At 62.9% G+C, this 56,309-nt stretch carries 55 protein-coding genes, 1 tRNA gene and 1 pseudogene (2 of these 57 only partly in view); 28 read left to right on the forward strand and 29 right to left on the reverse strand.

Features of this window, described 5'->3' with window-relative positions:
* Positions 1 to 1,613, forward strand: the 3' portion of a protein-coding gene (locus HUK73_RS11775) for an OPT family oligopeptide transporter (RefSeq protein ID WP_176592938.1). The gene continues 325 nt to the left of window position 1, outside the view; only the last 1,613 of its 1,938 coding nucleotides appear in the window; its start codon lies beyond the left edge, outside the window; its stop codon occupies positions 1,611 to 1,613.
* A gap of 79 nt (positions 1,614 to 1,692) precedes the next feature.
* Here HUK73_RS11775 and HUK73_RS11780 read toward each other — a convergent pair whose 3' ends face one another.
* The gene (locus tag HUK73_RS11780; RefSeq protein WP_176592057.1) at positions 1,693 to 4,458 is read right to left on the reverse strand and encodes a TonB-dependent receptor; all 2,766 of its coding nucleotides are present in this window, start codon (positions 4,456 to 4,458) and stop codon (positions 1,693 to 1,695) included.
* A 180-nt stretch (positions 4,459 to 4,638) separates the two neighbouring features.
* Here HUK73_RS11780 and HUK73_RS11785 point away from each other — a divergent pair, with 180 nt between their 5' ends.
* Both HUK73_RS11785 and HUK73_RS11790 read left to right on the forward strand, forming a co-directional pair.
* Positions 4,639 to 5,712, forward strand: a complete 1,074-nt coding sequence (locus HUK73_RS11785) for a phytase (RefSeq protein WP_176592058.1) — start codon at positions 4,639 to 4,641, stop codon at positions 5,710 to 5,712.
* A gap of 106 nt (positions 5,713 to 5,818) precedes the next feature.
* Positions 5,819 to 7,135: an acetyl-CoA hydrolase/transferase family protein gene (locus HUK73_RS11790; protein ID WP_176592059.1), complete on the forward strand. Its 1,317-nt coding sequence runs from the start codon at positions 5,819 to 5,821 to the stop codon at positions 7,133 to 7,135.
* Between the two features lie 37 nt (positions 7,136 to 7,172).
* Here the strand turns inward: HUK73_RS11790 and HUK73_RS11795 are convergent, their stop codons facing one another.
* Positions 7,173 to 9,821 carry a M1 family metallopeptidase gene (locus HUK73_RS11795; protein WP_176592060.1) on the reverse strand — a complete coding sequence of 883 codons (2,649 nt, stop codon included), beginning with the start codon at positions 9,819 to 9,821 and terminating at the stop codon, positions 7,173 to 7,175.
* A gap of 168 nt (positions 9,822 to 9,989) precedes the next feature.
* Positions 9,990 to 10,448, reverse strand: coding sequence for a preQ(1) synthase (queF, locus tag HUK73_RS11800; RefSeq protein ID WP_176592061.1), 459 nt, complete (start codon positions 10,446 to 10,448; stop codon positions 9,990 to 9,992).
* 102 nt (positions 10,449 to 10,550) lie between these two features.
* On the opposite strand from queF, the gene HUK73_RS11805 reads away from it, so the two are divergent.
* From HUK73_RS11805 to HUK73_RS11830, 6 genes are all read left to right on the forward strand, one after another.
* Complete coding sequence (locus tag HUK73_RS11805) at positions 10,551 to 11,795, forward strand: hypothetical protein (protein WP_176592062.1); 1,245 nt, start codon at positions 10,551 to 10,553, stop codon at positions 11,793 to 11,795.
* 161 nt (positions 11,796 to 11,956) lie between these two features.
* The gene (locus HUK73_RS11810) at positions 11,957 to 12,805 is read left to right on the forward strand and encodes a sulfurtransferase (protein WP_176592063.1); all 849 of its coding nucleotides are present in this window, start codon (positions 11,957 to 11,959) and stop codon (positions 12,803 to 12,805) included.
* Positions 12,802 to 14,025 carry a cystathionine beta-lyase gene (gene metC, locus HUK73_RS11815; RefSeq protein ID WP_176592064.1) on the forward strand — a complete coding sequence of 408 codons (1,224 nt, stop codon included), beginning with the start codon at positions 12,802 to 12,804 and terminating at the stop codon, positions 14,023 to 14,025. The genes HUK73_RS11810 and metC overlap by 4 nt, the downstream gene beginning before the upstream one ends.
* The gene (locus HUK73_RS11820; RefSeq protein WP_176592065.1) at positions 14,022 to 15,278 is read left to right on the forward strand and encodes a mechanosensitive ion channel family protein; all 1,257 of its coding nucleotides are present in this window, start codon (positions 14,022 to 14,024) and stop codon (positions 15,276 to 15,278) included. The genes metC and HUK73_RS11820 overlap by 4 nt, the downstream gene beginning before the upstream one ends.
* Positions 15,279 to 15,533: 255 nt before the next feature.
* On the forward strand, positions 15,534 to 16,322 hold the full coding sequence (locus HUK73_RS11825; RefSeq protein ID WP_176592066.1) for a TorF family putative porin: 789 nt from the start codon (positions 15,534 to 15,536) through the stop codon (positions 16,320 to 16,322).
* A gap of 109 nt (positions 16,323 to 16,431) precedes the next feature.
* Entirely contained in the window at positions 16,432 to 16,953 is a 522-nt protein-coding gene (locus HUK73_RS11830; protein WP_176592067.1) for a sterol desaturase family protein, read from the forward strand.
* 27 nt (positions 16,954 to 16,980) lie between these two features.
* Here HUK73_RS11830 and HUK73_RS11835 read toward each other — a convergent pair whose 3' ends face one another.
* From HUK73_RS11835 to coxB, 10 genes are all read right to left on the reverse strand, one after another.
* Positions 16,981 to 17,862: a class I SAM-dependent methyltransferase gene (locus tag HUK73_RS11835; RefSeq protein ID WP_176592068.1), complete on the reverse strand. Its 882-nt coding sequence runs from the start codon at positions 17,860 to 17,862 to the stop codon at positions 16,981 to 16,983.
* Between the two features lie 3 nt (positions 17,863 to 17,865).
* Entirely contained in the window at positions 17,866 to 19,266 is a 1,401-nt protein-coding gene (thrC, locus tag HUK73_RS11840; protein ID WP_176592069.1) for a threonine synthase, read from the reverse strand.
* A gap of 44 nt (positions 19,267 to 19,310) precedes the next feature.
* Complete coding sequence (locus HUK73_RS11845) at positions 19,311 to 19,937, reverse strand: SURF1 family protein (RefSeq protein WP_176592070.1); 627 nt, start codon at positions 19,935 to 19,937, stop codon at positions 19,311 to 19,313.
* Positions 19,934 to 20,344: a DUF983 domain-containing protein gene (locus tag HUK73_RS11850; protein ID WP_176592071.1), complete on the reverse strand. Its 411-nt coding sequence runs from the start codon at positions 20,342 to 20,344 to the stop codon at positions 19,934 to 19,936. Before HUK73_RS11850 ends, HUK73_RS11845 begins: the two co-directional genes overlap by 4 nt.
* Before the next feature lie 77 nt (positions 20,345 to 20,421).
* A complete protein-coding gene (locus tag HUK73_RS11855) occupies positions 20,422 to 21,252 on the reverse strand; it encodes a cytochrome c oxidase subunit 3 (protein WP_176592072.1) in 831 nt (276 codons plus the stop codon).
* Between the two features lie 35 nt (positions 21,253 to 21,287).
* Positions 21,288 to 21,863 carry a cytochrome c oxidase assembly protein gene (locus tag HUK73_RS11860; RefSeq protein ID WP_176592073.1) on the reverse strand — a complete coding sequence of 192 codons (576 nt, stop codon included), beginning with the start codon at positions 21,861 to 21,863 and terminating at the stop codon, positions 21,288 to 21,290.
* Positions 21,863 to 21,994 (reverse strand): hypothetical protein, encoded by a 132-nt coding sequence (locus HUK73_RS26765; protein ID WP_255326264.1) that lies wholly within the window; start codon positions 21,992 to 21,994, stop codon positions 21,863 to 21,865. Before HUK73_RS26765 ends, HUK73_RS11860 begins: the two co-directional genes overlap by 1 nt.
* The gene (locus HUK73_RS11865) at positions 21,991 to 22,911 is read right to left on the reverse strand and encodes a heme o synthase (protein WP_176592074.1); all 921 of its coding nucleotides are present in this window, start codon (positions 22,909 to 22,911) and stop codon (positions 21,991 to 21,993) included. Before HUK73_RS11865 ends, HUK73_RS26765 begins: the two co-directional genes overlap by 4 nt.
* Positions 22,912 to 23,034: 123 nt before the next feature.
* On the reverse strand, positions 23,035 to 24,702 hold the full coding sequence (ctaD, locus tag HUK73_RS11870; RefSeq protein WP_176592075.1) for a cytochrome c oxidase subunit I: 1,668 nt from the start codon (positions 24,700 to 24,702) through the stop codon (positions 23,035 to 23,037).
* An 18-nt stretch (positions 24,703 to 24,720) separates the two neighbouring features.
* Complete coding sequence (gene coxB, locus HUK73_RS11875; RefSeq protein ID WP_176592076.1) at positions 24,721 to 25,725, reverse strand: cytochrome c oxidase subunit II; 1,005 nt, start codon at positions 25,723 to 25,725, stop codon at positions 24,721 to 24,723.
* A gap of 278 nt (positions 25,726 to 26,003) precedes the next feature.
* On the opposite strand from coxB, the gene pyrE reads away from it, so the two are divergent.
* The 5 genes from pyrE to HUK73_RS11900 are packed head-to-tail and all read left to right on the forward strand — an operon-like array spanning position 26,004 to position 29,762.
* The gene (pyrE, locus tag HUK73_RS11880) at positions 26,004 to 26,585 is read left to right on the forward strand and encodes an orotate phosphoribosyltransferase (protein ID WP_176592077.1); all 582 of its coding nucleotides are present in this window, start codon (positions 26,004 to 26,006) and stop codon (positions 26,583 to 26,585) included.
* Between the two features lie 6 nt (positions 26,586 to 26,591).
* Positions 26,592 to 27,329 carry a pyridoxine 5'-phosphate synthase gene (locus tag HUK73_RS11885; RefSeq protein WP_176592078.1) on the forward strand — a complete coding sequence of 246 codons (738 nt, stop codon included), beginning with the start codon at positions 26,592 to 26,594 and terminating at the stop codon, positions 27,327 to 27,329.
* Positions 27,326 to 27,727, forward strand: a complete 402-nt coding sequence (gene acpS / locus HUK73_RS11890) for a holo-ACP synthase (protein WP_176592079.1) — start codon at positions 27,326 to 27,328, stop codon at positions 27,725 to 27,727. Before HUK73_RS11885 ends, acpS begins: the two co-directional genes overlap by 4 nt.
* 31 nt (positions 27,728 to 27,758) lie before the next feature.
* Entirely contained in the window at positions 27,759 to 28,655 is an 897-nt protein-coding gene (gene lepB, locus HUK73_RS11895) for a signal peptidase I (protein ID WP_176592080.1), read from the forward strand.
* 24 nt (positions 28,656 to 28,679) lie between these two features.
* Entirely contained in the window at positions 28,680 to 29,762 is a 1,083-nt protein-coding gene (locus HUK73_RS11900; RefSeq protein ID WP_176592081.1) for an AI-2E family transporter, read from the forward strand.
* A 92-nt stretch (positions 29,763 to 29,854) separates the two neighbouring features.
* Here HUK73_RS11900 and HUK73_RS11905 read toward each other — a convergent pair whose 3' ends face one another.
* A complete protein-coding gene (locus tag HUK73_RS11905) occupies positions 29,855 to 30,409 on the reverse strand; it encodes an FKBP-type peptidyl-prolyl cis-trans isomerase (RefSeq protein ID WP_176592082.1) in 555 nt (184 codons plus the stop codon).
* Between the two features lie 85 nt (positions 30,410 to 30,494).
* Positions 30,495 to 30,701, reverse strand: a complete 207-nt coding sequence (gene rpsU, locus HUK73_RS11910; RefSeq protein WP_004208618.1) for a 30S ribosomal protein S21 — start codon at positions 30,699 to 30,701, stop codon at positions 30,495 to 30,497.
* A gap of 224 nt (positions 30,702 to 30,925) precedes the next feature.
* On the opposite strand from rpsU, the gene HUK73_RS11915 reads away from it, so the two are divergent.
* From HUK73_RS11915 to HUK73_RS11925, 3 genes are all read left to right on the forward strand, one after another.
* Positions 30,926 to 31,684: a class II aldolase/adducin family protein gene (locus tag HUK73_RS11915; protein WP_176592083.1), complete on the forward strand. Its 759-nt coding sequence runs from the start codon at positions 30,926 to 30,928 to the stop codon at positions 31,682 to 31,684.
* Positions 31,685 to 31,763: 79 nt separating this feature from the next.
* Positions 31,764 to 33,632, forward strand: coding sequence for a CHASE3 domain-containing protein (locus HUK73_RS11920; RefSeq protein ID WP_176592084.1), 1,869 nt, complete (start codon positions 31,764 to 31,766; stop codon positions 33,630 to 33,632).
* Positions 33,633 to 33,734: 102 nt separating this feature from the next.
* Positions 33,735 to 34,076 carry a hypothetical protein gene (locus HUK73_RS11925; protein WP_369805521.1) on the forward strand — a complete coding sequence of 114 codons (342 nt, stop codon included), beginning with the start codon at positions 33,735 to 33,737 and terminating at the stop codon, positions 34,074 to 34,076.
* Between the two features lie 29 nt (positions 34,077 to 34,105).
* On the opposite strand, the gene HUK73_RS11930 is transcribed toward HUK73_RS11925, so the two are convergent.
* On the reverse strand, positions 34,106 to 34,504 hold the full coding sequence (locus HUK73_RS11930; RefSeq protein ID WP_176592086.1) for a DUF1489 family protein: 399 nt from the start codon (positions 34,502 to 34,504) through the stop codon (positions 34,106 to 34,108).
* Positions 34,505 to 34,553: 49 nt separating this feature from the next.
* The gene (gene mgtE / locus HUK73_RS11935) at positions 34,554 to 35,981 is read right to left on the reverse strand and encodes a magnesium transporter (protein ID WP_176592087.1); all 1,428 of its coding nucleotides are present in this window, start codon (positions 35,979 to 35,981) and stop codon (positions 34,554 to 34,556) included.
* A 156-nt stretch (positions 35,982 to 36,137) separates the two neighbouring features.
* On the opposite strand from mgtE, the gene HUK73_RS11940 reads away from it, so the two are divergent.
* Positions 36,138 to 36,590, forward strand: coding sequence for a peptidylprolyl isomerase (locus HUK73_RS11940; protein ID WP_176592088.1), 453 nt, complete (start codon positions 36,138 to 36,140; stop codon positions 36,588 to 36,590).
* Here HUK73_RS11940 and HUK73_RS11945 read toward each other — a convergent pair.
* The gene (locus HUK73_RS11945) at positions 36,577 to 37,248 is read right to left on the reverse strand and encodes a hypothetical protein (protein WP_176592089.1); all 672 of its coding nucleotides are present in this window, start codon (positions 37,246 to 37,248) and stop codon (positions 36,577 to 36,579) included. The two genes, HUK73_RS11940 and HUK73_RS11945, sit on opposite strands and share 14 nt — an antisense overlap.
* Positions 37,248 to 37,778, reverse strand: a complete 531-nt coding sequence (locus HUK73_RS11950) for a hypothetical protein (RefSeq protein ID WP_176592090.1) — start codon at positions 37,776 to 37,778, stop codon at positions 37,248 to 37,250. The genes HUK73_RS11945 and HUK73_RS11950 overlap by 1 nt, the downstream gene beginning before the upstream one ends.
* A 312-nt stretch (positions 37,779 to 38,090) precedes the next feature.
* On the opposite strand from HUK73_RS11950, the gene HUK73_RS11955 reads away from it, so the two are divergent.
* A complete protein-coding gene (locus HUK73_RS11955; protein WP_176592091.1) occupies positions 38,091 to 38,654 on the forward strand; it encodes an outer membrane protein in 564 nt (187 codons plus the stop codon).
* Positions 38,655 to 38,796: 142 nt separating this feature from the next.
* Here the strand turns inward: HUK73_RS11955 and ppc are convergent, their stop codons facing one another.
* A complete protein-coding gene (gene ppc / locus HUK73_RS11960; protein WP_176592092.1) occupies positions 38,797 to 41,496 on the reverse strand; it encodes a phosphoenolpyruvate carboxylase in 2,700 nt (899 codons plus the stop codon).
* A gap of 115 nt (positions 41,497 to 41,611) precedes the next feature.
* Between ppc and HUK73_RS11965 the strand changes: the two genes are divergently transcribed.
* Positions 41,612 to 43,066 carry an ATP-binding protein gene (locus HUK73_RS11965; protein WP_176592093.1) on the forward strand — a complete coding sequence of 485 codons (1,455 nt, stop codon included), beginning with the start codon at positions 41,612 to 41,614 and terminating at the stop codon, positions 43,064 to 43,066.
* On the forward strand, positions 43,063 to 43,530 hold the full coding sequence (locus HUK73_RS11970) for a low molecular weight protein-tyrosine-phosphatase (RefSeq protein WP_176592094.1): 468 nt from the start codon (positions 43,063 to 43,065) through the stop codon (positions 43,528 to 43,530). Before HUK73_RS11965 ends, HUK73_RS11970 begins: the two co-directional genes overlap by 4 nt.
* A gap of 912 nt (positions 43,531 to 44,442) precedes the next feature.
* Here HUK73_RS11970 and HUK73_RS11975 read toward each other — a convergent pair.
* The gene (locus tag HUK73_RS11975; protein WP_176592939.1) at positions 44,443 to 45,777 is read right to left on the reverse strand and encodes an ISNCY family transposase; all 1,335 of its coding nucleotides are present in this window, start codon (positions 45,775 to 45,777) and stop codon (positions 44,443 to 44,445) included.
* Positions 45,778 to 46,168: 391 nt separating this feature from the next.
* Between HUK73_RS11975 and HUK73_RS11980 the strand changes: the two genes are divergently transcribed.
* From HUK73_RS11980 to HUK73_RS11990, 3 genes are all read left to right on the forward strand, one after another.
* Entirely contained in the window at positions 46,169 to 46,534 is a 366-nt protein-coding gene (locus HUK73_RS11980; protein ID WP_369805484.1) for a hypothetical protein, read from the forward strand.
* A 76-nt stretch (positions 46,535 to 46,610) separates the two neighbouring features.
* Positions 46,611 to 46,940 carry a hypothetical protein gene (locus HUK73_RS11985; RefSeq protein WP_176592095.1) on the forward strand — a complete coding sequence of 110 codons (330 nt, stop codon included), beginning with the start codon at positions 46,611 to 46,613 and terminating at the stop codon, positions 46,938 to 46,940.
* Complete coding sequence (locus HUK73_RS11990) at positions 46,889 to 48,040, forward strand: ImmA/IrrE family metallo-endopeptidase (protein ID WP_218036452.1); 1,152 nt, start codon at positions 46,889 to 46,891, stop codon at positions 48,038 to 48,040. The genes HUK73_RS11985 and HUK73_RS11990 overlap by 52 nt, the downstream gene beginning before the upstream one ends.
* Before the next feature lie 18 nt (positions 48,041 to 48,058).
* Here HUK73_RS11990 and HUK73_RS27155 read toward each other — a convergent pair whose 3' ends face one another.
* Positions 48,059 to 48,268: a hypothetical protein gene (locus HUK73_RS27155; protein WP_176592096.1), complete on the reverse strand. Its 210-nt coding sequence runs from the start codon at positions 48,266 to 48,268 to the stop codon at positions 48,059 to 48,061.
* A gap of 3 nt (positions 48,269 to 48,271) precedes the next feature.
* Positions 48,272 to 48,586, reverse strand: a pseudogene (locus HUK73_RS12000) (transposase); the annotation flags it as partial.
* Positions 48,587 to 48,815: 229 nt separating this feature from the next.
* Between HUK73_RS12000 and HUK73_RS12005 the strand changes: the two are divergent.
* A complete protein-coding gene (locus HUK73_RS12005; protein WP_176592098.1) occupies positions 48,816 to 49,019 on the forward strand; it encodes a hypothetical protein in 204 nt (67 codons plus the stop codon).
* Positions 49,020 to 49,262: 243 nt separating this feature from the next.
* The gene (locus HUK73_RS12010; protein WP_176592099.1) at positions 49,263 to 49,946 is read left to right on the forward strand and encodes a sce7726 family protein; all 684 of its coding nucleotides are present in this window, start codon (positions 49,263 to 49,265) and stop codon (positions 49,944 to 49,946) included.
* Here the strand turns inward: HUK73_RS12010 and HUK73_RS12015 are convergent.
* From HUK73_RS12015 to HUK73_RS12035, 5 genes are all read right to left on the reverse strand, one after another.
* Entirely contained in the window at positions 49,943 to 51,013 is a 1,071-nt protein-coding gene (locus HUK73_RS12015) for a beta family protein (protein ID WP_176592100.1), read from the reverse strand. The genes HUK73_RS12010 and HUK73_RS12015 overlap by 4 nt on opposite strands.
* A 13-nt stretch (positions 51,014 to 51,026) precedes the next feature.
* Positions 51,027 to 51,518 carry an ImmA/IrrE family metallo-endopeptidase gene (locus HUK73_RS12020; RefSeq protein ID WP_176592101.1) on the reverse strand — a complete coding sequence of 164 codons (492 nt, stop codon included), beginning with the start codon at positions 51,516 to 51,518 and terminating at the stop codon, positions 51,027 to 51,029.
* A 9-nt stretch (positions 51,519 to 51,527) separates the two neighbouring features.
* Complete coding sequence (locus tag HUK73_RS12025; RefSeq protein WP_176592102.1) at positions 51,528 to 51,860, reverse strand: hypothetical protein; 333 nt, start codon at positions 51,858 to 51,860, stop codon at positions 51,528 to 51,530.
* A 267-nt stretch (positions 51,861 to 52,127) separates the two neighbouring features.
* Positions 52,128 to 53,279, reverse strand: coding sequence for an integrase arm-type DNA-binding domain-containing protein (locus HUK73_RS12030; RefSeq protein WP_176592103.1), 1,152 nt, complete (start codon positions 53,277 to 53,279; stop codon positions 52,128 to 52,130).
* 144 nt (positions 53,280 to 53,423) lie between these two features.
* Positions 53,424 to 53,514, reverse strand: a tRNA-Ser gene (locus tag HUK73_RS12035).
* A gap of 125 nt (positions 53,515 to 53,639) precedes the next feature.
* Here HUK73_RS12035 and ald point away from each other — a divergent pair.
* Both ald and HUK73_RS12045 read left to right on the forward strand, forming a co-directional pair.
* Positions 53,640 to 54,755 carry an alanine dehydrogenase gene (gene ald / locus HUK73_RS12040; protein ID WP_176592104.1) on the forward strand — a complete coding sequence of 372 codons (1,116 nt, stop codon included), beginning with the start codon at positions 53,640 to 53,642 and terminating at the stop codon, positions 54,753 to 54,755.
* Positions 54,756 to 54,991: 236 nt separating this feature from the next.
* A complete protein-coding gene (locus HUK73_RS12045; RefSeq protein ID WP_176592105.1) occupies positions 54,992 to 55,822 on the forward strand; it encodes a sulfite exporter TauE/SafE family protein in 831 nt (276 codons plus the stop codon).
* Positions 55,823 to 55,840: 18 nt separating this feature from the next.
* Here the strand turns inward: HUK73_RS12045 and HUK73_RS12050 are convergent, their stop codons facing one another.
* Positions 55,841 to 56,309 carry the 3' portion of a cardiolipin synthase B gene (locus HUK73_RS12050; RefSeq protein ID WP_176592106.1) on the reverse strand. Its footprint extends 764 nt past the window's final position, so only the last 469 of its 1,233 coding nucleotides appear in the window; the start codon falls outside the window, past its right edge; the stop codon is at positions 55,841 to 55,843.

Consider the following 56,309-nt stretch of genomic DNA (forward strand, 5'->3'; position numbering starts at 1 on the left):
TGTATTCGGTGCCGCTGCGCCGTGCGCTGGTGACCGGCTCCGACCTCCCCTATCCCGAGGGTGTCGCCGCTGCCGAGGTGCTGAAAGTCGGCGCCGGTTCGCGCGAGGGACTGGAAGAGAATAAGCGCGGCCTCGCCGCCATCGTCGCCAGTTCGGTCGCCGCCGCCGCTTTCTCGATCCTCGCAAAGACCCGCCTGATCGCGGAGGAAGCCGCCACCTTCTTCAAATTCGGCGCGGGCGCCACCAGCGTTTCCACCAGCTTCTCCATGGCCCTGATCGGCGTCGGCCATCTGGTCGGCCTGTCGGTGGGCGTCGCCATGTTCTTCGGCCTGCTGATCAGCTGGATCGGCCTCGTCCCCACCCTCACCGCCCCACTGCCCTCCGGCGCCGACTTGGCGGAGATCGTCGGCACCACCTTCCGCATGAAGGCGCGCTTCATCGGCGCGGGCACCATCGGCGTTGCGGCGATATGGACCCTACTCAAGATCCTTGGCCCCATCGTCAGCGGAATCCGATCCGCCATGGCCGCCGCCAGGGTGCGCAAGGCGGGCAATGCCAGCCTGCTCGACCTCACCGAACGCGACCTGCCCATCGGCATCGTCGGCGGCACCATCCTCGCTTCGCTGGTCCCCATCGCAGTGCTGCTGTGGATGTTCGCGCAGGGCGGTCCCATCGCGCTTAATCCGGTGCCGATCATCGCCCTGACGCTGGCCTATATTCTGGTCGCGGGCATCGTGATCGCGTCGGTCTGCGGCTATATGGCGGGCCTGATCGGCGCGTCGAACAGCCCGATCTCCGGCGTCGGCATCCTTGCGGTGCTGGGCGCGTCGCTGATCCTCGCGGCGATCTACGGATCGGGCGGCGATCCGAAACAGAGCGAGGCGCTCATCGCCTATGCCCTGTTCGTGACCGCCATCATCTTTGGCGTCGCGACCATTTCCAACGACAATCTTCAGGACCTGAAGACCGGCCAGCTCATCGGCGCGACCCCGTGGAAGCAGCAGATCGCCCTTGTCCTCGGCGTGATCTTCGGCGCGCTGGTGATCCCGCCGGTGCTGGACCTGCTCAACAGCGCCTTCGGCTTCGCGGGCGCGCCGGGCGCCAAGGCCAGCGCCCTCCCGGCCCCGCAGGCCGCGCTCATCTCCGCGCTGGCCAAGGGCGTGCTGGGCGGCGATCTCGACTGGAACCTCATCGGCTTCGGCGCGGGCATCGGCGTGATCGTCGTCGCCATTGACGAACTGCTGGGCAAGGCGGGCAAGCTGCGCCTGCCGCCGCTCGCCGTCGGCATGGGCATCTACCTGCCCATGGCGCTGACGCTGCTGATCCCGGTCGGCGCGGTGATCGGCCATCTCTACAACCGCTGGGCGCTGCGCCAGTCCAACCCCGAATTTGCGGAGCGCATGGGCGTGCTGATGGCGACCGGCTTCATTGTCGGCGAAAGCCTGTTCGGCGTCGCCTTCGCCGGCATCGTCGCGGCGACCGACAGCGATGCGCCGCTGGCGCTGGTGGCGGAGAATGCGTGGGCGGTTCCGCTGTCGGTGGTTGCCTTCTTCGGCGTTATCGCGGCGCTCTACGGGCGCCTGCGCCGCTGGGCCAGTGCGCCCTTGGGGTAAGGCGGAAACGGCCGCAGCCGCCCGACAAAAAAGGGGGCCGCCCCAAGGCAGCCCCCCTTATCAATCCCCTTCTGCCGGATCAGAAAGTGACCCGGATGCCCCCCGTATAGCGCCGGCCAAAGCGTTCCCACTCGATCGTCTGTCCAGTGGTGCTCTTGCTCGGAATGCCCGTAGCGGTCAGCAGGCTGCCCGGATCGGAGAAGCGGCGACCCGGATGGTTGAGCAGGTTCGACGCGTCGAAATAGATCTCGAAATTCTTCGTGACCGCATAGCGCGCCGAGAAATCCAGCTCATCATCCGAGTCCCAATAGGTGTCGCCCGCGTCGGCCAGCGTATCGGCGATCGTGTCCAGCCACTTGCTGCGATTCTGATATTGCAGGCGCAGCGACAGGCCATATTTCTCGTAATATCCGCCGATATTATAGACGAAGTCGGACGTACCGGGCAGCCGAACCTTGCGCGCCGGGATGCCGTCGACGCCGGGCTTTTCGACCCGGCTATTGTTCAGCGTCACATTGGCCGAGATGCCAAAGCCGCCAAGGAATGAGGGCAGACCCAGGCTTTCGGTCCATGGCTCAAGCTGGAACTGCGCCGCGGCCTCCATACCATAGATGCGGCCCGACCCGCCATTGGCGATGCCGGTGAAGATATAGGTCGACCGGTCGAAACCATCGCCGTCGGGCGCATGCGAATTGAAGACACGGCTTTGCCGGTACAGCACATCCTCGACATGCTTGTAAAAGGCGCCGACCATCAGATAGCCCTGCGGCTTCACATACCATTCGAAATAGGCGTCCACGCCATAGGCGCGCTCAGGCTTCACCGCCGGATTGCCACCGGAAATCGATCCCTCGCCAAGATCGCTGATGACGACATTGGGCCGCATCTGGTCGTAATCGGCACGTGCGGCACCGCTGTTGAACGACAGGCGCAGCTTCTTCCTATCGTCGATATTATAATTGATATGCAGGCTGGGGAAGGCGAGGGTCTGGCTCGCTTCGGCGGTTACGCCCGTGGCGAAGCCGTGATTCCTGATATGCTCGACGCGGACGCCGCCGACCGCCGAACCCCAGTCATAGTTCACCGTCCCCATCAGGAAGCCGGCGAACACCTCTTCACGCACCCTGTAGTTGTTGCCGGTGTTCGGCGTGAAGGCATAGGCCGCCCGCGCCGCAGCCGACGCCGCGCGCATCTTGTCGGTATCGAAATAGCGGAAGGTGTAGCCCATGGGAATCTTGCCCAGGAACGCCTGATCGGTGGAGAACTGATTATAATCGGTCGGCATGATCGTCGCGGCCTGCGCGGCGTTGAGCGTGATCTGTTGTTCGTCGGCCGTCTTGGTGCGGCGGTCATATTGGAAACCCGCCTTCAGCGTCGCATGCTCCAGTTCGCGGGCCAGCACGACGCGGCCGGTATAAGCCTTGGTCGTGTCCACCGCGTCGAGCACGGTGAAGCCGGACAGCGGCTTGGTGAAATCGTCGATCGCCGTCACCTGCGCCCCGGCGGTGTAGCGCGTCGGGCTGGCCAGTTGCAGCGTGCGATAGAGCGTCAGGCGCGAAAGATTGGGATCGCTGAAATCATAGGCGACGGTCGGGCGCAGGGTGCGCGTGCTGGGGCTGTCCCAGGTCGCCTCGCCCACCACCGAGCGGTCATCCTTCGATTCGGTGTAATTGCCGACCCAGCTCAGCTTCCAGCCGTCGGCAAACTCATGGTCGCCCGCCAGCGTGTTGGTGAAGATCGACTGACGGAAAGCCCGCAGCGTCGAGCGTTGACGGATGTCGATGCCATAAACCGCGCCCTGCTGCGGCGTGTTGCCGATGCAGACATCGGCATAGCCGCTGGTCGTGGGCGTGGTGTTCACCGTGGTCGGGCAGGCTGCCGTGTTGGCGACGAGATCGCCCTGCCGGTCATCCAGATCGAAGCGGTAATTGTCGCGCGCTTCGTCGTCGGTGAAGATGGTGTAGACCGAGCGTAGCGAAATGCTGTTGTCCGCATCCGGCTTCCAGTCGACGCGGCCCGACACTGACCAGTTCTTGCGCGTCAGGCGATAGAGCTTGTTTTCCGCCTCATGCGCCCAGAAGCGGCTCTGATAGCCGGGGCGACGGTCCTGACTGACCTGCTCATAGTCGTTCTCGAAATTGTCGGTGACCATGTTGCGTTCATAATAGCTGCCCGACAGCAGCACGCCGATTTCACCGATGCCGGTCTGGAATCGGTCGGAAACGACCAGCGCGCCTTCATATTCCCGCTTGTCGCCAAGCTCGGCAAAGCCAAGGCCGCCCTTGCCCGCCAGATGGAACCCATCATAGTCGAAGGCCGAACGGGTGATGACGTTGACATTGCCCGCAACCGTCTCGCCCGGCATGTCGGGCGTCACCGCCTTCGACACGATGATCTTGCCCGCAATGGCGGATGGAATGGAATCGAAACGAGCGTCGCGGCCTTCCGGGCTCACCACATTGATGCCGTCGAAGGACAGGGTGGTCCAGGTCTTGGGCGCACCGCGCAGGTTGATATAGCGGGCCTGCCCCTGGTCGCGCTCGACGCTGATGCCCGGCAGGCGGCTGGCGGCCTGGGCAATATTCTGGTCAGGCAGGCGGCCCACGGAATCCGACGCCGCGACCGTGACGAGCGAATCCCAATTCTTCTGGATTTCCAGCGCTGCGGCTTCGGACTCAGCGATCGGGCGCGTGCCGGTAACGACAATCTGGCCCATATCCTCTTCAACGGCAGGCGCCTGCGCCATGGCGTCCGACGACGCCAGCGCCCAGCCTGCGATACCGCACACCAGGCTCAGGCGAACGAATGTGGCGCCGGCGCGCCGCCGGGCGAATTTATGCTGCATGATATCCCCCTGTTGAACCAGCCATTTCGGAATGGCTTGGCGGGGGCTCTAGGGCGGGCGGAATACAACAGCATGAAATTGGAGTGACAGATCAGTGACATGCTGACCGGTATTTTCGCCTGAGATGTCATATCGCCGTCATGGAGCATGTCCAAGACGCGCCGCAAAACGGGGGAATTCATGACCAGTTACCCATTTGCCGGCCTTGGCGCCGCCTTTCTCCTCAGCGCGTGCGCAACCGCCGTCACCGAACCACCCGTGGCGCAGCGCATCGCCAACGCCACCCCCGCCGTGACCGTCACGGCGGGGGGCGAAACCGCGCCTGTCGGCACCCCCAATGCCGACGCGGCGGACGATCCGGCGATCTGGCGCAACGCCGCCGATCCGGCGCAAAGCCTGATCGTCGGCACCGACAAGAAGGCCGGGCTGTATGTCTATGGCCTCGACGGCAAGACCCGTGACTTTCTGGACGCGGGCCGGGTCAACAATGTCGACCTGCGCGACGGCGTGACGATCAATGGCGAGAAGGGCATCCTCGTCGTCGCCAGCGACCGCAACGATCTCGCCCATGCGAAGCTCGCCCTGTTCCGCCTCGACCCGGCCACCGCGAAACTCTCGGCGCTCGGCAAGGTCGATGGCGGCGCGGGCGAGGCCTATGGCGTCTGCCTCTATCACGCTCCGGAAGCGACCTACGCCTTCATCGTGCTCAAGGACGGTACGGTGAATCAGGTCGCGCTCGACGCCGCGAGCGCGACGCCCACGGGCCGGATCGTGCGCAGCATGAAGCTCGGCACCCAGTCGGAAGGCTGCGCGGTCGATGACCGCACCGGCATCCTCTATGTGGCGGAGGAGGATATCGGTCTCTGGCGCTTCGACGCCCGCGCAACCGGCTCGACCGTGCCGACGAAGATCGCCGCCGCCGACGGCAGGAACCTCGTCATGGATGCCGAAGGCGTCGCCATCGCCCCTATCGGAGAAAAGGACGGCTATGTCCTCGTCTCCAGCCAGGGCGACAATGCCTATGTCGCCTATCGGATGAGCGACGACAGCTATGTCGGCCGCTTCCGCGTCGTCGACGGCGCCATTGGCGGCGCGGAGGAAACCGACGGCATCGAATTGATGCTCGGCGATTTCGGCCCCGATTATCCCGGCGGTCTTTTCATCGCGCAGGACGGCCATAACGCGACGGCGGCGCAGAACTTCAAGCTGGTGGCCTGGGACGCGATCGCCAAGGCGCTGGGAATCGCCCACTAAAAGGGAGAAGTGGTGAGGGGGAGGGCCCGCAAGCCCCCTCCTTCCTTCAGCCCATTGCACTCTTTGCCGAACGGCGCGACACTCCTTCAAAATCGGGGAGATCGCCATGTCGATGACCGAAAGCTATCGCGCCAAGACCATGACCGCCGCCCAGGCGGCCGCGCTGATCCCCGACGCAGCAAGGATGGTCGTCGGCCTTGGCGTCAGCTACCCGCCGGCACTGATGGATGCACTGGCCGACCGGGTCCGCGCAGGCGATCTGCGCGGCGGCACGCTCTATTGCATGCTGGCCTGCCCGGCCGCGAGCGAGTCCATCCTTTCGCCTGACCTCCACGACCGCATCCACCATGTCAGCCTGTTCCACGGCGGCGTCGAACGCGCCACCGACGCCCAGCGAGTGGGAACGACGCAGCCCTTTGTCGAAACGCTCCCCGTCCAGTTCCACCAGATTCCCCGCATCCTGACCGAGAATCTGCACGTCGACACGCTGTTCGCCACCGTCTCGCCCATGGATGCCGATGGCTGCTTCAGCCTCGGCACCAACACGGACTATGCCCTCACCGTCGCACGCAGCGGCGCCCGGCTGGTCGTGGAGGTCAATTCCGCCATGCCCTATGTCCATGGCGACTGCAAAATCCCGCTCTCCGCCGTCACTGCCATTGTGGAAAATAACACCCCGCTGGTGCAGGTCCCGGCCCTGCCCCGCACCCCCAATGACGAAGCCATCGGCGCCATCATCGCGGAGATGGTGGAGGACGGCGCCTGCCTGCAAATGGGCATCGGCGCGGTGCCCGATGCGGTCTGCGCCGCGCTGACGGACCACCGGAATCTCGGCATCCACACCGAACTGCTCTCGCCCGGCCTTGTCAGCCTCATCAAGGCGGGCGTGGTCGACAACAGCCGCAAGCGCATCCATGCGGGCCGCTCCGTCTTTACCTTCGCCATGGGCGACCAGAGCCTTTACGACTTCCTGCACGACAACCGCACGCTTGAGGCGCACCCCGTAGAGCATGTGAACGCCCCGCATATCATCGCGCAGAACGATCGGGTGATTTCGGTCAACGCCACGATTCAAGTGGACCTCGGCGGTGCCTGCAATTCGGAATATCTTTGTAATCGACAGTTTAGCGGCACCGGCGGCCAGCTGGATTTCGTGCGCGGCGCCTATGCGTCAAAGGGTGGCCGCTCGATCATCGCCTGCCACTCGACCGCCGCCAGGGGGACGGTTTCGCGGATCGTGCCCTGGCTCGACGGCCCGGTCACGACACCGCGCACCGACACGCATATCATCGTCACCGAATATGGCTGGGTCGACATGAAGGGCAAAACGCTCTCCGAACGCGCCCGCGCTCTGATCGCCATCGCCCATCCCGATTTCCGCGAAGAGCTGGAACGGGCCGCCTTCGAACGAAGACTGCTTTAGGAAAAAGGGCGGTGGATCACTCCACCGCCCCCTGATCTTATTTCTTCGCGAACCACGCCGTCAGCGCCGGCTTCAACCGCGCCCGCGTCTCGATCCGCGTCTTGATCGCGGCGATGGAGCGATCCACCACCTTGCGCGATTCCGGCGTCAGATATTGCGTCGCATAGCTGTCCAGCTTCGTCGCCATTGCCGGATCGGCCGAATTGCCGCCCAGCCGCGCAATCGCCTGCGAACGCGCCGACACGTCGATCATCGCTTCATATTGCTGCCGGTGGGCCAGCACATAATCGACCGCCAGCATCGAATGTTCCGATCCGACAGCGGAAATGATCGCCGCGCTGGTGGTCTTGCCCGGCTCATCGGTCATGGCGAGGTCGAGCGCCTTCTTGGCCAGCGCCTCGTCCTTCGCCACGCCCAGCAGTGCGAAAGTGGTGCTCTTTTCCAGGTCCGACTTCGCCCCATTGGCCATGGCGCGCAGCTTGTCCCAGGTCGCCGCATCGGCGTTCTGGGCAATGATCCTCAGCCACACATTGCGCAGCGGCCCGTCCAGCGCCGCCGGATTGCTCGCCAGCGCGGCAAAGCGCTTGTTCGCCTCGGCCACCACAGCCTTGTCGCCCATGCCGCCCAGCGTCGATACCAGTGCCGAACGCAGCACCGGCACCTGCGGATTTTCACCCGGCTTCGCGTCATAGCCGACACCCGCCAGAACCGGGCTCAGCTTCTTCGACGCATAGGCGGCAACCTTGGCCTGCGCCGCCTTGTCGCTCTCCAGCATCGTGTGGGCGCTGTCGAGATAATCCGGCACTTCCGCCAGTACGGCCGGGCTGGCCGAAGCGGGCACCGCATCCACCAGATCCAGCGCCAGCCCCATCGGCTGATAGCCGCCCAGCCCAAGCTGGAAATTGTCCGCCAGCAATCCGATCTGGTCCATGGACGACAGCCTGGTGAAATCCTTCGCCAGCGCCTTCACATTCGCTTCGGGGTAGAGCGAGCGATAATAGCCCGTCTGCCCCGCATTGATGACATAGGCGCCACAGCCTGGCAGCGTCACCTGCGCGGCCCCGTTCAGGATCAGCCGCTGCTGCGCACCGCCGATGGTCTGCGCCATCACCGGCACGTTCCAGCGCAGCGGCGCCTTGTCCTTGCGATCCCGGCTGAACTCACCCTGCGACAGCGACAACAGGGTCGAACCGCCCTGACATTGCGCGCTCTCCACCTTCACCAGCGGAATGCCCGGCTGGCTGGTGAAATCATGCGCGATGCCGACCACGCCCTTGGCGCCCGCACCCTCGACCGCCTTCCACAGATCGTCGGTCACGGTGTTCCCATAGGCATGCTGCTTCATATAGGCGCGGATGCCCGAGCGCCACGCATCCTCCCCGGCAAAACCCTCCAGCATGGTGATGACCGCCTCACCCTTTTCATAGGTGATGTCGTCGAACGCCTGATTCACCTGATCGACGGTGGTGATCTTCTGGAGAATGGGGTGCGTCGTCACCAGCGAATCGAGGCTCATCGCCCGCTCGCGGCCATTGACGCGGCTCAGCAGCATTTCCCATTCGGGGTTCAGCTTGTCGGTGACCTTGGTGGCCATCCAGCTGGCGAAACCCTCGTTCAGCCAGAGATCGTCCCACCAGGCCATGGTGACGAGATCGCCGAACCACTGGTGCGCCATTTCATGCGCGACGATGGAATAGATGGTCCGCCGCGTGCTTTCCGATGTGAAGCGCGGATCGACCAGCAGCGCCCGCTCGAACGTGAAGATCGCGCCCCAATTCTCCATGGCGGAGAAGAACTGGCTCTGCCCCGGCCCAGCGACATTGTCGAGCTTGGGCAGCGGGAAAGGCACGCCGAAATAGTCGTTATAATAGGGCAGGATCGCCGCCGAAGCATCCAGCGCCAGTTGCGCCTTGCCGGTATTGCCCCTGCCCGTGATGACGCCGACTTCGGTAGTCCCGGCCATCTTGGTCGCACGGTCCAGCTCGCCCAGACCGAAGAACAGCAGATAGGAGGACATTTTGGGCGAGGTGCCGAATGTCACCAGCTTCTTGCCCCCGGCCGCGTCAGTGCTGCTCTTGACCGGCATATTGCTGACGGCGAGTTGATCGGCCGGGATCATAGCGCTGAGGTCGAAGGTCGCCTTGTAGCTCGGCTCATCGAAGCTCGGCACGAAACGGCGCGCGTCCGGCGCCTCGAACTGGGTGAAGAGGGCGCGCTTCGCTTTGCCCGCATTGTCGGTATAGTCGAGCGCGAACAGGCCGTTCGCCTGCGTATTGATGACGCCCGCATAGTCGATGTCGAGCGTATAGCCGCCCGGCTGGACCGGCTTCCCGAAATCGAAGGTCACGGTCTGCGCATCGGCGTCGATCTTCGCCGTTCCCTTCACCGCCTTGCCCTTCACCGGGGTGAGCGTGACGCTGCTGACGGTCAGATCGGCCGCGTTCAGCACCAGCACCGGCATCGCCTGCGACACGGTGAGGTCGATCGTCGTCTTGCCGCTGAATTTCAGATTTGCCGCATCGGGCGTAACCTGAATCGCATAATGGCTGGGCGCGGCGCCACGCGGCAACTGGGTGGTGACACCCGCGGCTGGCCCGGCGGGCGCCGCCATCTGCGCCAGCGCCGGCGCAGCCATGGCAAGCGGTGCAGCCGCCAGCATCAGCGGAAGAATTTTCGAAAAGGACATGAGGTTCACAACTCCGACACGTTGGAACGGCGCGGCGGAAACAGGCCGCGCCATGATGACAGGGGGATCGCCCCTTTCACCTCATCGGTCAAGTCGGGCGCCCCGTCGCTGATGTCGTTAGTCGAAGCTTGTTGTTCGTTTGTCAAACAGAGGAATGGCGATCAACCCTCAGCCCCGGCCGCGATAACCCGGCACATCCTGCGCAGGCAGCCACAATCCGGCCGGCGGCTCGCCGGATTGCCAGAACACATCGATGGGAATCCCCCCGCGCGGATACCAATAGCCTCCAATCCGCAGCCAGATCGGGTTCATCTCAGCAAACAGCCGTTCCCCGATCCCCACGGTGCAATCCTCGTGAAAGGCCGCATGGTTGCGGAACGATCCCAGGAACAGCTTCAGCGACTTCGATTCGACGATGGTCGCGGCGGGCGCATAATCGATCACCAGATGCGCGAAATCGGGCTGCCCGGTCACCGGACAGAGCGAGGTGAACTCCGGCGCGGTGAAGCGCACCAGATAGGGCTTGCCCGGTCGGGGATTGGGCACATAGTCCAGCACGGCGTCTTCGGGGCGCGTGGGCAGGGCGCTGCTTTGCCCCAGATGAAGTGGAGTCGGCATGTCAGTCATGGGCAGGCCGTCTACGCGATTGCACGGCAGATGTCATCGTCACGCCTCTCTTGCCTTTCATTCATGACAGGTTCAACAGACGCCATGCCTTGGCTGCCACCCATGGGGTTCCGTTTTTCGCTTCTGCTCGCCGCGCCGCTGTTGCTGGCCGCGCCCGCCCTCGCCCAGCAGGAGAACAGCACGGAACCGGTCTTCAACCTGCCGAACACGCCGCATCCGCAAACGACCAATCCCAACAAGCAGGGACCCGAGCTCGACGTCTTCCGTGGCGCGCCGACAACCGTGACGCCGCCGCCGGTGGTCCTCCCGACGATTCAGGTGCCGCCCGCCGTCACCCCCGCGCCGCAGCCCGCGCCCCAGCAGCAGCGCCCACGCCGCCCGGCGGCGCCCCCCGCGGAAACCCGGCGCGCGCCTGAACCGACGCCGCCCGTGGCAGGCCCAGCGCCAATACCCGTCGCACCGGCTCCAGCGCCCCAACCGGTCGAGAATCAGGCCCCGCCAGCCACCGGCAATGCCGCCGCCCCCGCACTCCAGACACCACCGCTGGCGCCCGCCGAAGAGCCGGCCTCCAACTGGCCCTGGATTGCCGGGACAGCCGTTGCCGTCGCTCTGATCGGCGCCTTCCTCTGGCTGCGTCGCCGCAAGCCGGAAGCGGCCGAGGCGCCGGTTTACGAAACGGAGCCCGCCCCCCCGCCGTCAGCGCCCCGTCCCATGCAGCCCAAGCCTGCACAACCGCAGCCAGCACAACCGCAGCCAGCACAATCCAGGCCCGTTCCCGTCCCGCCGCCGGCCAAGCCCGAACCCGCGCCTGCCGCCATCGATCGCCCCTGGCTCGACCTGGCGATGGAGGTGCATGCCGCCCGCCTGACGCTGATGGGTGCAACCATCGGCTATAGGCTGACACTCCACAATCGCGGCACCCGCGCAGCGGAGGATATCCTCGTCCGCAGCCTGATCGCGAATGCCGATGTCCAGCAACAGCCGCTGTTCCAGCAGTTCTTCGCCGGTGAAACCGGCCTCCCCGTGCACTCCATCGTCGCCATCGCGCCGGGCGAAACGCAAAAGCTCACCGGCGAAATGCGTATCGATGCGCAGGAAATCGCGGCGATCCAGATGGGCCAGCGCGCCCTGCTGATCCCGCTGATCGCTTTCGACGCGCAATATCGGTGGACGGGGGAAAGCGAAGGCGTTGACAATCAGGGAACCGGCCGCACCGGCGGCGCCTTCATCGTGGGCGAGGAACAATCGCCCCCGGTCGAGCGCCTCGCTCCTTTCCGCCTCGACCTCGGCCCGCGCCAATATCGCACCCCCGGCAGCCGCGCGACCGCACTTTCGCTTGCCAGCTAAAGCATTTTCAAGCTGACCGTTGACGGTCAACGGCTCGGAAAATGCGGCGTCAAAGTGCTTGAGCCTTTTCGCCTGGAGCGCAAATGCTCTAAAATCGATCGGCCCTTCCCACCTTCGCCTGCCGACCCTAGAAAGGACGCCAGCACGAAGGAAAAGGCCGCATGGACATATTGATATCCACCGACTGGCTCGCTGGAGAGCTGGGCAAACCCGACCTCAGAATCATCGACGCCAGCCTCTTCCTCCCCGGCACCCCACGCGACCCCAGGGCCGAGTTCGAGGCCGCCCACATCCCCGGCGCCACCTTCCTCGACCTTCCCACCCTTGCCGACCCGGACGATCCGCGCCCCGGCATGCTGCCCACCGACGCCTTCATGACCGAGCGTTGCCAGCAGCTCGGCATCGACGCCGACAGCCGCATCATCGTCTATGACAACAGCCCCACCCACAGCGCCGCGCGCGGCTGGTGGATGATGTGCCTCTATGGCGTCGGCAAAAGCGCCGCGATCCTCGACGGCGGCCTCATCAAATGGCTGGCGGAAGGCCGTGCCACGGAAAGCGGCATCCCCACGCCTCCGCGCGGCAACGCCGTCGCCCATCGCGCACCCGCGCAGGTCCGCACCAAACAGGACCTGCTCGCCAATCTGGAAACCGGGGCCGAACAGGTGCTCGACGCCCGGGGCGCGCCCCGCTTCACCGGCGAGGAAAAGGAACCGCGCCCCGGCATGGCGTCGGGCCATATTCCGGGGAGCCGCAACATCCCCTCCTCGGCCTTCTACAATGCCGACAACAGCATGAAGCAGGGAGAAGCCCTTCGCCGCCTCTTCCTCGACGCCGGCACGGATTTCGATCGCCCGATCATCACCAGCTGCGGCAGCGGCGTCACGGCGGCCATCCTGCTCGCGGGCCTCGAACTGCTCGGCAAGACCGACGTCACCCTCTATGACGGCAGCTGGTCCGAATGGGGCCTCGACCCCGCCACGCCGAAGGAAACCGGCCCCGCAGCATGAGCGACAAGTCTGACAAGCGAGGGAAGCGCAAACCCCTCACCCATCTCGCCCAGGCAGGCCGCAAGCCCGAATGGACCGGCATGCCCGGTCAGCCCGGCGGCATCGTCAGCCCGCCCGTCTGGCGCGCATCGACCATCCTCTACGATGATGTCGCCCATCTGCGCAGCGCAGCGCGCGGCAGCACCCACGAACGCCTCTTCTACGGCCGCAAGGGCACGCCGACGTCATGGAGCCTCGCCGACGCCCTCACCGAAATGGAGCCGGGCGCCGAAGGCACGATGCTCTATCCCTCCGGCGTTGCCGCCATCGCCTGCGCGCTGATGGCGGTGCTGAAGCCGGGCGACCGGCTCCTCATGGTCGACAGCGCCTATGACCCCACCCGCAATTTCTGCGAACAGATGCTGCGCCCGCTCGGGATCGAGACGGTTTATTACGATCCCACCATCGGCGCCGGGATCGCGGACCTCATCACCGACACCACCCGCGCCATCTTCATGGAAAGCCCCGGCAGCCTGACCTTCGAGGTGCAGGACGTCCCCGCCATCACCGCCATCGCCCGGAAAAAGGGCGTCGCAACCCTGATCGACAACACCTGGGCGACCCCGTGGTTCTTCCCGGCCCTCGCCCATGGCGCCGACATCAGCATCCTTGCCTGCACCAAATATATAGTCGGCCATAGCGACGTCATGATGGGATCGGTGACGGCCACCCCGGCCTTCTTCCCCAAAATCCGCCAGACCGCCTATCTCTTCGGCCAGATGACCAGCCCCGATGACGCCTGGCTCGCCTCGCGCGGCCTGCGCACGCTGGGCGTTCGCCTCAACCAGCATCAGGCGAGCGCGCTGAAGATCGCCCAGTGGCTGTCCGAACAACCGGATGTCGCCCGCATACTCCACCCGGCACTGCCCTCCTGCCCCGGCCATGCGCTGTGGCAACGCGACTTCACCGGCTCCAGCGGGCTGTTCAGCTTCGTCCTTCAAGGCGGCGACGAACAATCTCGCGCCGCGCTGATCGACGGCCTCGCCCATTTCGGCATCGGCTATAGCTGGGGCGGTTTCGAAAGCCTCGCCTTGCCGGTCGATCCCGCCCGCTACCGCAGCGCCACGCTCTGGCAGGCCGAAGGTCCCGTCGTCCGCCTGCAAATCGGCCTCGAAGACCCCGACGACCTGATCGCGGATCTCGACGCCGGTCTTGCCCGCTTCCGGGCGGCGCGCGGATGACGCCGGGCTTCCCAGCCCTGCTTGCCCTGATCCCCGGCGACCCCGCCATCGTCCACCCGTTGGTCGCCCTGGGCCTTGCCGGGCTGATCTATCTCACGGCCGACGCCGTCGCCCATATCGTCGGCCCGCTGATGCGGCGCCGCATCCGCCCGCTGGGCGATGCGCTGGCAGGGCATCTTCGTCCGATCCTGCGCCATTTGCTGGCCGCCGGCCTGCTCATCCTGCCCGCCGCGCTCTGGCCGGTCGGCACCCTCGCCCATCTCCTGCTGGGCACCGCGCTGGCCTTCGCCCTGTCGGCGCTCGCCGTCCATATATTGCGCAGCCTCGCCATCCCGCGCTGGGCGGTGGTGCCGCTCGCCCTGCTCCTCTTCGTCACCATCCTCTCCAGCAGCAGCGGCGGCTTCGTGCCCGTGGCCGACATGCTGAACGGCGTCGGCATCAACCTTGGCAAGCGCCGCATCACCCTTCTCGACCTGATCAGCATGGCCGCCACCTGCGTCACCCTCTTCGCGCTCGTGCGCCTCGCCAACCGGATGATCGGGCGCAGCATCACGCATGCCCATGGCCTGGACGCCACGCAAAAGCTGCTCGTGCAGAAACTCGCCGCCATTGCCGTCATCGTCATCGCCTTTTTCGTCGGTGTCGATCTGCTGGCGATCGATCTCACCGCCTTCACCGTCTTTTCCGGCGCGCTGGGGCTGGCGGTCGGCTTCGGCCTGCAAAAGACCTTCGGCAACCTGATCGCCGGGCTCATCCTGCTGATGGACCGCTCCATCAAGCCGGGCGACGTCATCGTCGTGGGCGACAGCTTCGGCTGGGTGAACAAGATCGGCGTGCGCGCCGTCTCCGTCATCACCCGCGACGGCAAGGAACATCTGATCCCGAACGAAAATCTGATGACGCAGGAGGTGGAAAACTGGTCCTATTCCGACCGCAATGTCCGCGTCCGCATTCCCGTGGGTGTCAGTTTCGACAGCGATCTCAAACTGGCACAGGAACTGATGCTCCGCGCCGCGCAGGAAAGCCCCCGCGTGCTGCGCAATCCCAAGCCCAATGTGTGGCTGACCGCCTTTGGCGAGAACCGCGTCGAACATGACATATTGGTGTGGATCAGCGATCCGGAAGGCGGCGTCGGCAATGTGAAGTCGGACGTGCTCAACCGCCTGTGGCTGCTGTTCCGTGAACATGGGATCACCATTCCCTACCCGCAGCGCGTCATCCACGCGCCGCCTGGCGGCTCGCTGCCGCAATAGCTTTCCCTTACGGAAATTGCGGCCAAAAGCGCGCGAAAGGCCGCCTTCCGCCATAATCATGCCCGATTTTGTTGCAGACCAGCAACATTAGAGAAGCAAACGACACGCTGCGGCAATAAAATCTTGTGCGCCGCAGCGGGGACAGGCATCCATCAATCGTTGAGGCAACCCGGTCCATCCCGTGCAGGGTGATAGAGACTTGGGACCATGACGCAGGCGGGACGATCGCAGAATATTATCAAGGGGAAACCTAAAATGCGTAAGTCCATTCTCGGCCTCTCGGCCCCCGTTCTTGCATGCGCCCTTGCTGCCCTGTCGGCACCGGCCTTCGCTGAGGACGCACCTTCTTCGGACCTGACCGTTTCCGGCAACGCCGCCGTCGTCACCGACTATCGCTTCCGCGGCATTTCGCAGACCGACAAGCGCGTCGCGCTGCAGGGCGGCATCACCGTCACCCACTCGTCGGGCTTCTATGTCTCGACCTGGGGCAGCTCGATCGATGATTATGTCGCCAATGGCAGCGATCAGGAACTGGACCTGATCGGTGGCTATTCGAAGACCATCGGCGCGGCCACCGTCGATGTCGGCGTCCTCTATTATTACTATCCCGGCTCGCACGGTGCGAATACCGACTTCGTTGAGCCCTATGCCTCGATCAAGGGCACATTCGGCCCCGCGACCGCGAAGGTTACGGTCAACTATGCACCCAAGCAGCGGGCGCTTTCGATCGACGGCGGCCTGACCAAGAAGGATAATGTGTACCTCGCGGGTGACCTGACGGCCAGCATTCCCAAGACTCCGCTCGGCGTGTCGGCGCATCTCGGCCACAACTTCGGTCCCAGCCTGCTGACCTTCGCTGACAAGGGCTACACCGACTGGAACATCGGAGCGACCTATACTTGGGGCCACCTGACCTTGGGCGTCAGCTATGTCGACACCGATAAGAATTTCGTGTCGTCTTATGTCTCGGCGGACGGCACGCCCCGCACAACGCGCAATCTGTCGAAGGCGGGCGTCGTCGGTTCGATCACCGCATCGTTCTGATCGCCTGAAAAATCACGAAGAGGGCCGCGATCCACAAGGGTCGCGGCCCTTTTTCATGGCCCGCCCTTTCCCGGTCGCGTGCACACCGCCCAGACCCTATATAAGTGGCATGTCTGCCTTGCCGCTTGCCCTGATTTTCCTTGCCACGGTCGCCGCGATGGAAGGCTTCGCCTATGTCATGCATCGTTGGGTGATGCACGGACCGGGCTGGTTCCTCCACGCCAGCCACCACCGCCCACGCAGGGGCTTCTGGGAAGCCAACGACCTCTATTTCGTGATCTTCGCCATGCCCTCCATCCTGTTGCTGTTGGGCGGCGTGCAATGGCATTGGGGCGGCTGGGCAACAGCAACCGGCGCGGGCATCGCCGCCTATGGCGCGATCTATCTTGGCTTCCACGACATCATCGTCCACCGCCGGATCGGCCATCGCCTTGTCCCGCGCTCACCCTATATGAAGCGCATCGTCCAGGCCCATCGCCTGCATCATGCGGTCGAAAGCAGACAGGGCTGCGTCAGCTTCGGCTTCCTCGTCGCGCCCCGCCCGGAAGCACTGAAACAGGCTCTGGCGCGAACCGACCGCACGCATATGCGCGGTGCCGAGGTCCACACCCCCATATCCCCAATCAAATGATCGTGAACGGCTGAGCCGAGAACCGCTTCAGCGGCTCCACCGCGCCCAGATGGCGGTCGGCAACATCAACCCGCGCGCCTCTTCCCGCACCGTCAGTTCGCCCGCTTCCACCGTTCCCGGCAGATCGGCAAAGGCCTGTTTCAGCAATTCCCCGATCGCCAGCGCCGACATGCGCACGGCATAGACGGTCAGGAACAGAAAACGGCTGTCCGCGTCCAGCAACTGGCGGCAATTGGCGATAAGGCCCGGAAGATCCTCCTCCAGCCGCCACACCTCGCCATCCGGCCCACGCCCATATTTGGGCGGATCGAGCAATATGCCGTCATAGCGCCGCCCCCGCCGCACCTCGCGCGCCACAAACTTGGCGGCATCGTCGACGATCCAGCGCACCGGCCGGTCTTCCAGCCCCGACAGCCCCGCATTGGCCCGCGCCTGCGCCACCGATTTCTTGGAGGCGTCGACATGCACCATCTGCGCGCCCGCCGCGGCCATCGCCAGCGTGCCGACGCCGGTATAGCCGAACAGGTTCATGACCTGCGGCGTGTCCCCGGCGGCGATCTTGTCGGCAACCTTGCCGCGCATCCAGTCCCAGACCGGCGCCATGTCGGGAAAGAAGCCCAGATGCCGGAAGGGCGTGCAACTCGACTGGAAAGTCACCTCATTCCAGCGCAGCGGCCAGCCTTCGGCCGGCACGGGCCGCTCATAGAACCAGCGCCCGCCACCTTCCTCGTCGGAACCGGGCACGAATTCGCCATCGGCCTGCCAATCGTCCTGCGCTGGCGCCCACATCGCCTGCGGCTCGGGCCGGATGAAGCGGAAGCGGCCATAGCGCTCCAGCTTCCGTCCATGGCCCGAATCGATCAGGCCATAATCGGCCCAGGGCTCACCAGGAAGGGTTTGAAGGTCCACCCCTCAGGCCCTCGGCGTCGCCCGCTCCGCCACATAGGCCGTGACCGCGTCGAAAGTGCCGGGCAGCTTGGCATAGGCCTCTTCCCGCGCGAACAGGTCACCGACCCGCGAAGGCAGGCCCGGACGGATTCCGGTCGCCCTTTCCACCGCCGTGGGGAACTTTGCCGGATGCGCCGTCGCCAGCGTCACCACCGGAACCGCCGGGTCGAGATCAACCGTCCGCGCCGCCGCCAGACCGATGGCGCTGTGCGGATCGATCACCTGCCCCGCCGCGTCATAGGCCCAGCGCATCGCCATGGTCATGCCGTCAGCATCCACCCGCGCGGAGGTGAACAGCTTCGACGCCCCCTCCCGCTGCGCATTGGTCAGGCGCATCGCCTTGCTCGCCTCGAAGCCCTTCATCTGCTCGGCCAGCGCCTTGCCGTCACGCCCGCCGGCATCGAACAACAGCCGCTCGAAATTGGAGCTGACCTGGATGTCCATGCTCGGCGTCGCCGTCGCCACCACCTGGCCCTGGCTGTAGTCACCCTCAGCCAGCGCCCGATGCAGGATATCGTTGACGTTGGTGGCGACCATCAGCTTCGCCACCGGCAGGCCCATCTGCGCCGCGACATAGCCCGCGAACACGTCGCCGAAATTGCCGGTCGGAACGGAGAAGGCGATCTCCCGCTCCGGCGCGCCCAGGCGGACGGCGGCGTAGAAATAATAGACGACCTGCGCCATCAGCCGTGCCCAGTTGATGCTGTTCACCGCCGACAGGTTGAACCGGCGTGCAAAGGCCGCATCGTTGAACATCGCCTTCACCAGCGCCTGTGCGTCGTCGAAGCTGCCGTCGATGGCGATATTGTAGACATTGGGCGCCAGCACCGTGGTCATCTGGCGGCGCTGGACGTCCGACACACGGCCTTCGGGATGCAGCATGAAGATGTCGATCTTCGCCCGGCCCGCCACGGCATCGATCGCCGCCGATCCGGTATCGCCGGAGGTCGCGCCGACAATGGTCAGATGATCGTCCCGGCGCGACAGGAAACGCTCGAACAATTGGCCGAGCAGTTGCAGCGCGACGTCCTTGAACGCCAGCGTCGGGCCATGGAACAGTTCGAGCAGCCAGTGCCGGTGATCCAGTTGAACCAGTGGCGTCACCGCGTCATGGCTGAACCGGCCATAGGCGGCCGTGCACAGCTCGCGCAATTCTTCTTCGCTCAGCGATCCCGCGACGAAGGGCGCCATGACCCGCACCGCCGTTTCGACATAGGACAGGCCCGAAAGCGCGCGAATATCCTCGGCGGAGAAGCTGGGCCAGCTTTCCGGCAGATAGAGTCCACCATCGGACGCCAGCCCTGCCAGCGTCACATCCTCGAACCCGAGCGCGGGCGCGCTCCCCCTGGTGCTCACATATTGCATGATGGGGTAGCCCGGTAGCGCTGGACGCGCCTTGGAGCAAGCTTTTAAGGCGCCGGGGTCCGTCTGGCGACAGCCAGAAGATAGATGATGACGGCAATGGCGGCAAAGAAGAACCATTGCACGGCATAGGCCAGATGGTTGTTGGGCACATCCGCCGCCGCCGGGGGCGCCAATGGCTTGAGGCCCGGCACACCCTCTCCCGCAATCAGCATCGGCCGCAAAGGCAAGGCCTTGCCGCTGATCCGCGAGAGCAGGGAGCGATGATCCGGCTCCTCTCCGATCCATCCGCGCATCTGGCCGCCGCCCCATTGCGGTTTGGCATCGGGCCGGGCCGCCACGCCCGCCGCGACCAGCACACCCGGCCCCTCTGCTCCGGTCGCGCATTCGGCGATATAGCGATAGCCGGTCGATCCATCGGCCGCCCGGCCTGCCTCGCTATGCCAGCGGATCACATGCAGACAATGAACGGAGGATCGGCGGAAGAGCAAATCGGACGGCACGGGCGGAAAGGTTGGGAAAGTCACTGCGGGTCGCGCCGGGTTGGCGGCGACCAACGCAAGCATCGCTTCCTTTTCGGCCCGGCGCTGCAACTGCCAGACGCCAAGGCCGATCATCACCAGCACCGCCGCCGCGACGATCAGGGTCGGCAGGAGAGGCAGGCGCCGGATCATTGGTCACGCTCCCTGACCTTCAGCTGCCCCTCACGCGCCTTGTTGCGATACTCGAGGATCAGCAGCATGGCCTTCGCCACGCGCAGGCTCCCGACTACGGCCAGCACCGTCAACGGCGTCCACAACAGGATATGCAGCCAGAGCGGGGGATGCACCTTCAGTTCCAAGGTCAGCGCCAATGCCACCATCACGGCGCCAACGATCAGGGTCAGGAAGGCAGCCGGGCCGTCACCGACATTGAACTGCCCAAGATCAAGCCCGCAAGCCCGGCAGGAAGGGGCGAAGCGCACCGGCCCGACAAACATCGTCGCCGCGCCGCATTGCGGGCACGCCCCACGCGCCGCTGCCATCAGCAGGGGCTGCGATGCACCGGAAACAGGATCGGTCGATAGCATGGAATCAGGCATAGGGCCGCCTTTCCAAAAAGAAAACGGCCGGATCGCATCCGGCCGTTTCTACCCAAATCATGGACGAAGCCGTCCGATCAGCCGCCGTGGACCGGCGCGCCCCAGCCACCCCAGACATAGATGACGACGAAGAGGAACAACCACACGACGTCGACAAAATGCCAATACCAGGCTGCGGCTTCAAAACCGAAATGCTGGCGCGGGGTGAAATCGCCCCGATGCGCGCGGATCAGGTTCACGATCAGGAAGATGGTGCCGATCAGGACGTGGAAGCCGTGGAAGCCGGTCGCCATGTAGAAGGCGGAGCTATAGGGCGTGTGACCGAAGGGGAACGGCGCATGCGCATATTCATAGGCCTGGATCGAGGAGAAGAGCAGGCCGAGGATGACGGTGATCGTCAGACCCCGCTTCAATCCCTCGCGATCGCCATGGATCAGCGCGTGGTGCGCCCAGGTGACGGTCGTGCCCGAACAGAGCAGGATCAGCGTGTTGAGCAGCGGCAGTTCGAAGGCGTTCATCACCTCGATGCCCTTGGACGGGAACATCCCGTCGATCGGCGCGAGCTGGCTCGGGAAGAGCGAGAAGTCGAAGAAGGACCAGAACCAGCCGACGAAGAACATCACTTCCGATGCGATGAACAGGATCATGCCGTAGCGCAGATGAAGCTGCACCACCGGCGTATGGTCCCCGGCATGGGCTTCGGCAATGACGTTGCTCCACCAGCTGAACATGGTGAACAGCACGCCTGCCACGCCGATCAGGAAAACCCAGCCGCCGCCGGCCGGCATGGCGTCGGGATGCATCCACATGATCGCGCCAAAGGCCATGACCAGCGCCGACATAGAGCCGAATAGCGGCCAGATGCTGGGCGGAAGAATATGATAATCGTGGTTCTTGGCGCCTGCCATGACGTTCTCATCCCCGTTCGCGTTATCGTTGTTGCTTAGCTTGGCTTTTTATCCTGCTCAACAGGATAGAAGGTATAGCTCAGCGTGATTTCCTGTGTGTCCTTATTGTCGTAATCGTCCAATATCTTGGGATCGACATAATAGATCACCGGCATGCGGACCTCTTCCCCCGGCTGCAAGGTTTGCTGGGTGAAGCAGAAACATTGAATCTTGGTGAAATAGGCCCCGGCCTGCAAAGGTGTGACGTTGAAGCTGGCCGTGCCCGTAACGGGCTTGTCCGACATGTTCTTGGCCAGGAAAATCGCCATGCTGCGGGCACCGACCGTCACCGTCTGGGTCGCATGTTCAGGGCGAAACTGCCAGGGCATGCCGGGCGCCACGTTGGAATCGAAGCGAATCGACATGCGGTGCCCAGTGGCTTCACGCACCTGCACATCAGCGGCGGCCCGCTGCGTGGTGCCACCAAAGCCAGTGCGCTCGCAAAAAATCCGATAGAGCGGAACCGAGGCGAAACCGAGGCCCAGCATGGCCAGGCCAACGCCCGCCATCCAGATCATCGTCCGCCGGTTGCGGCGGCCCTGATCAAAGGGAGAAGGAGGCAGACTCGCCATCAATGCCCCCCGCTGATCTTGGCGATGGTGATGGCGTAGAAGAGAATGACCAACCCGCCGAGCAACAGCCCCGTCACAATGGCGCGGCTTTTCTGACGGGTACGGATTTGCCGGTCTTCTTCGGGCGTCATGGGAACATCCATCGGTCAGCCACTACCGCTCCAAACAACAGGAAGAGGTAAAGGATCGAATATTTGAACAGCCGCTTTTCCGGACCCATGCGCGCGGGATCACTCTCACGGTGGCGGTAGACCTGAAAGGCGAAGACCGCAAACAGCGCCGTGCCGAGCAGCGCCGCCGTGCCATAGACCGGGCCGGTCAGACGCAAGATCACCGGCGCCATCGCCGCCGCAGCCATGATCGCGGTGTAGAACCAGATCTGGCGGCGCGTGACGACTTCACCCGAAACGACCGGCAACATGGGAATGCCGGCGGCGGCATAATCCGTCTTCACGAACAGCGCGAGCGACCAGAAGTGCGGCGGAGTCCAGAAGAAGACCAGCATGAAAAGGGCGATAGGCAGCGCACCGATATCCCCCGTCACCGCTGCCCAGCCAATCACCGGCGGGAAAGCGCCCGCAGCACCACCGATCACAATATTCTGCGCCGTCCGGGGCTTCAGCCAGATGGTGTAGATGAAGACGTAGAAGAGGATCGACACTGCCAGCACGGCCGCCGCAAGCCAGTTGGTCGCGATCCCCATCAGCAGTACCGAAAAGAAGGAGAGACCCACGCCGAAATGCAGAGCCGATTGCCGGTCCATCCGTCCGCCGGGAATCGGACGATTGGCCGTGCGCTTCATCTTCGCGTCGATATCGGCCTCATACCATTGGTTGAGCGTCGCCGCCGCACCTGCGCCCAGCGCAATGCAGAGAATCGCCGTAAAGCCGAGTACCGGATGAATATGACCCGGCGCAGCAAGCAGGCCACATAGCCCGGTGAAAACCACCAGGGTCATTACCCGCGGCTTGGTCAGCGCGACGAAATCCCGCCAATGGGCGGGAATCACAGATGCTGAACCTTCCGACATGACCGGCGAACTTGCCATAATCTCCTCATACGGCAGCCCGGCACGATGGTCCGCGCCGGGCCTGCTCCGTGTTTGCTGGAACTGGCGCGCCCTTACGCCAATCCCGGCATTCCCGCAAATCGGAATGCCCCAAGGCTGCGATCAGTCGATGACCGGCAGCGTTTCGAACTGGTGGAAGGGCGGCGGGCTGGACAGCGTCCATTCCAGCGTCGTGGCGCCTTCGCCCCAGGGATTGCCCTCCGCCTTCTTGCCGGCAACGAGCGACCAGACAAGATTGACGAAGAAGATCAGCATGCCGGCGGCCATGACCTCATAGCCGTGGCTGGCGAACTTGTTCCAATAGGCAAAGGCTTCCGGATAGTCCGGGTAGCGGCGGGGCATGCCCGACAGGCCCAGGAAGTGCATCGGGAAGAACAGCATGTTCACGCCGACGAAGAACACCCAGAAGTGCAGGTGGCCGAGGAATTCATTGTACATCCGGCCCGACATTTTCGGGAACCAGTAGTAGAAGCCCGCGAACAGGCCGAAGACCGCGCCCAGCGACAGCACATAGTGGAAGTGTGCGACGACATAATAGGTGTCGTGCAGCACGTCGTCGACGCCGCCATTGGCCAGCACCACGCCGGTGACGCCGCCCACGGTGAACAGGAAGATGAAGCCCAGCGCCCAGACCATCGGGGTCTTGTAGCTGATCGAGCCGCCCCAGATCGTCGCGATCCAGGAAAAGATCTTGATGCCGGTGGGCACCGCGATGACCATCGTGGCGGCGGTGAAGTACATCTTCACGTTCACCGACATGCCGGTGACGAACATGTGGTGCGCCCACACGACGAAGCCGACCACACCGATCGCGACCATGGCATAGGCCATGCCGAGATAGCCGAAGACCGGCTTGCGGCTGAAGGTCGAAACGATCTGGCTGACGATGCCGAAGCCCGGCAGGATCATGATGTACACTTCGGGGTGGCCGAAGAACCAGAAGAGATGCTGGTACAGTTCCGGATCGCCACCGCCGGCGGCATCATAGAAGGTCGTGCCGAAATTGCGGTCGGTCAGCAACATGGTGATCGCGGCGGCCAGAACCGGCAGCGCGAGCAGCAACAGGAAGGCGGTGACCAGCACCGACCAGACGAACAGCGGCATCTTGTGCAGGGTCATGCCCGGCGCGCGCATGTTCAAAATGGTGGTGATGAAGTTGATCGCACCCAGGATCGAGCTGGCGCCCGCAATGTGCAGCGACAGGATCGCCATGTCGACCGCCGGCCCCGCAGAACCGCTGGTCGAGAGCGGCGCGTAGACCGTCCAGCCGGTGCCCGCACCATTGCCGGTGCCGCCGGGGAAGAAGCTCGAACCGAGCAGTAGCGCAAAAGCCGGGATGAGCAGCCAGAAGCTGATATTGTTCATCCGCGGGAAGGCCATGTCCGGCGCGCCGATCATGATCGGCACGAACCAGTTGCCGAAGCCGCCGATCATCGCGGGCATCACCATGAAGAAGACCATGATGAGGCCGTGCGCCGTGATCAGCACGTTCCAGAGGTGATAGGCCTGATCGAGCGTGGCGCTTGGGCCATCGCTGAACTGCGCCCAGGTCTGGAGATACTGGATGCCCGGCTCCGCCAGTTCGGCGCGCATCAGGCCCGAAATCGCACCGCCGATGATGCCGGCGATGATCGCGAAGATCAGATAGAGCGTGCCGATATCCTTGTGGTTGGTCGACATGAACCAACGCTGGAAGAAGGCCGGCTTGTGATCGGCGTCATGATGCTCGTGCACATGATCGCCGTGATGATCTGCGGTAATGGTGGTCATGGCGTATCTGCCCTTACATCAAAGCTTGGCGGCGGGGGCGGCGGGCTGGGCGGCCTGAGCGGTCGTCGCCGCACCTGCGCCCTTGAGCTTCCCGCCCTGCGAGAGCAGCCACTGGTCGAATTGGGCCGGCGGAAGCGCCTCGACCGCGATCGGCATGAAGCCGTGGCGGGCGCCGCACAGTTCCGAGCACTGGCCGTAATAGACGCCCGGCTTCTCGATGGTGAAGCTCTTCTCATTGAGACGGCCCGGCACCGCGTCCATCTTCACCCAGAGCGAAGGCACCGCGAAGCTGTGGATCACGTCAGCGCCGGTGATGATCAGCTTGATCGGACGACCGACCGGCAGGACCAGCCGATTGTCGGGCGCCAGCAGATAGGGCTCACCATTGGCCTCCGCCTTGTCCCTGGGCAGCAGGTTGGAAACGAACTCAGGAATCCCGTTGTCGGGATATTCATAGCCCCAATACCATTGATAGCCGGTGACCTTGACAGTCAGCGCATCTTTGGGCGCGGGCTTGTACTGGTCGGCGAGCAGCCCGATCGAGGGCACCGCGATCACCAGCAGGATGACCACCGGCACCACGGTCCAGATCACCTCGATCACCGTATTGTGCGAGGTTTTGGACGGCGTCGGATTGGCGCTCTGGCGGAAGCGGACCATCACATAGAGCATCAGGACGAGCACGAAGATCGAGATGATGGTGATGATCGGCAGCAGCATCTGGTCATGCAGCCAGCGGGCCGTGTGGCCGGTCGGCGAAAACTGCTTCTGAAGGGTGATTTCACCCGGCATCGGCATCCCGATGCCCAGGGTCGGCTTCATGCGCGGCGGCGCGGCGACCTTTTCTGCGGAAGCGGCGGCGGGTGCCGCGGCATTGCTGGCCGAATCGGCGGCCGCCGTTTCATTTCCGGCGGCGGGCGCCGCGACTGCGGCATTCTCCTGCGCCAGTGCCGGACCGTTCATCGCGAGTGTGGGCGCAAAGGCCAACAACCCGGCGAGGACGAGCGATTTCACCTTTTTCATAGCGTCTTCTTACCCCGTAACCCCTTGGCGCCGCTGCAACGAAGACACACGCATGGATACGCCTCCCCCCGCCTGTTTCGGTCCGCCACGGCTTATAAGCATCGTTTTTTTATGCCTCAACCTTCCACAACCAGATTTTCTTCGCTGTTGCAACGCCTAGTTGGTGAGCCTATCTCGCTCCCCGCGCACAGGGGCGCGATCATGGGGCGACCCATGAAGGGAAGACGGGCCGCTTCGACATCAGGCAGGCGGCGCGGACGAATGGATCGAAGAATCGAATGACCGACGAGGAAGTATTAGCGGAATTCAGGGCTGCGGGCGCGTTGCTGGAGGGGCATTTCATTCTGTCCTCCGGCCGCCGCAGCGCCAATTATCTTCAGTGCGCCCGCGTGCTGATGAACGCCGAACGCGCGGGTCGGCTGGCGCGCGCCACGGTGCAGAAATTGCCGCGCGAAATGCGGCAGGAGATCGATCTGGTCGTTTCTCCGGCCATGGGCGGCCTTATCATCGGCCATGAGGTCGGTCGCGCGCTCGACAAGGATGCGGTGTTCCTCGAACGCCCCGAAGGCACGTTCGAACTGCGCCGCGGCTTTGCCATCACCCCAGGCCAGAAGGTGCTGATGGTCGAGGACGTAGTGACCACAGGCCTGTCCTCGCGTCAGGCGATCGAGGCGGTCGAGGCCGAAGGCGGCATCGTCGTCGCGGAAGTCGCGCTGGTCGATCGATCGGCAGGCGAAGTCGATCTGGGCGTCCCCTTCTACCCGCTCGTCAGCATCAATTTCCCGGTCTATGAGGCCGACCAGATTCCGCCCGAACTGGCGGCGATCCCGGCGACCAAGCCCGGCAGCCGGAAGCAGTAGAAGCCCATGCCGCACTCCCCCGCCCCCTTGCGCCTGGGCGTCAACATCGATCATGTGGCGACCATCCGCAACGCGCGGGAAGGCGAGCATCCCGATCCGGTGAAGGCCGCGCTGTTGGCGGTCAAGGCGGGAGCGGATGGCATCACCGCCCATTTGCGGGAAGACCGGCGCCATATCCGCGATGAGGATATCGCGACTCTGATGGCGGCGCTCACCGTGCCGCTCAATCTGGAAATGGCGGCAACGCAGGAGATGCTGGGCATCGCGCTCAGGCACCGTCCGCACGCCGCCTGCATCGTGCCGGAAAAGCGGGAGGAGCGGACGACCGAAGGCGGCCTCGACGCCGTCGGGCAGATGGACGCGCTGCGCCCGATCGTCGGCGCGCTCAATGATGCGGGCATCCGGGTCAGCCTGTTCATCGAACCCGAACCGGCGCAGATCGAGGCGGCGATCCGCCTCGGCGCCCCGGTGGTCGAGTTCCACACCGGCCGCTATGCCCATATCACCGGCACCGAGCGGGCGGAGGAACTGCGCCGCCTGTCCGACGCCGCCGCGCTGGCTGCCAAGAACGGCATCGAACCGCATGCGGGCCATGGCCTGACCTACGACAATGTTGGTCCCATCGCCGCGATTCCGCAGATCGTGGAACTCAATATCGGCCATTTCCTGATCGGTGAGGCGATTCTCAGCGGTCTGGAAGGCAGCATCCGCGAAATGCGGCGGCAGATGGATCTGGTGCGTTGATCATCGGCCTGGGTTCCGACCTCTGCAACATCGAGCGGATACAGAATTCGCTCGACCGCTTTGGCCAACGATTCGAGAATCGCGTCTTCACAGCCATCGAGCGGGCGAAAGCTGACCGCCGCCCCTTCACCAAGGCGGGCACGCTCGCCAAGCGCTTTGCCGCCAAGGAGGCTTTTTCCAAGGCCGTGGGCACAGGCTTCAACAAGGGCGTGTTCATGAAGGATATCGGCGTGGTCAACCGCCCCGGCGGCGCGCCGACACTGGAACTGACCGGCGGCGCGCTGACCCGGCTGGAATCGCTGGTGCCCGCCGGTCATCGCCCGGTCATTCACCTGACGCTCACCGACGATCATCCATGGGCACAGGCCTTTGTTATCATTGAAGCCCTGCCGCTGTGACGTCGGGGCTTCTTCAGCCGGAATTCCTTCCATGACGGCAGCGGACATGACCGAGAACAGCCCCCTTCCCTCCGACGAGCCGACCACGCCGCAAACAGAGGGCCCCGAAAAGACATCGGTCGACTGGTGGCAGGAAGCGAAGAGCATCGGCCTGCTGATCCTGGCGGTACTGGCCTTCCACAGCTTCGTCGCCAAACCCTTCTACATTCCCAGCGAATCGATGATGCCGGTGCTGTTGAAGGGCGACCGGCTGGTGGTGAGCAAATTTCCCTATGGCTGGTCCTATGTCTCGCCCAGCTTCCATCCGCTGCCCTTTCTGAAGGGCCGAATCTTCGGGCACATGCCCCAGCGCGGCGACATCGTCATCGTTTCGCCCCAGAACAAGCGCGAGGATTATATCAAGCGCGTCATCGGCCTGCCCGGCGACATATTGGAAGTGCGCGGCGGCCAGGTCATCCTGAACGGCGTGCCGGTGCCGCAGAAGGTGCTGAAGCCGATCCGTATTCCGGTCGACAACAATGCCCCCTGCCCGCCAATGCAGTTCCCCGGCGCGCTGGTGACCGATGCGAACGGCAAGAGCTGGTGCGAACTGCCAGTGCGGCAGGAAACCCTGCCCAACGGCAAGAGCTATGTCGTCATCGACATGGGACCGAGCACGCTTGACTGGTACGGGCCGGTGCGGATTCCGGAGGGCCATGTCTTCCTGATGGGCGACAATCGCGACAACAGCGCCGACAGCCGGGCGCCGCTGGAGGAAAACGGCCTTGGCGGGCCGGTGCCATGGGAATCGATCGGCGGCCGGGCGGAATTCATCACCTTCTCGCTCGACGGCGATTCGGGCTGGAACCCGCTGAGTTGGCTCCATGCCTTCCGCAGCGGCCGGGCGGGGAACAGCCTGCGTCCCGCGAGCGTTGCCGTTCCGAAATAGCTTTTGCATCAAAGGGGGTGCGGGTTGAGCGACGAACAGGTCCATATCGAACAACCCGGCCCCAGCGAACGGCAAAGCCCGCTGGTCCAGCATGAGGCAAGGCGGGCGGCCGTCTGGTTCGCCATGGGTATCGCCATCGCGCTGGTCGTGCTGCTGGCCCAGCCGTTGCTGCTGGTCATGGGCGCGCTGGTGCTGACGACGATGATGGACGGCGGCACACGGCTGCTGGGACGGGTATTGCCGATCGGGCGGGGCTGGCGTCTGGCGATCGTGCTGCTCGCCGCGCTCGCCTTCCTCATCTACACCTTCTACCTCACCGGATCGAGCCTGGCGGCGCAGGCGCAGGCCATGCGCACCATCGTCGAAGCCCAGGTGAACCGCATCGGCGGCTGGCTCCAACAGATGGGCGTCACCACCACGCCCGAGGATTTCAAGAGTCTCGCCAGCCAGGCGATGAGTTCGCTGGGCCGGGTGACCGCGGCGGTCGGAACCGCCGTGGGCGCGATCACCAGCGGGGTCATGATGCTGGTCCTCGCCATCTTCATCGCCATCGAGCCCAAGCTCTATGAGCGTGGCGTCGCCTGGATGCTGCCGATGGACAAGCGCAGCCATTTCTACGCCATTGCCGACCGGATGGGCTGGACGCTGCGGCGGCTGATGTTCGGGCGGCTCATCGGCATGACGGTGGAGGGCGTGGGCGTCTGGCTGCTGCTCTGGGCGGGCGGCATTCCCATGGCCGGACTATTGGGCATATTGACCGGGCTGTTCGCCTTCCTGCCCAATATCGGGTCGATCATTTCGGGCGTGCTGATCATATTGGTGGGCTTTTCGGCGGGCGTTCATGCGGGCCTTTATGCCTTTGGCATCTATCTGGCCGTGCAGATCGTCGACGGCTATCTGATCGTGCCGATGGTGGCGAAGCGTGCCACCGACCTTGCCCCGGCGCTGGTGCTGGCAGCGCAGATATTGTTCGGTGCGCTGTTCGGGATCATGGGGCTGTTCCTGGCCGATCCCATCGTCGCCATGATCAAGGTCTGGCTGGAGGAACGCGCCAAGGCGCTGGAAGCCAAGGCGGAGAGCGCCGCCGCCGTTGCGGTCACGGCCTAGAAACTCTCGCACTCCTGCGAAGGCGGGAGTTCCCAAAGAAAAAGGGCCGGGAAAACCCGACCCTCTCTATCTTTTCGACTATAAGTCCGGGATCAGTGCCCCGACGGCATCGCGCCCTGCTGCTGCATCATCTGCTGCATCCGCATGATATCCGCCTTGGACTTGAAATCATGCAGCTGGACGTCGAACACCAGCACGGAGTTGGCCGGGATCGGACCCGCCGCCTGATCGCCATAACCAAGCTGCGGCGGAATCCACAGGCGGTATTTGCCGCCCTTCTTCATCTTCTGCAGGCCTTCGGAGAAGCCCGGCACCACGCCGTCGACCGGCATGGCGGTCTGCGGATTCTCATCGAACACCGTGCCGTCGAGCAGCGTGCCCTTATATCCGACCAGCGCCACGTCGGCGGGCGTCGGGCTGGGGCCGGCGCCTTCTTCCAGCACCTTGTACTGCAGACCCGATTCGGTCGTCACAACGCCCGCCTCATGCGCATTGCGCGTCAGGAAGGTGGCGGGCGACGGCTCGACGCCGCGCTGCCCGGCCCAGGCCAGACCGCCTGCGGCCAGCGCAACCGCGGCAACACCGATCCAGAGGCGCGTCAGCGACCCCTTGGCGATAGGACGAAGGGGAACAGCTGTCGTGGACATGAACCTGGGCCTCGCAGTTGGTGCGGGTGTATTTTTTCAGCAGAAGAACGGGACGATCGGGCGACCGTCCCGGTAACGGCGATCCTTAACGGACGCCGTCGCGCTCGGCGCGCTTGCGCTCCAGCTTGCGCGCGCGGCGGACAGCCGCCGCCTTTTCACGGGCGCGCTTCTCGGACGGCTTCTCATAGTGACGGCGCAACTTCATCTCGCGATACACGCCCTCACGCTGCAGCTTCTTCTTGAGCGCGCGCAGGGCCTGGTCGACATTATTGTCGCGAACGATGATTTGCATAAGCCAGTCAAACTCCAGTCGAAAACGGAAGGATCGCCAGGAAACAAAACCCTTCCCGACGGGCCGCCCGAATAAAATAGCGGTGAGTCGCCACAGGTCACCCTGCGCCGTGTGGGGCGCGCCCTACCAGCAGAGTCGCGCAAATTCAACCCAAAAGCCGTGCCTCTCGACTCAGGACGCCGCAAGGCGGATAGTCGTGACCCTGAATAGTGAGGAGGATCCCCATGGCAACCGCTGCCGAGACCCCGCGCATGTCAGCTTCAGAATGGGAAGCACGCCGGCAACTGGCCGCCTGTTACCGCATCTTCGACCATCTGGGCTGGTCGGAACTGATCTACAACCACATCACGCTGCGTGTGCCGGAAGAGGAAAACGCCTTTCTGATCAACCCTTTCGGACTTCTCTACAGTGAGGTGACGGCGTCGAACCTGGTCAAGATCGACATTGACGGCCATGTGCTGGACGGCAGCCCCTATCCGGTCAACCGCGCCGGCTTCACCCAGCACAGCATCTTTCACCGGCACCTTCCCGACGCCCATTGCATCATCCATACCCATACAACGGCGGGCATGGCGGTGAGCGCGACGAAAGAGGGGCTGACGCCGACCAATTTCTACGCCGCCGCCTTCACCGGCCGAATCGCCTATCATGATTTCGAAGGCATCACGATTCGGCCCGAGGAAGGGGAAAGGCTGATCACCCATCTTGGCCAGCGCCGGATCATGATGCTGCGCAACCATGGCACGCTGGTCATGGCGAAAAGCCTGCCGCAGGCCTTCCTGACCCAATGGATGCTGCAACGCGCCTGCGAGATTCAGGTGGCGACCGGGGCGGCCGGCACGCCGGTCGAAATCCCTGAGGCGGTCATCGCCGTGCACCAGCGCGACCTGTCCGGCGTGCAATTGCCCGTCGGCCCCGGCGTTCCCGATTTCGAGGCGATGGTCCGCCGGATCGACCGGATCGATTCGAGCTGGCGCGACTGACGGACACCAAGGTCGACCTTTCACGGGACCGACGCATCGCGCTTGCCCCCGGCCCTATCTTTCCGCATCTTGCAGCATCATGCCCGCCATCCGCCCAGAACGGTCGATCATCCTGTTGCTGCTGGCGTTGCTCGTCGTCGTCCTGGCCGTTGGCAGCACTTATTGGTTCTATACGGTGCAGCAACGGGTCAATATCTGGGTCCAGCATACGCTGCGCGTGGAAAACCAGCTCTCCACCCTGCTTCTGCATGCGCAGGAGGCGGAAAGCAGCCAGCGCGGCTTCATGCTGACGCGCAAAGAATCCTTCCTCGGCCCTTATGAGAGCTTCCGTCGCGAATGGCGGGAGGAACTGGCGACGTTGCGGACCGAAATGCATGACAATCCGGGTCAGATCCAATCGGTTGACGCACTCGAAGCACTGCTCGACGACCGGCTGTTCCTGATGCGCACCGGGATCGAACGCCGCCGGAAGGGGGAAGTGATCGCGCCGGACGATTTCAATGCAGGCATGGTCACCATGACCAAAATCCGCGCGCTGGTGGCAACCATGCGCGCGCGCGAGGCGCAGTTGCTCAAGCGCCGCACCGCCAATGACAATCATCTCAGCCTGATGGTATCGGCCGGCATGGCGATTTCCGCGGTGCTGGTCACGCTGCTCGGCGCGCTGGCGCTGCGCACCGCCTATCGCCGCGTGGCGGAGGCGATGGAAAGCCAGAGGGCGCTGAGCCATGCCAACAAACGGCTGATAGCGGAAGGGCTGGAGCGCGAAGCGGCGGAAGCGCAGCTTCGCCAGATGCAGAAGATGGAATCCATCGGCCAGCTGACCGGCGGCATCGCCCATGACTTCAACAATATGCTCGCCATCGTCATCGGCTCGCTCGACATCGCGCGGCGGCGCCTGACGCCGGACATCGACGCGCATATCGTTAAGGGCATCGACAATGCGGCGGAGGGCGCCCAGCGCGCCGCACAACTCACCGCGCGGTTGCTCGCCTTTTCCCGGCAGCAGCCGCTCGACCCGCAGCCGACCGACGTCAACAGGCTGGTCGGCGGCATGTCGGAATTGCTGCGCCGGACGATCGGGGAGAGCATTCGCGTCGAAACCGTGCTGGCGGGTGGCCTGTGGCGGGCAAGCATCGACGCCAGCCAGCTGGAAGCGGCGATCATCAACCTGTGCGTCAATTCGCGCGACGCCATGCCGTCCGGTGGGCGGTTGACGATCGAAACGGCGAACGCGCATCTCGACGATGCCTATGTTGCTGTTCAGGACGATGTCGCGGCGGGTCAATATGTCATGGTTTCCGTGACCGACACCGGCACGGGCATGCCGCCCGAAGTGGTGGAACGCGCCTTCGACCCCTTCTTCACCACCAAGGGCGTGGGCAAGGGCACGGGCCTCGGCCTCAGCCAGGTCTTCGGCTTCATCAAACAGTCGCGCGGCCATGTGAAAATCTATTCCGAACCGGGCGAAGGGACGATCATCAAGGTCTATATGCCGCGCCATTATGGACCGGACGCCGTGGCTGGAACCGTGGCCGTCAGCCCCATGGAACTGCCCCGCGCCCGCGGCGAGGAGATCATCCTGGTGGTCGAGGATGAGGAGCGGGTGCGGCACATGTCGGTCGATTCCCTGCGGGAACTGGGCTACACCATCGTTCAGGCGTCGGACGGCGAGCAGGCGCTGGAAATGCTGACGATCCAACCGCGCATCGACATGCTGTTCACCGACATCGTCATGCCGGGCATCAACGGTCGGATGCTGGCCGACCGCGCCCGTGAAACCCGCCCCGACCTCAAGATCCTCTACACCACGGGCTATACCCGCAACGCGATCGTTCATAACGGCATGCTGGACCCCGGCGTTTCCTTCCTGGCCAAGCCCTTCACCCTCGATCAGCTTGCGGTGAAGGTCCGTCAGGTGCTGGACGCCGATCGGGTGGAAGCCTGATCCACGCTTTTTCCACGAAACGCCCGATTTTGCCGTTGATCGGTTCGGCCGTTCATGTTTTGCTGAACAAATCAGATGGAAAGGGTCAGGCATTTGGCGACGATGTGGAAGGATGGCGCAACGCACCGTTCAGGCTTTGCCCGGCGGATGAGTACGCATCTGGCCGCCGCCCTGGTCGCCTTCTGCCTGCTTCAGATTTTCATCGTCGCCAAAATGGGCGGATCGCTGCTGCTGCACCTGGGCATCGTGGTCGCGATCGGCGGCTTCGCCATCGCGGCGCGCGGGCTGGAACACCGCTGGGATATTCTGGACCAGAGCGGCCTGCCCGCCCATGGGCTGGCCGTGCGCTTCCGCCGCGACCTGCTGCAACTCTGGGTGGCCAGCATTGGCGGGGGCCTGCTCTGGATTCCCGTCGCGATCATCTTCCGCGCGATCTTCGGCTAGGGCACGAAGAGGCGACGGTCCTTACCGCTTCACAGCAAGCCCAGCTTCGACAGCTCACCGATCATCGCGGGTGGCATGGCGTCGAGGTCGTTCGCCTCGCCCGCCCCCAGATCGGGCGGCGCATCCTTGTCTTCCAGATAGCGCCAGCCCTGATGCGCGCGCTTGGGCTGCGCCCGAACCGGAATCAGGCGCGGTTCCAGCCGTATCCAGTAGCGCCCCTGCCCGGTTTCCTGAAAGCCCAACAGGGGGCTGCGGCCGACAAGCTGATGCCCGTGAATCCAGTAGAGCGAACCGCCGGCCAGTTCCTCGACCCGCTTGGGCAGGTAGCGCGTGGTCAGCCTCGCCTCCTCTGCATGGCTTTCCAGCCAGGCTTTGAGCGTGGCGGGGCTTTCGCTCTGAAAGGCGATCTTGGTGAGGTGCAGCGGCATGGTGAAAAGATCGGACGCCGGAGCGAGCCGGTCAAGAGGCTGGGCGCGCCTACAGTCCCCAGATCGTCGCCAGTCCGAGGAAGGAGAAAAAGCCCATCACATCCGTCATCGTCGTCACGAACACGGCGGAGGACACGGCGGGATCGACATTCACCCGGTCAAGCGCGACCGGAATCAATATGCCCGACAGCCCGGCCACGAGGTTGTTGATCAGCATGGCCATCGCGATGACGATGCCCAGATCGTGATTGCCGTAGATCAAACCCACTGACACGCCGATCAATATGCCCAGCGCCGTACCATTGGCGCTGGCAATGCGAAATTCGCGGACGATCTGGCGGATGGTGTTGGAACTGGTGAGCTGGTTGGTGGCGAGCGCGCGCACGGCCACCGCCATGGTCTGCGTCCCCGCATTGCCGCCCATGCCCGACACGATCGGCATCAGCACGGCCAGCACCACATATTTGGAGATGGTGGCCTGGAACAGCCCGACCACCGACGCGGCCAGGATCGCCGTGCCCAGATTGACCACCAGCCAGGACAGGCGCGTGCGCACCGTTTCCCAAATCGGCTGGTTGATGTCGCCCTCGCCCGCGCCCGACAGGCGAAGGATGTCCTCGCCCGCTTCCTCGGAAATGATGTGGACGATGTCGTCCACCGTGATCATGCCGACCAGCCGCCCGCTGCCATCCACCACGGCGGCGGAGATCAGCGCATATTTCTGGAAGCGCAGCGCGACTTCTTCCTGATCCATGTCGACAGGGATCAGCGTCTGTTCACGCTTCATCAGGTCGGCCATGGCGACGCTGCGCGGACAGGTCAGCACCCAGCTCAGCTGGCAGGTGCCGATCGGCTTGTGCGCTTCGTCGACGACGAAGATTTCCCAGAAGTCGCTGGTCAGGTCGCGATTGTCGCGCAGATAGTCGATCACCTGCCCGACGGTCATATGCTCCGGCACCGCGACCAGATCGCGCTGCATCAGACGGCCGGCGGACTCCTCGGGATAGGACAGCGCGCTTTCGATGGCGGCGCGGTCCTCCGGGTCGAGCGCTTCGAGGACGGCCTGCTGGTCGGCCTCCTCCATGTCCTCGATGATGGCGACGGCGTCGTCGGTGTCGAGTTCGGCGGCGAACTCGGCCACCTGCTCGGGCCGCAGCGCGTCGAGAATATCCTCGCGGACATATTCGTTGAGTTCGGACAGAACTTCCGCGCCGACCAGATCGCCCAGCGCCGCCGCGACCTCGCCGCGCCGTTCGGACGGGGTCAGTTCGAGAAGGTCGGCAATATCGGCCGGGTGGAGCGGCGACACCAGCTCGCGCGCGCGTTCGCGGTCATCCTCCTCCACCGCGTCCAGCACGGCGGAGACGAATTCACCCTTCAGCCGGTCATCCTCGTCATGGCTGGATTCGGCCTGCTCGGCGGCAATATCGTCAAATTCGTCCGGCCGGGGTTCGGCCGTATCGGCTCGTTCGCTCATCGCGTCCCCTACTGTCCGGTTCCTGTAACATGTCGCTGCTTTTGCCGATGCTCGTCATAATTGCAATGCCCCAACCGTCGATGAAGCGCTTCCATCCCCGTCCCAACGCTCTATATGAACGGACATCCGCGTTTTTCCCCCAAGAGAGGATTTTTCATGGCCGACGAAACCCTGACCCTCACCCTCGACAGCGGCGGCGATGTCGTCATCAAGCTGCGCCCGGACCTCGCCCCCGGCCATGTCGAGCGCATCACCGCGCTTGCCAAGGACGGCTTCTATGACGGCGTCGTCTTCCATCGCGTCATCCCCGGCTTCATGGCCCAGGGCGGCGACCCGACCGGCACCGGCATGGGCGGGTCGAAGCTGCCTGACCTGAAGGCCGAATTCAGCCGCGAACCCCATGTCCGCGGCGTCTGCTCCATGGCCCGCGCGATGAACCCGAACAGCGCGAACAGCCAGTTCTTCATCTGCTTCGACGACGCCACCTTCCTCGATGGTCAGTACACCGTCTGGGGTGAAGTCACGTCCGGCATGGAACATGTCGACGCCCTGCCCAAGGGTGAGCCGCCCAAGACCCCGGGCAAGATCCTGAAGGCTACTGTTTCTTAAGAAGCCCGTCGGTGGCGGAGATGGCATTGCCCGTCTCCGCCGCTTGCTGCGCAGGCGGTTCATAGGGACCGATGCTCTCTATATGCCAGCGGCGATCCGCCTCACTGGCCCCCGGCACGTCATTGACCCGCCGCAGCGTCACCTGCCGCAGCCGATACCAGGGCTTGCCATTGGCGGCGAGCCGTCCATAGACCTGCACCGGCACGGAGACGAACAGCGATCCCGCCGCGCCCTCCATGTCTCCCGGCGCGCCGATATTGGCATGCACCTCGCTGAAATTGCGGAAGCGCGCGGCGAAACGGACATCATCCTCGGCACCGATGGCGCTGTTCTGGTTCCAGAGGTCCTGCGCGTCGTCATAGCGCTTTTCCTCCAGCAGGCCGTAATAGCCCTGCACCACCTGCGCGGCGCCCTGCGCGCCCTTGGGGTCGACGGCATCCTCTTCCACCACGGACTGCGGTTCGACCGGCAGGCCACCCGGCGTACCCGGAGCGGGCGGCGTCAGCGGCTCCATCACCGCCTGCGCCTCCGCCCGGACATTATTTTCGACCTGTGTCGCGTTCGCGCCATTGGCGAGATTGTCGATCGCACTCTCCTCCCGGCCGTCACAGGCCGACAGCAGGAACAGGCAAAGAGCCGCGCTATACCGAACCCGCATCAGTCGCGCCGGCTCCGCCAGCCGTCATGCCGCGACCGCCCGCCGCCATCGGAACGAGCGCGGGGCGTCGTGTCCCGGCTCCAGGCTCTTGGCGTCGTCATATCCTGTCCCCTTCCCGGCTGGGCCTGCGCATTCGGACGCGACGCGCCCCAGCCGCCATTCCATCGATTGCCATTGCCATTCGGACGTGTCCGCCAGGCCGGGCCGTCGCCGCGCCCCGCCTCCCGATGGCCTTCCCAATAGCGGCGCTGCCCGTCATTCCAGCGATGGCGGCGCCCGCCACGGTCATAGACATAATAGCCGCTGCCGGGATAGTAAAAGCCGTCATACCAGCCGCCATAATAGCCCGGCCGGTAATAGCCCGGCCGGTAATAGCCCGACCCCCAATAATCATCATAATAGCCGCCGCCATAATAGCCGCTGCCAACACTCACACCGCCATAATAGTCATCGTCATAGGCGCAGCCGCCCAAGGCAAGCGCGCCGACGAGACCGACCGCGGCCAGAAGCCTTTGCCCGGTCCAGGTCATCGCCTTTCTCCTTATCCTTCATTCTGTAGCCGGGATAACGCGTCCTGCTTGAATTGGTTGTGAATGAGCCGTTGCGGACCGTTTATCCAAGGTTCAGCCAAGCCGGATTTCGTTCATCCCGCTGACAGAAACCGTTGTATTCAAGACACAAAATGGGGGATTGGCGGCTTTTCCGATCCGGTTCATGCAACCTTCATGGGCGAATGGGGATTGGTTGGGCATCGCCGGAGCCGCTTGGAGCGGCCTGACGCGATCGCTGCGGGGTCCACACCTGCGGCCACCTGTTTTCCAACAAAGTGAAGGGGAAACCCCATGAAGACTCTGCTGTTCACAGCGGCTGCCGCCGCGTCGCTGATTCCCGCCGCCGCTCTGGCTCAGACGGCGCCGCAGGACGACGCAGGATCGCGCCGCATCGAACCCTATGTCGGCGTGATGGGCGGCATCCATAATTTCGACAGCGAAACCGGCAAGGAAGGGATTCCGCCGGTCGGTTACAAGGGCCGCATCGTGGAAGGCGTGGCGGGCGTGAATGCCCGGATTGCCGGGCCGATCGTGGTCGGCGTCGAAGGCACGGCGTCCAAGGGCGTCAGCGGCGACATCGACTGGGAATATGGCGTGGCGGGCCGCGCTGGCGTGAAGGCAGGCAAGGACAGCCTGATCTTCGGCAAGGTCGGTTACAAATGGGTCAATTTCGATGCGCTGGGGCCGAACAGCCGCGATTATCACGGCATGACCTATGGCGCGGGCGTGGAACTGTCGCCCGCCGACATGGGCGGATCGGCCCAGAGCAGCAATATCCGGCTGCGCGTGCAGGCCGATACCATGGGCAATTTCCGCTCGATCCGGCCGATGGCGGGTGTCGTCGCCAAATTCTGAATGCAACGATTTTGGGTGGATCGTCCCTTGCGATCCGCCCATCCTGTCCAGACCTCCGCCAAGGAGGACTGGGGTCCGGGGCGGTCATTGGACTGCGGCCGTCCCGGATTCCCCCTATCCGATGGGTGACGCCCGCTCCGCCTCAACCGCTGTTGCGCAGGGCCGTGGCGATGGCGTTGATCGACAGTTCGATGCCTTCCTTGATGCGGGCATCATCCTCGCCGCTGCGGTGGCGTTTCATCAATTCGACCTGAAGCAGGTTCAGCGGCTCGATATAGGGCAGGCGCAGGCGGATCGAGCTGTCCAGCGTCGGATTCTTCTCCAGCAGGCGCGACTGGCCGGTGGCGGCGAGCAGGCCGTCATGGGTCATGTCCCAACCTTCGCGAATGCGATCGAAAATGGCGGCGCCGCGCGACTGATCCTCCACCAGCGGCAGATATTGGGCGGCAATGCCCAGATCGGATTTCGCCAGCACCATTTCCAGATTCGCCAGCGCCGATTGGAGGAAGGACCAGTGCTGCGCCATGTCGGCCAGCAGCGCCTTGTCCTCAAAGGTGCTGAGCGCATGGCCGACGCCATACCAGCCCGGCAGCATCACCCGCGCCTGCGCCCAGCTGAACACCCAGGGGATGGCGCGCAAATCCTCGATCCGCGTGCTCTTCGTGCGGCTGGCGGGGCGGGAGCCGATCTTGAGGCCGGAAATTTCCTGAATGGGAGTAAGCTGGCGGAAGAATTCCTTAAACCCCTCCGTGCCGTAGACAAGGTCGCGATAGGCGGTGAAAGCGGTTTTGGACAGTTCGTCCATGGCGGCGGCGAAGCGGGCGGCGTCGCGGTCCGAAAGGACTTCGGGTTCCAGGCTGGCGAGCAGCGTGGCGCTGGTCATCGCCTCCAAATTGGTCATGGCGACATCGCGGGTGCCGAATTTGGCGGCGATCACCTCGCCCTGTTCGGTGATGCGGATGCGGCCCTGCACCGTGCCCTTGGGCTGGGCCTGGATCGCCGCGAAGGACGAACCGCCGCCCCGCCCGACCGCGCCGCCGCGACCGTGGAAAAGCTGCATGGCGGTGCCGGCGTCGGCGAAGACGGGGGCCAGCGCCTTGCTCGCCTGGAACAGCCCCCAGGTGGAGGTGATGTATCCGCCATCCTTGTTGCTGTCGGAATAGCCGATCATCACTTCCTGATGCCCGCGCTCCCGCACCACGCCCGCGATTTCGGGCAGGCCGAAATAGGCGGTCATGATCTTGGGCGCGGCCTCCAGGTCGGCGATGGTTTCGAACAGCGGCACCGCCATGATCGCAACCTGTGGCGGGACGCCATTGCTGCCCGCGCGCCACAGGCCCGCTTCCTTGAGGATGATGTTCACCTCCAGCAGGTCGGAGACGCTTTCCGCCTTCGAAATGATATAGTGGGTGATGCATTGCGGGCCGTAGACGCGGTGCGCTTCGGCCGCCGCCTGCACGATGGCGAGTTCGGAGGCGGTTTCCTCCGAATATTCGGAAAAGCGCGTGCCGAGCGGGCGGTTGCTCGCCAGTTCGCGGCGGAGAAGCGCGATGCGCGCATATTCGTCAAGTGCGGCATAATCCGCCTCGACCCCGGCCACTTTCAGCAGTTCCGCGACGACGCGCTGGTGCACGTCGCTATTCTGCCGCATGTCGAGCGTGGCGAGGTGGAAGCCGAAAGTCTCGACCGCGCGGATCAGGCGACCCAGCGCGCCGCCTGACGCCAAGGCGCCGTCACCTTCGCTGGCGAGCCCCTGCGCCACGGTGACGAGATCGCGGCGAAGGTCCGACGGACTGGCATAGGGTTCGCCCCTGAGCGTCGAGGGGCGCGAAGCTTCCTTGCCCACAAGCGTCCGGTATGTGGCGGCAAGGCGGGCATAGATGCCGGAAATGGCGCGGCGATAGGGTTCGTCCTGACGGCTACGCGACGTGTCGCCACTGGCTTCGGCCAGATCCAGCACCGCCTGCGGCACAAGGGCAAGTTCGGTGGAAAGGGAGAGTTCGGCGCCAAGCGCATGCAGCGCATTCATATAATAGGTCAGCGCCGCCTCGCAGCCCTTGACCAGCGCGAGCTGCAGTTGCGGCGCCTGCACGAAGGGATTGCCGTCGCGGTCGCCGCCGATCCAGTTGCCGACGCGCAGGAAGCTTTGCGGGCGGGCGCCCAGCACCCGTTCCCAGCGGGCGTAGAGGGCGGGGAGCACCGGCAGGAAAACATCGCGGAAATAGGCAAGGACATTTTCGATCTCGTCCGCGACGAACAGCTTTTCGCGGCGCAACGGGCGGGTCTGCCACAACAGGGCGATCTGGCGGAAAATCGCTTCGTCGAGATTCTCGCCATCGTCCGTCTCGGTGCGTCCCGCATCCTTGAGCAGCATCAGGTCGGCGATGCGGTTCTTGTGATCGATCATGCTCTTGCGCCGCACCTCGGTCGGGTGGGCGGTGAGGACGGGGACGATCAGGGCGCGGGAGAGCAGGTCGAGAATCGCTTCGCGGTCGATGCCGTGGGATTGGAGCCTGTTCACGGCGGAGGCGACGTCAGCGCCCGGTTCGGCCTCGACCCCTTGCCGGTCCTCGGCCAGATTGGCGAGCATCGAGAAGAGCATGAAGCCGCGCACGAAGGACAGCGTGTCGTCAAGGCTGAGCGCGCCAAGGCCGGTATCGACCACATCCGCGCCATGCAGGCCGCGCGCCCTGTCGACCGAGGCCGAACGGATATATTCGGTCTGCTTGTAGATTTTCTCTCCGCCATAAGCGCGAATGACATCGCCCAGCAACCGGCCGAGATAACGGATGTCAGGGTTCTGCGTGATCGCAGGGGCGGAGGAAGATGCCGGAGTCGCCATGACGGTCGATGCTGCATCGCAACAATCTGGCGGTCAAGTGACCTTTGCCCCCAATAGCGCCGAGTTTTGATAGCGGACTTGCGCAAACGCCCTGGCCTGGGCCAAAGGACTTCTTGTGACCGCCAGCATCAGCATAGGAAATGACGGATCGGGCAATCCCGTTCTGGTCGATGTGGAAGAATTGCTTGCCACCCGTCTGCTCGTTCAGGGCAATTCGGGATCGGGCAAGTCGCATCTGCTGCGCCGTTTGCTGGAAGAAAGCGCCGCGCTGGTGCAGCAGGTGGTGATTGATCCCGAGGGCGATTTCGTGACGCTGGCCGATGAATATGGCCATGTGGTGATCGATGCCGGCGACTATAATGAGCGCGAGATCGTCAAGATGGCGATGCGGATTCGCGAGCATCGCGCCTCGGTGGTGCTGAGCCTCGAATCGCTGGAGTTGGAGGCGCAGATGAAATGCGCCGCGACCTTCCTGTCGACTTTGTTCGATGCGCCGAGGGATCATTGGTATCCGGCGCTGGTGGTGGTCGATGAGGCGCAGATGTTCGCGCCCGTCGCAGCGGGCGATGTGTCGGACGAAGCGCGGCGTCTCAGCCTTGCGGCGATGACCAACCTGATGTGCCGCGGGCGCAAGCGCGGCCTCGCGGGGGTGATCGCGACGCAGCGGCTGGCGAAGCTGGCGAAGAATGTCGCCGCCGAGGCGTCGAACTTCCTGATGGGTCGGACTTTCCTCGACATCGACATGGCGCGCGCGGCCGACCTGCTCGGCATGGAGCGGCGGCAGGCCGAGCAAATCCGCGATCTGGAGCGTGGGCGCTTTCTGGGCCTTGGCCCCGCGATCGCGCGGCGGCCGGTGGCGGTGAAGATCGGCGCGGTCAAGACCGGCACGCGCGGAGGCACGCATAAGCTGATGCCGCCGCCGGTCGCGGTGACGGAGGATTTGCAGGAATTGCTGTTCGCCGGTGCGGGGGAAGAGGAGGCGTTGCCCCCTCCCCCGCCGCGTGCCGAACCGCCACCCTTGCCGGCCGAGGAATTGATGCGGGCGCTGGCCGCCGCGCCTTCGGCCAAGCCTGCCGCGCCGGAGCTGGACTTCGGGCAGAATGAGCCGGTCGTCATTGCCGTGCTGGAGGAAATCGTCGCCGATCTGGGGGACGCGCAGCCCAGCGTGTCGACGCTCTATCAGGATTTCGGGGTGCGGTGCCGGATGAAGGGGCTGCGCACGCCGCCGCTCGACCTGCCCGCCTTCCGTAAGCGCTTTGCCATGGCGCAGGCGGGGATGTTCGACGCCGACGATCCGCGCTGGGCCGACGCGATGAAGGCGGCGGAGCCGGTGCCGGAGGATATGCTGGCGCCCTTCCTGCTGATCGCGCGGGCGGCGATGCAGGGCTTGCCCTGCCCGGACGACGTGGCTTTGGCGCGGGCTTATGGTACCAGTTCGCCGGGCCGCGTGCGGCGGTTGATCGATTATATGGAGAGACTGGGCGTGATCGTGGCGCGGACTGATTTCGGCGGGCGGCGTTCCATCGGCGTGCCGCAGCTTGGCCTGAGCACGGCGGCGGCGGAGGGATGAGCGCTTCCATCCTCTTCATATGCCTGGGCAACATCTGCCGGTCGCCTCTGGCGGAGGCCGCACTTCGGGCCGAGGCGGAACGCGCCGGGCTGGATGTCGTTGTGGATTCAGCCGGGACCGGCGACTGGCATATCGGATCGCCGCCGGACAAGCGGGCACAGGCCGTCGCGCTGCGCCACGGCATCGACATTTCAGGCTATCGTGGGCGACAGGTGACAGCCGAGGATTTCCGGCGCTTCACCCATATATTCGCGCTGGACGGCGAGAATCTGAAGAATCTTCGACAGATCCGACCAGTGGACGGAACGGCAGAGTTGCGGCTGCTGATGGATCTTGTGACGGGACGCGAAGGCAGCGGCATCACCGATCCCTATTTTGGCGATGAGGCCGGGTTCGACGTGACCTGGGACGATGTGACGCAGGCAGCGAAGGCGATTGTGGCGCGGTTGCAGGAGCAGAATTAAATCTGTTTCCGGCTACCGGGCCGCCCTTTGGTGTCAGTGCATAGGGCCAAGCGATTTTGGCCCCCAATCTGGCCCCATTGTTTTGCCAGCCCTTGGATCAACACTCGGCAGCATCCGACAGAGGATGTCTGTTTATCGCGGAAATCCACAACCTGTTTGGATGGCGCTGGGCTATATTGGAGAATAATGGTGCCGGGGACGGAATCCAAGAAATCAAATAAATATTTGATTTCAAGTTCTTGATTGATCGCCATCGCAGGTAAGATGCCACGAAATATACCACGAGGTTCAGATGATGAACCTATCCTGCATATAAGCTTATAATTTTATTGAAGAATTTTGCAACCGGTATCCACTTTCGACCATCTGCGTCCAAACATTGAGAAATGCTAGGGTTTTTAATGTGGGTTCGGTTCCCACTTGAGCAGATTTTTTTCTAAGTTCGTGTCGGTGATGGACCCATCCTGCCCGATCATCCCCTGATTTCAAATTCCAGATTCACAAAGCTGGCTTAAGGAGGGCGACAGGTTCCAGGCGCCGGTCTCGGGATCATTGCCACAGTTGATGCGGCGCGGTTGTGTCGATTACGGCCTACAGAGGCGCCATTCAGCCCACCGCAGGAGGCTCCTAGATAGCCGAACCCATTGTTGATTCTGTCGCTCTGTCTAGCACGCCGGCGCGGTTCACGACTTCGAGTTAGTTAGTGCCCGCCCATAAACGGGGTGTTTTTGCGATCTGGTTGGGCTTTGGGCTCGGGCTGGATCAGCATCGACAGCGCATTATGAGTTGGACGGGTCGCTGTTTTGACGCCCGAGGGCAGGATTAAGGGGAGACTGGCACTTCTGCCCGGGCAGTAGACAAGAGGGATCGCCCGGTGGCGTCCGGTGAAGTGTTCTGGGGGTGCGGATCTGACTATGTTGGCTTGAGGCGGGCGAAGATTGCGAGATTGTTGGCGACGACCGACGACCAGACATAGGATTTGAAGTGGTCGATCCCACGCCATGTGCATCGCGTCAGGCCGTAGGCTCGCTTGAGGCACGAGATGCCGGCCTCGATCCCAGCTCGGAAGTTACGCAGCTGGCGATAGATCCATTTGCTCTTGGTCATGTCCTCGATTTTTAGACCGCACTTTTTGTGGAATGCGACGTCGCGCACTCCGATTGCCTTGGCCTGTTTGAGATTGTCACGACTGGCAAAGCCACCGTCGGCAGCTGACTGGCGCGGTGGTTGGCCATACAAGGTTACATGCCGTTCGAGCATGGGCAGAAAGCGTGCCGCATCCGCCGGATTGCCATCCTCTATGACGGCGTCGAGGATCATGCCGCTCTTGCCGGTGGAGAAGTTGAGCTTGTGGCCGTATTGGACATCACGGCCGCCTTTGACGATGATTTCGGCATGCGGTTCAAACAGGCTGACCAACTTGTCGGCCGCCGGTACGCGCTCGCCGGTGAAGACCCGTCGCCGGGTCTGGTCGATGACCCGTTCGATCAGGGGCAGATAGTGTTCGACCTCAAGACGCCAGGCTGCGCTTTCGATGCTCGAGGCAAGGTGCAACGCAAGGCTCCGGAGCGATGCCATCGTGGCCTGGGTGGCATCGATCAAGTCCCGGTACAGCCGGGCTTTCCTGTCCTTGCCCCGACTGTATCGGATCGCCAGCGCCCTTTTCTTGGCGAGCCGCTGGCGATTGCGCCAGGCGACGGCGGTGCCGCCCGGAAGGCTGGCGGCCTGCTTGAGCAAGCGTGTCATGACCCGCACGCTGTCGAACAGCAACGAACTGTCGCTGGGGGCGTGCATCAGCGCCTCGCACACGGTGCTGTCGATCCGCACGGCCATCCCGCGCTCGATCTTTTCCTGCCTGGCATCGCTCAGCAACGCCCGATTGATTTGTTCCCAGGACTCCGCCCTGATCCGACTAATCGTCTTTTGCAGCACCGACTTCTTCGGGCACAATGCCAGGGGCAGCCGGGCGAAGGCGCGAAACGAAGAGGAATCCTCAAGGTGAAAGGCCAGTTCCTCGTAACTCAGCTGGCGATACTGCTTGAGCACGGCGCATCGCAGAACCGATTCCACCGGCAAACCCTGGCGCCCCGTGTCCTTGATGCCAGCCTCGCCAAGATCAGCCGCCACCAGTGTCAGCAGCTCACTGTGTGCCTCGAGCCACCCGGAAATAGCCTTGAGCTCACGTCCGATCTGGTGATCGGCAAACAGATCGAATAGGCTGCTCTGGATGATGCGTTTCTGGCGCATTGTCGGCTCCGGCGTGTGTTGATTATGCCATGATCTCAGTGGTTTGAGCCCAAAGCATAACCGACACCGTCGGGCCTTCAAAGCCCGAATTCCTGGATTAAACGCAATATTTCAATATCTTAGCGTTTATGGGCAGGCACTAGTTAGCCCTGATCGTAACAATTGCTGAAAAATATGCGCTGTGTAACAAGCATCACGCTTTACGGGACACATATCCTTCCAAGAAGGCCATACTAACGAAATTAACCTTCCAATCAAAGCGATTGTCTGTAGTCGCTGGTGGGAGAAGACCATCAGCGTCTATGACCGGTGGGGGATGGCACAGATGCCTTATGGGCATCTTGGCCGGTATCCCTTGACGGATGGACCGGTCGGACGTGAGGGAGTGACAGTGGGCGTTACATCGTATCAGCAACGCGTCGAGGAATGGCTCGAAGCCTGCTTCCCGCCTTCGGTAAGGTCGGACCGGGCAGAACGCACTCACCGCTTTCTGGAGGAAGCCTTGGAACTGGCGCAGGCCAACGGCTGCAACCGGGAAGATGCGATCGCCTTGGTCGAATACGTGTTTGGCCGGCCCAAGGGAGACCCAAAGCAGGAAGTCGGCGGCGTCATGGTCACGCTGGCCAGCTTGTGCAGCGCCTCTGAAATCCATATGGTCGAGGCTGGAGATGTCGAGCTTGCACGCAATTGGGACCGGATCGACGCGATCCGGGCGAAGCAGCAATCCAAACCCCATGGTTCCCCTCTGCCCCAATGAACGGAGGTACCGTCACCCCCTTACTCTCAGAGGACAGGTTGGCTGACACGTCCCGTCGGCGATCTAGGATGGAATCTTGATCACGATTTCCTTCGAAGATGAGCCGCTTCACGACACGTGTATCGAGCTGGAAAAAGCCGAATTGGCGTTCGGTAGCCTGAATGCGGCTGCCCTCGTCACCTTCATCTCGGAAGCACGCGCCTTCGAAAACGTGCAGGAGCTGATCAGCTTCCTCGGTGATGAAATAAAAATTTCTACAGACGATTCACTTTCAGTCTCGATTGGTTCAGACTATTGCGCGGCGCTTGTCGTGGCCGCCAAGCGTTTCAAGCGTGACGCTGATGGCCGGGTGATTTGGTCAAGCGTGACGAGGTTGAAGCTAGTGACAATGTCGAGGGTGCCTTGAAGCAAGCACTTGATTTCACACCCGACTGGTTCTCAAAGCCCGGTGACTCGCTGCGCGCGCTGATGCTTCGCCGGAGCATCAATGCCCAGGAAGTCGCCGGCCATCTCGATGGCGGGATGAAGACACTGCGCGGCTTCCTCGACGGCTCGAATCCCATCGACAGCGATCACGCCAGCGTGCTGGCTAAAGCAGTCGGCGGCACGATATCCTTCTGGCTCAAGCGCCAAGAGCAATACGAGGTCGCCCTCGAGCGGGCTGTTGACCGCGCCGCCGCCGTCGAGGCTGACGACTGGCTTCTGCTTCCCGTCCCCGGGGAAAAGCCGAAGGGCCGGCTGACGCAGGAAAAGAAGCGTGACGAGGTCCGCCGACGCCTCCGCTTTTTCAATGTGAGCACGATAGATGCGTGGCAGGCCCGCTACGGGAAGATCTGCACCAGCACCATGTTCCGCACCTCTGCGACCTTCGACTCCGACGACGGCGCTGTCCTGATGTGGCTCCGCGACGGTGAGCTAAGCTCGGATTTGGTATCGACCAAGCCGTGGAACGCCGACAACCTCCAGGATCGACTGGACAGCATACGCAAGCTATCGAAGCTGCGGCAGCCGGATGTCTTTCTTCCAAAGCTCAAGAAACTGTGCGCCGAAGCAGGGGTCGCCGTCGTGGCGAAGAGAGCTCCTACGGGATGCCGCGCGTCTGGGGCCAGCCGACTGGTGGCTCCGGACAAGGCGATGGTCCTGCTCAGCTTCCGCGGCTTGTCTGACGATAAGTTCTGGTTCACGGTCTTCCATGAGCTCGGCCATCTGATCCTGCATGGCGCCAGAACGTTCGTCGACTCCGACATGAACGGGGACGACCTGGACGAGAGCGAAAAAGAGGCAAACGAGTTCGCCTCCCGCATGATCGTACCGGAGGAACGCGTTGAGGAGTTCAGAAGCCTCCCGGCCGACAAGACGAAGATGATCCGGTTTAGCGGGAAAGCCGGCGTTTCGGTTGGTCTGCTGGTTGGCCAGATGCAGCATCGGAAAATGATCCGGCCGGACCAGATGAACTACCTCAAGCGACACTGGAAGTGGGACGATCTTGCCGAGGTGATGGACTGACGAGCTGCTTCCGAAGGGCTAACCGACGTAATGCATGAAGACCCTCGGGCTTTTCTGCCAGTTACAGAGGGCGTCTTCCATGACCGTCATTCCGACGTTGAGCCCAAGATCCAGCGTATCTAGCTGCAACTGGACATTCTTGTTCGGCCTACCGCTCTTTCGCACCCCGTCGATGAGAAGACGAGCGCCACTGCCTGGTCCTGTTGCACCGCTTATACCAAGATTCACTGATCAGAACCCCTGGGCCCAATCGCGCAGGCCGATCGACATGATGCGCCCGGGCTGTTCGACGAGCCTGTTCCAGGCGTCGCAACAGTGATCGACGATGTCCTCGTGGGAGTTGAACACGCGGTTCGACAGCCAGTTGTCACGCAGGAACTGCCAGATATTCTCCTGCGGGTTGAGCTCGGGGCACTTCGATGGGATCGGGATGATCGAGATATTACCGGGCACGTTGAGCTTGGGCGTCAGATGCCAGCCAGCCTGGTCCATGAGCAGCACGGCGTGCGTGTCAGGAGCGACGGCCAGTGAGATCTCGGCCAGGTGCAGCCCAAGACACGTGGGAGCGGGGCTTAGTAACCCCGATCGAAGAACTCGGTCATCCAGTTTCTGGAGGCCGGGTGGCATGCGCGCATGTCCAGCCGGCTTGCCGGTAAAGGCGCATGCGCCTTACTTCGGTCAGGTTACTAACATCCGGCTTTGGCCGTCGCCCCGAGAGGACATAGGTGCGACGATAGGCCAAGACTGAAGGCGTCGCCGCTCGAAGGAGACGCATATGGCAGTGCCTAGCAGCTCGGGCTGGAACGCGATTACTGATTTGCCAAGCGACCGGAAAGACGGCCGACGGATGCTACTTTGGGACGAAGACCTGCCCGTCATCGGCCGATGGGACGCTGAACGCGAGGCTTGGGAAGACCCCGAGAGCATGAGCGTCTACGAAGACATCGCCCTCTGGGCTGACATCCTCGCGCCCAAATAACAGCCGGACTAACGGCTTGCGACCGTGCCCATTATGGCGGAACATGGCGTCGGTTTCTGACGGCCTGAACCAAGGAAAGAACTGGATGCCAGGCGGCAACGTCACATGATAGCAGGCGTTTTGCAGATTGGGTTGCATTGACCGGTGAAAGCATCATCATGCTCTTCGAAATTTGTCCCATATATCGCTTGACATCGAGTTTCGGATGCACTTGAGGCCGCGTTCAGCATCGGGAGGCAGTGAATGGATGAAGCTCAAATCAAAGCCGCCATCCTCACTCACTTACGTTCGACAGTGCGGCGGGGAAAAAAGCCGACGGTCACCAGCGAATTTTCGTTGGGAAGCGCGTCTGTTCGTGCCGACCTAGCGATACTTGCGGATGAGTTTATCGGCATCGAAATAAAAAGTGCTGCAGACTCTCTCAAGCGCCTTCCTGCCCAAATGTCTGGGTATGCGATGCACTTTGATCGCGTTATTCTTGTAGCTGCGGAGCGCCATCTGAAACGGGTATCCGAGGCTGATCTGTGTGGCGCGGCGTTGTGGTCAATAACAGCAAACGGCGTAATTCAGACGTTACATGCAGGTGAGGCAAATAATATTGCACCTGCGGCTTACATGAATCTGCTGACGCAAGCGGAGATCGAGCGACTAATCTACCGCCCTATGGCGAGAATGCCGATGGCTCCCGGATTAGCTGATAGGCAAATCCGGTTGGCTTTCGAAGAGGCGTTCGAGAAGCGGTACACAGCTTCGAGCGACGCCTTTTGGCGGGCAGTAGCGCGCAAACGCATACAAGCCGATGACCTTTCACTTTTGAGCCGATTCGCTGAAGAACGGCTACGGCGAAAAGCCCTGGCCGAGAAACAAGCTGATTTCTGGCAAGGTTGGGCTGACAGCCTCCGTTCGGAATATGCTTTAACCGCTTAGAGATCCCAATCTTCTTCGGTGTCTCGCGTTGCGTCTGCGTTCCCGTAAAAGGTCTGAATTTGTAAATGCAAATTCACGCGGGCGGCGGTGGCCTTATTGGGGTTAGAAATCGCAGATGTATCGCCAGCGGCTGTACGTTCAATCATTTGCGTCCCCCATACGCGCAATGTAGGATCCCAGATCGGTTCTCGCATAAGCGTCGCCGCCTGAAATTTATAAGCGGCGAAGCCAGTGTCCTCGTCGGAACGGTAAAATTTCCACTGGTTTTGTAAGGGGTAGTCAATTCGAGGGGCAGGTGTGCCGCCACCTCCGAGTTGCTTGGTCGCACGAACGCTTCCGCGATCGCTATAAATTAGTTTTCTTGTTCCGACCTGCGAAGCTACTTGGTCAAAAAGTAGCCGCTCATAGATTCCTTGCTCAGATAGATTCTTGAAATTGTCGGGAAATGATGACGCAGAAATTGAGGCTTGTGCCAACGGTGCATACCGGGCCACCGTATTTATATAGCCAACAGCTAGTGCTGCTGCCTGCAAGTGATCTTTTGTTGCCCTTCCATAATCTAAGACGAATGTGACATCACTACCGCCCCCGGTATGCTCTGCAATAGTTGCGGCAAGGATGTCGATTGCGGGAAATGCGGGTTTAGGAACAATTACAAAAAGGCCCCGATCAAGCTCATGCAGGCACCGAATTTGGGTCGGTAAATCAGAAGTCTGCTGGATTTGAAGAGCCGGTATAAAATTAGGCTGGTCTCGGATAAATGCACACCAGTTTGAGTATGCCGCTGTTGCATCTCTTAGCGTGTTGAGTTGGTGATGCACGGGGCGAATGGCTTCCGTGCTGTCAGGGTCAGCGAGGGACACAACACAGGGTCTGGAGCCGTAAGCGAGGTGTAGTCGCTCCAGTCCTCGTTCAAGGTTATGAGAGCTGCTCCAAGGCCTGAGGTGGACAATTGGAAGAAGCGCGTCTTTGGTTTGGCCAGGAAGTTCCTCCAATGCTCTCATTTCCGCCGGATAGAGAGATAGCAATGGAAGATATGAAACCTCACCTAGATTACGAAGCGCCATTGATCCCTCTCAACTATAATCCCAATCTGATCTTCATAGCAGCTTCCGAAACGCCAAATCTTTTCGAAAGATGTTCTAATATGTCTTCTATATTAAGGGACTCGCTATTACTTTTCACCCGCTCGACTAAATTTTCTGGCATAATAATGTCGGCTGCAAGGCGATTTGCCTCAGCTTCCATCCGACTGGACAAGCCGGAGCGATAGAGAACGTCGTCAGTAATACCGTTTCCGATCTGGTCGCGATGCAACAAGAAATGCGCAATTTCGTGAGCGACCGTGAATCTTTGCCGCGCAGGGGCATCGTGACGGTTTACACGGATGATATAGCTTTCGCCATCGGGCCGGATTTCACCAGAAATACCGGGCGCGAGAGTAGCTCCTTTGACTTTGAGCCCAAAGGATTTTGCTAGACCTGCCAAATCTACCGGTGCCTCCAGTTGATGCTGCTGTACCTGCGATCGCATCACTGATGGCAAATTGGACCATTCTCGGCTCACTGACATACACAAATCCTACTCGCCCTCAGAGGGCTGCTCATTATCCTGCTCCTCTAACTCGTCTTCTCTGCCGCCGCCAAAAATGACGGCATCCACTCGCCTCTGTATCATCTCGGAGACGGTTGAAGAATCGAGAATTTTCTCAGCTTCACGCTTAAGATACTCCCGAATTTCAGCTTGCTGCATATGGCGACCGACCTCTTCGGTGGCTACCTTCTTCGCAGCTCTTTTCGCAGCTTTCTCGGATGCCCCTCTAACTTGATCGAAGCCCCAGAAAGCCGCGATTGCCAAGCCCACCCCCAGCACTGTGATAATTAAAGCCACCGCAGCTAAAAGCGTAGCCGCCAAATCCGGATAGCTCCAGTTCCACGGCTTAAGATTGCCCGCGATAATCAGCGCTACAGCTGACCCTCCCCCTCCCGCAATCGCGCCGAGGAGGCACCATAGAACCCGACTAGCCGATGGCTCTGTCGTTTCGCTTGCCACTACCTATGCACCCCCAACCGGTTCTCGTACATCACTATCTAAGCTCAACAATTGATCTGGAGCAACGGCATCGCCATCTCACCTCTAATGGCGGCCAACTACGCAAGATCGAAATCGCCAAACGATCTCTCAGGTCATCACTTTGAGGCAATACGCTCCCCATTCTTCCATGAGCTTCCGCCTCTTCTCGAGAAGGTTGCCGCGGCGGTAAGCTGCCTCTGTCTTGTCCTTGACCCGGTGAGCTAGAGCAGCCTCCGCAATTTCGCCGGGGTGATTGGTTTCCTCGCTGACCCAGTCCCGGAAAGCTGAACGAAATCCGTGAGCAGTCACGTCCTCCTTCATCTCGCGGAGCAATTTCGTGAGCGTCATGTCGCTCATCGGTGCGTCACCTCTGGCTCCAGGGAACACAAGCGAACGCGATCCGATCCGCAGGTCCCGGCATCGCTCGAGGATCGCAAGCGCCGGTGCAGACAGGGGAATGACATGCTCGCGGGCCGCCTTCATGCGCGCGGCCGGTATGGTCCACAGCTTCTCTTCTAGGTCGAACTCTTCCCACGCCGTGCCTCGGACCTCGCCTGATCGCACGGCAGTCAGGATGGCAAAGCGGAGCGCAAGCCGGCTGAAGGATTCTCGCTCCGTGAGCCTCACCATGAATGCGGGCACCTTCGCATAGGACATGGCGGCAAAATGCCCCTCCTTCTTGGGCTGTCGCGGAAGACCCTTGGTGATCGCGCGCATAGGCGCTTCAGTTTCGCGATAGCCCGAGGCGTAAGCCCAATCGAGAACGGTGCCAATCCGCTGCCGGACCCGTCGCGCCGTCTCGGGCTTGGCGAGCCAGATATCCGACAGCACGTTCCGGATCATTGGCCCTGTAATCTCATGAACCTGCACATGGCCGATCTGCGGGAACACGTAGGTCTCGAGCGTCTGGAGCCACTGCTTCTCGTGCTTCTCATTCCGCCATGTCTTGCTGTGCGCGGCAATCACCCGGGCTGCCGCCTGCCGGAATGTGGGAATGCCTTGCGCCTTACGCCGCTCGAATATCGGATCCAGCCCGAGTTCGACCCAAGTGCGGATTTCTCGTGCCCGCTCTCGGGCTGTCGCCAGCGAGACTTTGGACGCGCTGCCCAGACCAAAGTCGCGTCGGTTGCCATTCTTCTGCACCCGGCACATCCAGCTCTTGCCGCCGCCAGCCTGAATCACAAGAAACAGGCCGTCGCCATCGCCGAGCCGCCCGGGGCGTGTTGCTGCCTTCACAGCGGTAGCGGAGAGCTTTCCCATGCCACCAAATCTCCCACATTCTTTCCCACATTTCCAATCGGTCACCGGTGGACTGGCAGGGATGAACGTGGATGCGAATCACGCTGAAAGCCGCAGAAAAGCTGGGCTTTAGTGATTCGGAACGGATGTGAAAGGACAGGGTGGTGGCGGAGCGGGAGGGATTCGAACCCTCGATACGCTTTTGACGTATACTCACTTTCCAGGCGAGCGCCTTCGACCACTCGGCCACCGCTCCGCATTGCACTGGAAGGCGGCTCCCTATCGTGCGTTTCGCGACTAGGCAAGAGGATGCGTTAAAGCAATTTTTTGGAACAACCCCTATCTTGAACGATATCGTCCCGAGACAAGGAGAAATTGGCCATGATCGTCGGCACCGTCAGGGAGATCAAGAACCATGAATATCGCGTCGGTTTGACGCCGGAGAGCGTGCATGAGCTGACGGCCCATGGGCATCGCGTGCTGGTGGAAAGCGGCGCGGGCGAAGGGATCGGCGCGCATGACAGCCTCTATGCGCGGGCCGGGGCGGAGATCATCGGTGACGCAACGGATATCTTCGCCAAGGCCGAGATGATCGTGAAGGTCAAGGAACCGCAGGCCGAGGAAAGGGCGCTGCTGCGACCGGAACAGATTCTCTACACCTATTTGCATCTGGCGCCTGATCCCGATCAGACGCGGGACCTGATGGCATCCGGTGCAATCTGCATCGCTTATGAAACGGTCACGGATGCCAATGGCGGCCTGCCGCTGTTGAAACCGATGAGCCAGGTGGCCGGGCGCATGGCGATCCAGGCCGGGGCGACAGCGCTGGAGAAGGCGCATGGCGGGCGCGGCGTGCTGCTGGGCGGGGTGCCCGGCGTGCTGCCCGCGAAGGTCGCGGTGATCGGCGGCGGGGTGGTCGGCTTTAACGCGGCGCAGATGGCCGCGGGGCTGGGCGCGGACGTCACCATTCTCGACCGCAGCCCCGAAGTGCTGGAGCGGCTGGGCATTTATTTCGAAGCGCGGGCCAAGACGCGCTTTTCCAACCGGGCGAATCTGGCCGAATGCGTGGCGGAGGCGGATCTGGTGATCGGCGCGGTGCTGATCCCCGGCGCGGCGGCGCCCAAGCTGGTGTCGGCGGCGATGCTGAAGACCATGAAGAAGGGCGCGGTGCTGGTCGATGTCGCGATCGACCAGGGCGGCTGCTTCGAAACCAGCCATCCCACGACCCATGACGATCCGACCTATATCGTCGATGGCATCGTCCATTATTGCGTCGCCAACATGCCGGGCGCGGTGGCGCGGACCAGCACCTATGCGCTCAACAATGTGACGCTGCCCCATGCGCTGCGCATCGCCGATCTGGGGTGGAAGGCGGCTTTGCGCGCGGACCCGCATCTGTTGGACGGCCTTAACGTGTGGAACGGGCAGATCACCTACCGGGCCGTCGCGGACGAATTGGACCTGCCCTACACCCCGGCGGAGCAGGCCATCGGATAAGCCCTTTCGGCGAAGGGCGGAGAAATTCCTCCCTTCATGATCCCACAATATCGACACGCCCTTTGCGGGTTCTTCATGCTCGTTCGTTTGGCGAGATAAGGGGGCTGCTGATGCCTCCTGCCACGCACATTCCGCCGAAGAGAGGCATGGGTTTCCGTCATGGTCGATCGCACAGCTTCCACCGCATCCGCACAGAGAGACGCTTTCATCAACACCGCCAGAGGAGGGCAGCGCTGATGCAGGGCGATATGCTGAGCTTTCTGGTGCCGCTGGTCGCCATGCTGGGCGCCGGGCTGTTCGCGGGCTTTGCCGCAGGGATTTTCGGGATTGGTGGCGGCTTCGTCGTCGTGCCGGCCTTGTTCGTGGTGCTGCCGTTGCTGGGCGGCACGCATGACGCCATCGCCCATGTCGCCATCGGCACATCGGCGGCGACGATCATCGTCACCTCGATCCGTTCGCTCCTTGCCCATGCCAAGCGCGGCGCTGTGGAGTTCGAAGTGCTCAAGACATGGGCGCCATGGATCATCTTGGGCGATGGCGTCGGCGTGATGCTGGCGGGCCATGTCGACGGCCACATCCTGACGATGATCTTCGCGATCGGCGTGTTCCTGATGTCGCTGAACTTCCTGCTGCCCAAGGTCGGCGGCAAGGTGATCAGCGACGAAATGCCCTCCGGCATCGCGCGGGTCGGGATCGCGGGCGGCCTTGGCACTTTTTCCGCCCTGCTCGGCATTGGCGGGGGGACGATCGCCATCATGGTGATGACGCTCTGCGGCCGGTCGATCCACCGCGCCATCGCCACCGCTTCGGGCATCGGCACGCTGATCGCCATCCCCAGCGCCATTGGTTTCGCCCTGATCGGCCTGAAGGAAAGCGGCCTGCCCTGGGGGTCGCTGGGCTATGTCAATCTGCCTGCGACACTGGCCATCGCCTCCATGTCGATCCTGACCGCGCCGCTGGGCGTCGCCGCCGCGCACAGCCTGCCCGCCGGCCTGCTGAAGCGCGTCTTCGGCGTCTATCTGGTCATCATCGCCTTCGTGATGTTCCGTAACGCCATCAAGATGTGATCGCCATCTCGCGGCGCTCTAATCGTTCGGGTTGCGAAAGTTCAGCCGCCGGGTGACGGTGTAATCCAGAAAACCGACCAGAAAATAGCTGATCCATTGTTTGACGAGGGTCGGCAGGCTGCGTTGGGCGCGATGCGTTTCCAGCGTGATCTGCCGGCTTTCGCCTGTCCGCCGTTCGACAAAGCCGCGCATCGCCCGGGCAAAGCCCGCATCCTCCACCCGCAGCATGATCTCCAGATTGAGGAACAGGCTGCGCATGTCGAAATTGGCCGATCCGATATAGACGGCGTTATCCACCACGATCAGCTTCATGTGCAGCTTGCAGGGTTGATATTCCCAAATCTCAACCCCGCGTTTCAGGAGCGGGCCATAGAGCAGCCGGGCCGCCGCGATGGTGGCGCCATTGTCCGACCTGGACGGCAGGATCAGGCGCGATCCCCCGCGCCGGGCCGCACCGGCCAGCCGCTTCAGCATGCCCCGCCCCGGC

Origin of the sequence: Sphingobium sp. EM0848 (assembly GCF_013375555.1) — a bacterium.
Taxonomy (GTDB): Bacteria; Pseudomonadota; Alphaproteobacteria; order Sphingomonadales; family Sphingomonadaceae; genus Sphingobium.

Bases quoted from the DNA above. Each gene is read 5' to 3' on its own strand.
- HUK73_RS11920 (WP_176592084.1), top strand. From the start codon at position 31,764: ATGCCCGCCATCCGCCCAGAACGGTCGATCATCCTGTTGCTGCTGGCG.
- HUK73_RS11820 (WP_176592065.1), top strand. From the start codon at position 14,022: ATGACGCCGGGCTTCCCAGCCCTGCTTGCCCTGATCCCCGGCGACCCC.
- ppc (WP_176592092.1), bottom strand. From the start codon at position 41,496: ATGGCGACTCCGGCATCTTCCTCCGCCCCTGCGATCACGCAGAACCCT.
- rpsU (WP_004208618.1), bottom strand. From the start codon at position 30,701: ATGCAAATCATCGTTCGCGACAATAATGTCGACCAGGCCCTGCGCGCG.
- HUK73_RS12045 (WP_176592105.1), top strand. From the start codon at position 54,992: ATGCAGGGCGATATGCTGAGCTTTCTGGTGCCGCTGGTCGCCATGCTG.
- HUK73_RS12020 (WP_176592101.1), bottom strand. From the start codon at position 51,518: ATGTCAGTGAGCCGAGAATGGTCCAATTTGCCATCAGTGATGCGATCG.
- HUK73_RS11855 (WP_176592072.1), bottom strand. From the start codon at position 21,252: ATGGCAGGCGCCAAGAACCACGATTATCATATTCTTCCGCCCAGCATC.
- mgtE (WP_176592087.1), bottom strand. From the start codon at position 35,981: ATGAGCGAACGAGCCGATACGGCCGAACCCCGGCCGGACGAATTTGAC.
- ald (WP_176592104.1), top strand. From the start codon at position 53,640: ATGATCGTCGGCACCGTCAGGGAGATCAAGAACCATGAATATCGCGTC.
- HUK73_RS11780 (WP_176592057.1), bottom strand. From the start codon at position 4,458: ATGCAGCATAAATTCGCCCGGCGGCGCGCCGGCGCCACATTCGTTCGC.
- HUK73_RS11805 (WP_176592062.1), top strand. From the start codon at position 10,551: ATGGGGTTCCGTTTTTCGCTTCTGCTCGCCGCGCCGCTGTTGCTGGCC.
- HUK73_RS11845 (WP_176592070.1), bottom strand. From the start codon at position 19,937: ATGATCCGGCGCCTGCCTCTCCTGCCGACCCTGATCGTCGCGGCGGCG.
- HUK73_RS11945 (WP_176592089.1), bottom strand. From the start codon at position 37,248: ATGCGGGTTCGGTATAGCGCGGCTCTTTGCCTGTTCCTGCTGTCGGCC.
- HUK73_RS12015 (WP_176592100.1), bottom strand. From the start codon at position 51,013: ATGGCGCTTCGTAATCTAGGTGAGGTTTCATATCTTCCATTGCTATCT.
- ctaD (WP_176592075.1), bottom strand. From the start codon at position 24,702: ATGACCACCATTACCGCAGATCATCACGGCGATCATGTGCACGAGCAT.
- HUK73_RS11975 (WP_176592939.1), bottom strand. From the start codon at position 45,777: ATGCGCCAGAAACGCATCATCCAGAGCAGCCTATTCGATCTGTTTGCC.
- HUK73_RS11955 (WP_176592091.1), top strand. From the start codon at position 38,091: ATGAAGACTCTGCTGTTCACAGCGGCTGCCGCCGCGTCGCTGATTCCC.
- HUK73_RS11810 (WP_176592063.1), top strand. From the start codon at position 11,957: ATGGACATATTGATATCCACCGACTGGCTCGCTGGAGAGCTGGGCAAA.
- thrC (WP_176592069.1), bottom strand. From the start codon at position 19,266: ATGCAATATGTGAGCACCAGGGGGAGCGCGCCCGCGCTCGGGTTCGAG.
- HUK73_RS11915 (WP_176592083.1), top strand. From the start codon at position 30,926: ATGGCAACCGCTGCCGAGACCCCGCGCATGTCAGCTTCAGAATGGGAA.
- HUK73_RS12010 (WP_176592099.1), top strand. From the start codon at position 49,263: ATGGATGAAGCTCAAATCAAAGCCGCCATCCTCACTCACTTACGTTCG.
- HUK73_RS12030 (WP_176592103.1), bottom strand. From the start codon at position 53,279: ATGGGAAAGCTCTCCGCTACCGCTGTGAAGGCAGCAACACGCCCCGGG.
- coxB (WP_176592076.1), bottom strand. From the start codon at position 25,725: ATGAAAAAGGTGAAATCGCTCGTCCTCGCCGGGTTGTTGGCCTTTGCG.
- HUK73_RS11850 (WP_176592071.1), bottom strand. From the start codon at position 20,344: ATGCCTGATTCCATGCTATCGACCGATCCTGTTTCCGGTGCATCGCAG.
- metC (WP_176592064.1), top strand. From the start codon at position 12,802: ATGAGCGACAAGTCTGACAAGCGAGGGAAGCGCAAACCCCTCACCCAT.
- pyrE (WP_176592077.1), top strand. From the start codon at position 26,004: ATGACCGACGAGGAAGTATTAGCGGAATTCAGGGCTGCGGGCGCGTTG.
- HUK73_RS11970 (WP_176592094.1), top strand. From the start codon at position 43,063: ATGAGCGCTTCCATCCTCTTCATATGCCTGGGCAACATCTGCCGGTCG.
- HUK73_RS11940 (WP_176592088.1), top strand. From the start codon at position 36,138: ATGGCCGACGAAACCCTGACCCTCACCCTCGACAGCGGCGGCGATGTC.
- HUK73_RS12005 (WP_176592098.1), top strand. From the start codon at position 48,816: ATGGCAGTGCCTAGCAGCTCGGGCTGGAACGCGATTACTGATTTGCCA.
- HUK73_RS11865 (WP_176592074.1), bottom strand. From the start codon at position 22,911: ATGGCAAGTTCGCCGGTCATGTCGGAAGGTTCAGCATCTGTGATTCCC.
- HUK73_RS11825 (WP_176592066.1), top strand. From the start codon at position 15,534: ATGCGTAAGTCCATTCTCGGCCTCTCGGCCCCCGTTCTTGCATGCGCC.
- lepB (WP_176592080.1), top strand. From the start codon at position 27,759: ATGACGGCAGCGGACATGACCGAGAACAGCCCCCTTCCCTCCGACGAG.
- HUK73_RS11830 (WP_176592067.1), top strand. From the start codon at position 16,432: ATGTCTGCCTTGCCGCTTGCCCTGATTTTCCTTGCCACGGTCGCCGCG.
- HUK73_RS11860 (WP_176592073.1), bottom strand. From the start codon at position 21,863: ATGGCGAGTCTGCCTCCTTCTCCCTTTGATCAGGGCCGCCGCAACCGG.
- HUK73_RS11905 (WP_176592082.1), bottom strand. From the start codon at position 30,409: ATGTCCACGACAGCTGTTCCCCTTCGTCCTATCGCCAAGGGGTCGCTG.
- HUK73_RS11885 (WP_176592078.1), top strand. From the start codon at position 26,592: ATGCCGCACTCCCCCGCCCCCTTGCGCCTGGGCGTCAACATCGATCAT.
- HUK73_RS11930 (WP_176592086.1), bottom strand. From the start codon at position 34,504: ATGCCGCTGCACCTCACCAAGATCGCCTTTCAGAGCGAAAGCCCCGCC.
- HUK73_RS11785 (WP_176592058.1), top strand. From the start codon at position 4,639: ATGACCAGTTACCCATTTGCCGGCCTTGGCGCCGCCTTTCTCCTCAGC.
- HUK73_RS11790 (WP_176592059.1), top strand. From the start codon at position 5,819: ATGTCGATGACCGAAAGCTATCGCGCCAAGACCATGACCGCCGCCCAG.
- HUK73_RS11795 (WP_176592060.1), bottom strand. From the start codon at position 9,821: ATGTCCTTTTCGAAAATTCTTCCGCTGATGCTGGCGGCTGCACCGCTT.
- HUK73_RS11950 (WP_176592090.1), bottom strand. From the start codon at position 37,778: ATGACCTGGACCGGGCAAAGGCTTCTGGCCGCGGTCGGTCTCGTCGGC.
- HUK73_RS11925 (WP_369805521.1), top strand. From the start codon at position 33,735: ATGTGGAAGGATGGCGCAACGCACCGTTCAGGCTTTGCCCGGCGGATG.
- queF (WP_176592061.1), bottom strand. From the start codon at position 10,448: ATGACTGACATGCCGACTCCACTTCATCTGGGGCAAAGCAGCGCCCTG.
- HUK73_RS26765 (WP_255326264.1), bottom strand. From the start codon at position 21,994: ATGACGCCCGAAGAAGACCGGCAAATCCGTACCCGTCAGAAAAGCCGC.